Origin of the sequence: Bacteroides mediterraneensis, assembly GCF_900128455.1 — a bacterium.
Classification (GTDB): Bacteria; Bacteroidota; Bacteroidia; order Bacteroidales; family Bacteroidaceae; genus Phocaeicola; species Phocaeicola mediterraneensis.
Genome location: NZ_LT635783.1, coordinates 2,468,137 through 2,520,585 on the forward strand (window position 1 = coordinate 2,468,137; position 52,449 = coordinate 2,520,585).

At 44.0% G+C, this 52,449-nt stretch carries 74 protein-coding genes, 3 tRNA genes and 3 pseudogenes (2 of these 80 cut by a window edge); 62 read left to right on the top strand and 18 right to left on the bottom strand.

Translation table 11 applies throughout. The features are described from left to right. Position 1, bottom strand: partial view of a BRO-N domain-containing protein gene (locus BQ7480_RS10390; protein WP_072542786.1) — a 1-nt sliver only. The gene continues 665 nt to the left of window position 1, outside the view; just 1 of its 666 coding nucleotides falls inside the window; its start codon straddles the left edge of the window (only 1 of its three bases is visible, at position 1); its stop codon lies off the left edge, out of view. 116 nt (positions 2 to 117) lie between these two features. Between BQ7480_RS10390 and BQ7480_RS10395 the strand changes: the two genes are divergently transcribed. From BQ7480_RS10395 to BQ7480_RS10405, 3 genes are read left to right on the top strand one after another with little or no spacing between them, the layout of a single operon-like run. Beyond that, a complete protein-coding gene (locus BQ7480_RS10395) occupies positions 118 to 786 on the top strand; it encodes a LexA family transcriptional regulator (RefSeq protein ID WP_072542787.1) in 669 nt (222 codons plus the stop codon). A gap of 28 nt (positions 787 to 814) precedes the next feature. Further along, on the top strand, positions 815 to 1,324 hold the full coding sequence (locus BQ7480_RS10400; RefSeq protein WP_139255757.1) for a hypothetical protein: 510 nt from the start codon (positions 815 to 817) through the stop codon (positions 1,322 to 1,324). A gap of 58 nt (positions 1,325 to 1,382) precedes the next feature. Continuing rightward, positions 1,383 to 1,751 carry a hypothetical protein gene (locus BQ7480_RS10405; RefSeq protein WP_072542789.1) on the top strand — a complete coding sequence of 123 codons (369 nt, stop codon included), beginning with the start codon at positions 1,383 to 1,385 and terminating at the stop codon, positions 1,749 to 1,751. Positions 1,752 to 2,013: 262 nt separating this feature from the next. Here the strand turns inward: BQ7480_RS10405 and BQ7480_RS10410 are convergent. The 4 genes and pseudogenes from BQ7480_RS10410 to recR all read right to left on the bottom strand — a co-directional run bounded on the left by BQ7480_RS10410 (position 2,014) and on the right by recR (position 4,515). Beyond that, a pseudogene (locus BQ7480_RS10410) lies at positions 2,014 to 2,095 on the bottom strand. A 792-nt stretch (positions 2,096 to 2,887) separates the two neighbouring features. After that, positions 2,888 to 3,421 carry a GNAT family N-acetyltransferase gene (locus BQ7480_RS10415; RefSeq protein ID WP_072542790.1) on the bottom strand — a complete coding sequence of 178 codons (534 nt, stop codon included), beginning with the start codon at positions 3,419 to 3,421 and terminating at the stop codon, positions 2,888 to 2,890. 1 nt (position 3,422) lies between these two features. Beyond that, positions 3,423 to 3,884, bottom strand: a complete 462-nt coding sequence (locus tag BQ7480_RS10420; RefSeq protein WP_072542791.1) for a hypothetical protein — start codon at positions 3,882 to 3,884, stop codon at positions 3,423 to 3,425. 13 nt (positions 3,885 to 3,897) lie between these two features. Next, a complete protein-coding gene (gene recR, locus BQ7480_RS10425; protein ID WP_072542792.1) occupies positions 3,898 to 4,515 on the bottom strand; it encodes a recombination mediator RecR in 618 nt (205 codons plus the stop codon). A 109-nt stretch (positions 4,516 to 4,624) separates the two neighbouring features. Between recR and yihA the strand changes: the two genes are divergently transcribed. Further along, on the top strand, positions 4,625 to 5,236 hold the full coding sequence (gene yihA / locus BQ7480_RS10430; protein ID WP_072542793.1) for a ribosome biogenesis GTP-binding protein YihA/YsxC: 612 nt from the start codon (positions 4,625 to 4,627) through the stop codon (positions 5,234 to 5,236). A 109-nt stretch (positions 5,237 to 5,345) separates the two neighbouring features. Here yihA and BQ7480_RS10435 read toward each other — a convergent pair whose 3' ends face one another. Then, complete coding sequence (locus BQ7480_RS10435; protein WP_072542794.1) at positions 5,346 to 6,134, bottom strand: DUF4738 domain-containing protein; 789 nt, start codon at positions 6,132 to 6,134, stop codon at positions 5,346 to 5,348. A gap of 115 nt (positions 6,135 to 6,249) precedes the next feature. On the opposite strand from BQ7480_RS10435, the gene BQ7480_RS10440 reads away from it, so the two are divergent. The 6 genes from BQ7480_RS10440 to hydF all read left to right on the top strand — a co-directional run bounded on the left by BQ7480_RS10440 (position 6,250) and on the right by hydF (position 13,167). Next, complete coding sequence (locus BQ7480_RS10440; protein ID WP_072542795.1) at positions 6,250 to 7,371, top strand: HU domain-containing protein; 1,122 nt, start codon at positions 6,250 to 6,252, stop codon at positions 7,369 to 7,371. Positions 7,372 to 7,388: 17 nt separating this feature from the next. Further along, positions 7,389 to 7,928, top strand: coding sequence for an FHA domain-containing protein (locus BQ7480_RS10445; RefSeq protein WP_022354150.1), 540 nt, complete (start codon positions 7,389 to 7,391; stop codon positions 7,926 to 7,928). Positions 7,929 to 7,995: 67 nt separating this feature from the next. Next, complete coding sequence (locus tag BQ7480_RS10450) at positions 7,996 to 9,471, top strand: 4Fe-4S dicluster domain-containing protein (RefSeq protein ID WP_072542796.1); 1,476 nt, start codon at positions 7,996 to 7,998, stop codon at positions 9,469 to 9,471. A gap of 3 nt (positions 9,472 to 9,474) precedes the next feature. After that, positions 9,475 to 10,521, top strand: a complete 1,047-nt coding sequence (hydE, locus tag BQ7480_RS10455) for a [FeFe] hydrogenase H-cluster radical SAM maturase HydE (RefSeq protein ID WP_072542797.1) — start codon at positions 9,475 to 9,477, stop codon at positions 10,519 to 10,521. A 14-nt stretch (positions 10,522 to 10,535) separates the two neighbouring features. After that, the gene (gene hydG / locus BQ7480_RS10460) at positions 10,536 to 11,954 is read left to right on the top strand and encodes a [FeFe] hydrogenase H-cluster radical SAM maturase HydG (RefSeq protein WP_072542798.1); all 1,419 of its coding nucleotides are present in this window, start codon (positions 10,536 to 10,538) and stop codon (positions 11,952 to 11,954) included. A 28-nt stretch (positions 11,955 to 11,982) separates the two neighbouring features. Further along, complete coding sequence (hydF, locus tag BQ7480_RS10465) at positions 11,983 to 13,167, top strand: [FeFe] hydrogenase H-cluster maturation GTPase HydF (RefSeq protein ID WP_072542799.1); 1,185 nt, start codon at positions 11,983 to 11,985, stop codon at positions 13,165 to 13,167. Positions 13,168 to 13,246: 79 nt separating this feature from the next. Here the strand turns inward: hydF and ric are convergent, their stop codons facing one another. Next, positions 13,247 to 13,975 carry an iron-sulfur cluster repair di-iron protein gene (ric, locus tag BQ7480_RS10470; RefSeq protein WP_072543993.1) on the bottom strand — a complete coding sequence of 243 codons (729 nt, stop codon included), beginning with the start codon at positions 13,973 to 13,975 and terminating at the stop codon, positions 13,247 to 13,249. A gap of 192 nt (positions 13,976 to 14,167) precedes the next feature. Here ric and BQ7480_RS10475 point away from each other — a divergent pair, with 192 nt between their 5' ends. Next, positions 14,168 to 15,433, top strand: coding sequence for a CobW family GTP-binding protein (locus BQ7480_RS10475; RefSeq protein ID WP_072542800.1), 1,266 nt, complete (start codon positions 14,168 to 14,170; stop codon positions 15,431 to 15,433). A 110-nt stretch (positions 15,434 to 15,543) separates the two neighbouring features. Here the strand turns inward: BQ7480_RS10475 and BQ7480_RS10480 are convergent, their stop codons facing one another. The 7 genes from BQ7480_RS10480 to BQ7480_RS10505 all read right to left on the bottom strand — a co-directional run bounded on the left by BQ7480_RS10480 (position 15,544) and on the right by BQ7480_RS10505 (position 21,662). Continuing rightward, entirely contained in the window at positions 15,544 to 17,082 is a 1,539-nt protein-coding gene (locus tag BQ7480_RS10480) for a glycoside hydrolase family 28 protein (RefSeq protein WP_072542801.1), read from the bottom strand. Positions 17,083 to 17,256: 174 nt separating this feature from the next. Continuing rightward, a complete protein-coding gene (locus BQ7480_RS10485) occupies positions 17,257 to 17,769 on the bottom strand; it encodes an HD domain-containing protein (RefSeq protein ID WP_072543994.1) in 513 nt (170 codons plus the stop codon). Positions 17,770 to 17,798: 29 nt separating this feature from the next. Beyond that, complete coding sequence (locus BQ7480_RS10490; protein ID WP_072542802.1) at positions 17,799 to 18,794, bottom strand: quinone-dependent dihydroorotate dehydrogenase; 996 nt, start codon at positions 18,792 to 18,794, stop codon at positions 17,799 to 17,801. Between the two features lie 182 nt (positions 18,795 to 18,976). Next, positions 18,977 to 19,112 (bottom strand) — tRNA-Ser (locus BQ7480_RS17890). A gap of 2 nt (positions 19,113 to 19,114) precedes the next feature. Further along, on the bottom strand, positions 19,115 to 19,528 hold the full coding sequence (locus BQ7480_RS10495) for a hypothetical protein (RefSeq protein ID WP_072542803.1): 414 nt from the start codon (positions 19,526 to 19,528) through the stop codon (positions 19,115 to 19,117). Positions 19,529 to 19,532: 4 nt separating this feature from the next. After that, positions 19,533 to 21,002 carry a type I restriction endonuclease subunit R gene (locus BQ7480_RS10500; protein ID WP_072542804.1) on the bottom strand — a complete coding sequence of 490 codons (1,470 nt, stop codon included), beginning with the start codon at positions 21,000 to 21,002 and terminating at the stop codon, positions 19,533 to 19,535. Between the two features lie 3 nt (positions 21,003 to 21,005). Further along, positions 21,006 to 21,662: a LexA family transcriptional regulator gene (locus BQ7480_RS10505; protein ID WP_072542805.1), complete on the bottom strand. Its 657-nt coding sequence runs from the start codon at positions 21,660 to 21,662 to the stop codon at positions 21,006 to 21,008. A gap of 203 nt (positions 21,663 to 21,865) precedes the next feature. Here BQ7480_RS10505 and BQ7480_RS10510 point away from each other — a divergent pair, with 203 nt between their 5' ends. After that, on the top strand, positions 21,866 to 22,414 hold the full coding sequence (locus BQ7480_RS10510; protein WP_072542806.1) for an NUMOD4 domain-containing protein: 549 nt from the start codon (positions 21,866 to 21,868) through the stop codon (positions 22,412 to 22,414). A gap of 129 nt (positions 22,415 to 22,543) precedes the next feature. On the opposite strand, the gene BQ7480_RS10515 is transcribed toward BQ7480_RS10510, so the two are convergent. Then, positions 22,544 to 22,855, bottom strand: coding sequence for a hypothetical protein (locus BQ7480_RS10515; RefSeq protein ID WP_072542807.1), 312 nt, complete (start codon positions 22,853 to 22,855; stop codon positions 22,544 to 22,546). Further along, positions 22,852 to 23,172, bottom strand: coding sequence for a hypothetical protein (locus BQ7480_RS10520; RefSeq protein ID WP_072542808.1), 321 nt, complete (start codon positions 23,170 to 23,172; stop codon positions 22,852 to 22,854). Before BQ7480_RS10520 ends, BQ7480_RS10515 begins: the two co-directional genes overlap by 4 nt. A gap of 145 nt (positions 23,173 to 23,317) precedes the next feature. On the opposite strand from BQ7480_RS10520, the gene BQ7480_RS10525 reads away from it, so the two are divergent. From BQ7480_RS10525 to BQ7480_RS10695, 36 genes are all read left to right on the top strand, one after another. Then, positions 23,318 to 23,647, top strand: coding sequence for an SH3 beta-barrel fold-containing protein (locus tag BQ7480_RS10525; protein ID WP_072542809.1), 330 nt, complete (start codon positions 23,318 to 23,320; stop codon positions 23,645 to 23,647). Positions 23,648 to 23,649: 2 nt separating this feature from the next. Continuing rightward, positions 23,650 to 23,901 (top strand): hypothetical protein, encoded by a 252-nt coding sequence (locus BQ7480_RS10530; RefSeq protein ID WP_235816671.1) that lies wholly within the window; start codon positions 23,650 to 23,652, stop codon positions 23,899 to 23,901. A 513-nt stretch (positions 23,902 to 24,414) separates the two neighbouring features. Beyond that, positions 24,415 to 24,579: a hypothetical protein gene (locus BQ7480_RS17895; RefSeq protein WP_154670765.1), complete on the top strand. Its 165-nt coding sequence runs from the start codon at positions 24,415 to 24,417 to the stop codon at positions 24,577 to 24,579. Next, positions 24,566 to 24,754, top strand: coding sequence for a hypothetical protein (locus tag BQ7480_RS10535; protein ID WP_072542810.1), 189 nt, complete (start codon positions 24,566 to 24,568; stop codon positions 24,752 to 24,754). The genes BQ7480_RS17895 and BQ7480_RS10535 overlap by 14 nt, the downstream gene beginning before the upstream one ends. A gap of 49 nt (positions 24,755 to 24,803) precedes the next feature. Continuing rightward, a tRNA-OTHER gene (locus BQ7480_RS10540) sits at positions 24,804 to 24,878 on the top strand. A 21-nt stretch (positions 24,879 to 24,899) separates the two neighbouring features. After that, a complete protein-coding gene (locus BQ7480_RS10545; protein WP_072542811.1) occupies positions 24,900 to 25,142 on the top strand; it encodes a hypothetical protein in 243 nt (80 codons plus the stop codon). Between the two features lie 7 nt (positions 25,143 to 25,149). Then, positions 25,150 to 25,356 carry a hypothetical protein gene (locus tag BQ7480_RS10550; protein ID WP_072543996.1) on the top strand — a complete coding sequence of 69 codons (207 nt, stop codon included), beginning with the start codon at positions 25,150 to 25,152 and terminating at the stop codon, positions 25,354 to 25,356. 26 nt (positions 25,357 to 25,382) lie between these two features. Continuing rightward, a complete protein-coding gene (locus BQ7480_RS10555) occupies positions 25,383 to 26,318 on the top strand; it encodes an ATP-binding protein (RefSeq protein ID WP_072542812.1) in 936 nt (311 codons plus the stop codon). Continuing rightward, positions 26,299 to 27,069, top strand: a complete 771-nt coding sequence (locus tag BQ7480_RS10560; protein ID WP_072542813.1) for an HNH endonuclease — start codon at positions 26,299 to 26,301, stop codon at positions 27,067 to 27,069. The genes BQ7480_RS10555 and BQ7480_RS10560 overlap by 20 nt, the downstream gene beginning before the upstream one ends. Then, positions 27,062 to 27,499, top strand: a complete 438-nt coding sequence (locus BQ7480_RS10565; protein ID WP_072542814.1) for a DUF3127 domain-containing protein — start codon at positions 27,062 to 27,064, stop codon at positions 27,497 to 27,499. Before BQ7480_RS10560 ends, BQ7480_RS10565 begins: the two co-directional genes overlap by 8 nt. 3 nt (positions 27,500 to 27,502) lie before the next feature. Beyond that, positions 27,503 to 27,943, top strand: coding sequence for a hypothetical protein (locus BQ7480_RS10570; protein ID WP_072542815.1), 441 nt, complete (start codon positions 27,503 to 27,505; stop codon positions 27,941 to 27,943). Between the two features lie 2 nt (positions 27,944 to 27,945). Beyond that, a complete protein-coding gene (locus tag BQ7480_RS10575; protein WP_072542816.1) occupies positions 27,946 to 28,377 on the top strand; it encodes a hypothetical protein in 432 nt (143 codons plus the stop codon). A 2-nt stretch (positions 28,378 to 28,379) separates the two neighbouring features. Beyond that, positions 28,380 to 29,117, top strand: coding sequence for a hypothetical protein (locus BQ7480_RS10580; protein ID WP_072542817.1), 738 nt, complete (start codon positions 28,380 to 28,382; stop codon positions 29,115 to 29,117). A gap of 340 nt (positions 29,118 to 29,457) precedes the next feature. Then, positions 29,458 to 29,877 (top strand): zinc-finger-containing protein, encoded by a 420-nt coding sequence (locus tag BQ7480_RS10585; protein ID WP_072542818.1) that lies wholly within the window; start codon positions 29,458 to 29,460, stop codon positions 29,875 to 29,877. Further along, positions 29,862 to 30,341, top strand: coding sequence for a recombination protein NinG (locus tag BQ7480_RS10590; RefSeq protein ID WP_072542819.1), 480 nt, complete (start codon positions 29,862 to 29,864; stop codon positions 30,339 to 30,341). Before BQ7480_RS10585 ends, BQ7480_RS10590 begins: the two co-directional genes overlap by 16 nt. A gap of 235 nt (positions 30,342 to 30,576) precedes the next feature. After that, complete coding sequence (locus tag BQ7480_RS10595) at positions 30,577 to 30,870, top strand: hypothetical protein (RefSeq protein WP_072542820.1); 294 nt, start codon at positions 30,577 to 30,579, stop codon at positions 30,868 to 30,870. Positions 30,871 to 30,915: 45 nt separating this feature from the next. Beyond that, positions 30,916 to 31,491 (top strand): NUMOD4 domain-containing protein, encoded by a 576-nt coding sequence (locus BQ7480_RS10600; protein ID WP_072542821.1) that lies wholly within the window; start codon positions 30,916 to 30,918, stop codon positions 31,489 to 31,491. Between the two features lie 84 nt (positions 31,492 to 31,575). Further along, entirely contained in the window at positions 31,576 to 32,748 is a 1,173-nt protein-coding gene (locus tag BQ7480_RS10605) for a DEAD/DEAH box helicase (protein ID WP_072542822.1), read from the top strand. Positions 32,749 to 33,043: 295 nt separating this feature from the next. Continuing rightward, positions 33,044 to 33,592, top strand: a complete 549-nt coding sequence (locus tag BQ7480_RS10610) for a hypothetical protein (RefSeq protein ID WP_235816672.1) — start codon at positions 33,044 to 33,046, stop codon at positions 33,590 to 33,592. A gap of 2 nt (positions 33,593 to 33,594) precedes the next feature. Beyond that, complete coding sequence (locus BQ7480_RS10615; RefSeq protein WP_072543997.1) at positions 33,595 to 34,179, top strand: nSTAND3 domain-containing NTPase; 585 nt, start codon at positions 33,595 to 33,597, stop codon at positions 34,177 to 34,179. Beyond that, complete coding sequence (locus BQ7480_RS10620) at positions 34,176 to 34,361, top strand: hypothetical protein (RefSeq protein WP_072542824.1); 186 nt, start codon at positions 34,176 to 34,178, stop codon at positions 34,359 to 34,361. Before BQ7480_RS10615 ends, BQ7480_RS10620 begins: the two co-directional genes overlap by 4 nt. Next, on the top strand, positions 34,358 to 34,804 hold the full coding sequence (locus BQ7480_RS10625; protein WP_072542825.1) for a hypothetical protein: 447 nt from the start codon (positions 34,358 to 34,360) through the stop codon (positions 34,802 to 34,804). Before BQ7480_RS10620 ends, BQ7480_RS10625 begins: the two co-directional genes overlap by 4 nt. After that, positions 34,801 to 35,034, top strand: a complete 234-nt coding sequence (locus tag BQ7480_RS10630) for a hypothetical protein (RefSeq protein ID WP_072542826.1) — start codon at positions 34,801 to 34,803, stop codon at positions 35,032 to 35,034. Before BQ7480_RS10625 ends, BQ7480_RS10630 begins: the two co-directional genes overlap by 4 nt. Position 35,035: 1 nt before the next feature. Further along, positions 35,036 to 36,739: a DNA cytosine methyltransferase gene (locus BQ7480_RS10635; RefSeq protein WP_072542827.1), complete on the top strand. Its 1,704-nt coding sequence runs from the start codon at positions 35,036 to 35,038 to the stop codon at positions 36,737 to 36,739. A 1-nt stretch (position 36,740) separates the two neighbouring features. After that, positions 36,741 to 37,148 (top strand): hypothetical protein, encoded by a 408-nt coding sequence (locus tag BQ7480_RS10640; RefSeq protein ID WP_072542828.1) that lies wholly within the window; start codon positions 36,741 to 36,743, stop codon positions 37,146 to 37,148. Between the two features lies 1 nt (position 37,149). Next, the gene (locus BQ7480_RS10645) at positions 37,150 to 37,662 is read left to right on the top strand and encodes a hypothetical protein (protein WP_235816673.1); all 513 of its coding nucleotides are present in this window, start codon (positions 37,150 to 37,152) and stop codon (positions 37,660 to 37,662) included. 72 nt (positions 37,663 to 37,734) lie between these two features. Further along, positions 37,735 to 38,211 (top strand): hypothetical protein, encoded by a 477-nt coding sequence (locus tag BQ7480_RS10650; RefSeq protein WP_139255758.1) that lies wholly within the window; start codon positions 37,735 to 37,737, stop codon positions 38,209 to 38,211. Between the two features lie 3 nt (positions 38,212 to 38,214). Then, on the top strand, positions 38,215 to 38,430 hold the full coding sequence (locus tag BQ7480_RS10655) for a hypothetical protein (protein WP_139255759.1): 216 nt from the start codon (positions 38,215 to 38,217) through the stop codon (positions 38,428 to 38,430). Continuing rightward, entirely contained in the window at positions 38,427 to 38,783 is a 357-nt protein-coding gene (locus BQ7480_RS10660) for a hypothetical protein (RefSeq protein WP_072542831.1), read from the top strand. The genes BQ7480_RS10655 and BQ7480_RS10660 overlap by 4 nt, the downstream gene beginning before the upstream one ends. Further along, entirely contained in the window at positions 38,780 to 39,181 is a 402-nt protein-coding gene (locus BQ7480_RS10665; protein WP_072542832.1) for an ASCH domain-containing protein, read from the top strand. The genes BQ7480_RS10660 and BQ7480_RS10665 overlap by 4 nt, the downstream gene beginning before the upstream one ends. Positions 39,182 to 39,184: 3 nt before the next feature. Further along, positions 39,185 to 39,448: a hypothetical protein gene (locus BQ7480_RS10670; RefSeq protein ID WP_072542833.1), complete on the top strand. Its 264-nt coding sequence runs from the start codon at positions 39,185 to 39,187 to the stop codon at positions 39,446 to 39,448. Then, positions 39,445 to 40,038, top strand: a complete 594-nt coding sequence (locus BQ7480_RS10675) for a nucleoside triphosphate pyrophosphohydrolase family protein (protein ID WP_072542834.1) — start codon at positions 39,445 to 39,447, stop codon at positions 40,036 to 40,038. Before BQ7480_RS10670 ends, BQ7480_RS10675 begins: the two co-directional genes overlap by 4 nt. Before the next feature lie 2 nt (positions 40,039 to 40,040). Continuing rightward, positions 40,041 to 40,397, top strand: a complete 357-nt coding sequence (locus BQ7480_RS10680; RefSeq protein ID WP_072542835.1) for a hypothetical protein — start codon at positions 40,041 to 40,043, stop codon at positions 40,395 to 40,397. Between the two features lie 88 nt (positions 40,398 to 40,485). Then, on the top strand, positions 40,486 to 40,923 hold the full coding sequence (locus BQ7480_RS10685; RefSeq protein ID WP_072542836.1) for a hypothetical protein: 438 nt from the start codon (positions 40,486 to 40,488) through the stop codon (positions 40,921 to 40,923). Between the two features lie 117 nt (positions 40,924 to 41,040). Next, positions 41,041 to 41,223, top strand: a complete 183-nt coding sequence (locus BQ7480_RS10690) for a type II toxin-antitoxin system HicA family toxin (RefSeq protein ID WP_072542837.1) — start codon at positions 41,041 to 41,043, stop codon at positions 41,221 to 41,223. Between the two features lie 35 nt (positions 41,224 to 41,258). Continuing rightward, on the top strand, positions 41,259 to 41,666 hold the full coding sequence (locus BQ7480_RS10695; RefSeq protein ID WP_072542838.1) for a type II toxin-antitoxin system HicB family antitoxin: 408 nt from the start codon (positions 41,259 to 41,261) through the stop codon (positions 41,664 to 41,666). 59 nt (positions 41,667 to 41,725) lie between these two features. Here BQ7480_RS10695 and BQ7480_RS10700 read toward each other — a convergent pair whose 3' ends face one another. Next, complete coding sequence (locus tag BQ7480_RS10700) at positions 41,726 to 42,133, bottom strand: hypothetical protein (protein ID WP_072542839.1); 408 nt, start codon at positions 42,131 to 42,133, stop codon at positions 41,726 to 41,728. 2 nt (positions 42,134 to 42,135) lie between these two features. Next, complete coding sequence (locus BQ7480_RS10705) at positions 42,136 to 42,384, bottom strand: helix-turn-helix domain-containing protein (RefSeq protein ID WP_072542840.1); 249 nt, start codon at positions 42,382 to 42,384, stop codon at positions 42,136 to 42,138. A 168-nt stretch (positions 42,385 to 42,552) separates the two neighbouring features. Between BQ7480_RS10705 and BQ7480_RS10710 the strand changes: the two genes are divergently transcribed. From BQ7480_RS10710 to BQ7480_RS10775, 14 genes and pseudogenes are all read left to right on the top strand, one after another. Further along, positions 42,553 to 42,846 (top strand): hypothetical protein, encoded by a 294-nt coding sequence (locus BQ7480_RS10710; RefSeq protein WP_072542841.1) that lies wholly within the window; start codon positions 42,553 to 42,555, stop codon positions 42,844 to 42,846. Between the two features lie 26 nt (positions 42,847 to 42,872). Beyond that, positions 42,873 to 43,199 (top strand): SH3 beta-barrel fold-containing protein, encoded by a 327-nt coding sequence (locus BQ7480_RS10715; RefSeq protein ID WP_072542842.1) that lies wholly within the window; start codon positions 42,873 to 42,875, stop codon positions 43,197 to 43,199. Positions 43,200 to 43,201: 2 nt separating this feature from the next. After that, positions 43,202 to 43,645: a hypothetical protein gene (locus BQ7480_RS10720; protein ID WP_072542843.1), complete on the top strand. Its 444-nt coding sequence runs from the start codon at positions 43,202 to 43,204 to the stop codon at positions 43,643 to 43,645. A 346-nt stretch (positions 43,646 to 43,991) separates the two neighbouring features. Continuing rightward, on the top strand, positions 43,992 to 45,092 hold the full coding sequence (locus BQ7480_RS17770; protein ID WP_210436330.1) for a phage antirepressor KilAC domain-containing protein: 1,101 nt from the start codon (positions 43,992 to 43,994) through the stop codon (positions 45,090 to 45,092). A 131-nt stretch (positions 45,093 to 45,223) separates the two neighbouring features. Further along, positions 45,224 to 45,295: transfer RNA gene (locus tag BQ7480_RS10730), tRNA-Val, on the top strand. A 23-nt stretch (positions 45,296 to 45,318) separates the two neighbouring features. Continuing rightward, positions 45,319 to 45,708, top strand: a complete 390-nt coding sequence (locus BQ7480_RS10735; protein WP_072542844.1) for a hypothetical protein — start codon at positions 45,319 to 45,321, stop codon at positions 45,706 to 45,708. Between the two features lie 565 nt (positions 45,709 to 46,273). Next, positions 46,274 to 46,588, top strand: a complete 315-nt coding sequence (locus BQ7480_RS18210) for a hypothetical protein (RefSeq protein ID WP_235816674.1) — start codon at positions 46,274 to 46,276, stop codon at positions 46,586 to 46,588. A 257-nt stretch (positions 46,589 to 46,845) separates the two neighbouring features. Beyond that, entirely contained in the window at positions 46,846 to 47,646 is an 801-nt protein-coding gene (locus BQ7480_RS10745; RefSeq protein ID WP_235816675.1) for a ParB N-terminal domain-containing protein, read from the top strand. A 23-nt stretch (positions 47,647 to 47,669) separates the two neighbouring features. Further along, complete coding sequence (locus BQ7480_RS10750) at positions 47,670 to 48,074, top strand: hypothetical protein (protein WP_072542845.1); 405 nt, start codon at positions 47,670 to 47,672, stop codon at positions 48,072 to 48,074. Then, positions 48,071 to 49,249 (top strand): annotated as a pseudogene (locus tag BQ7480_RS18215) (PBSX family phage terminase large subunit); the annotation flags it as partial. The gene BQ7480_RS10750 and the pseudogene BQ7480_RS18215, both read left to right, overlap by 4 nt. 218 nt (positions 49,250 to 49,467) lie before the next feature. Continuing rightward, a complete protein-coding gene (locus tag BQ7480_RS18390) occupies positions 49,468 to 50,103 on the top strand; it encodes an HNH endonuclease signature motif containing protein (RefSeq protein WP_139255826.1) in 636 nt (211 codons plus the stop codon). After that, positions 50,051 to 50,176 (top strand): annotated as a pseudogene (locus BQ7480_RS18395) (hypothetical protein); the annotation flags it as partial. The gene BQ7480_RS18390 and the pseudogene BQ7480_RS18395, both read left to right, overlap by 53 nt. A 103-nt stretch (positions 50,177 to 50,279) precedes the next feature. Continuing rightward, on the top strand, positions 50,280 to 51,791 hold the full coding sequence (locus BQ7480_RS10770) for a phage portal protein (protein WP_072542846.1): 1,512 nt from the start codon (positions 50,280 to 50,282) through the stop codon (positions 51,789 to 51,791). Positions 51,792 to 52,015: 224 nt separating this feature from the next. Next, positions 52,016 to 52,449, top strand: partial view of a hypothetical protein gene (locus BQ7480_RS10775; protein WP_072542847.1) — the 5' portion only. 223 nt of this gene lie beyond the right edge of the window; 434 of the gene's 657 nt are visible here — the first part of the coding sequence; the start codon lies at positions 52,016 to 52,018; its stop codon lies beyond the right edge, outside the window.

Here is a 52,449-nt window from a genome sequence, read left to right on the forward strand (position 1 = left end):
TAATTTGCGTTTTTAAAGATTATTTTCTACCTTTAGAGCGTCTTCGGTATTGAAGACTCTGCAAATATACACACATTTTGGGAAATACAAATAAAATCCATATAAAAATCACACAATATGGGAAATATTTTAGATAAACCATTGGTATTAGACCGCATTAAAGAGTATTATAAGCTCAAAGGCAATGCTGAATTAGCTAGATTCTTAGGCGTTGCTCCTAATACTATAACCAATTGGTATGGGCGCAAAACATTTGATATTGATGTGATATACACAAAATGTGTAGATATAGATATGAACTGGCTCCTTACAGGCGAAGGCAACATGCTCAGTTCTGATTCTGAAAAGGAAGAAAAACTGCCATCCGTAAACCAAACATACGAAGGCGCACCCTACTTTAACGTGGATTTTATAGGAGGATTCGATGTGATTGTGAATGACCAGACGCGAAATCCTGACTTCTACATCAATTATCCTCCCTATAACCAGGAAGGAGTGGTGTGGTGTAACCTCACCGGTCACTCCATGGAGCCGGAGATAAGCAATGGTGACATTATCGCACTTCGTGAAGTAACCACACCTATCCAGTATCTTCCAGCCGGAGAAATATACGGCATCGTCACAGAGGAATACCGCACAGTAAAAAGAGTCAGGTTAAGCCAAAAAGAAGGTTTTGTCCGGCTCATCCCTTCGAACAAAAGCGAAGAGTTCTGCGAACAGGAAATCCCCATCAGCATGATCCTTAAAGTATATGCTGTTTTGGGAAGTATCAGGAAGTTCTTTTAATTTATGTACATTAATGATTTAGGTTTGTATGAAAATATTTACACATATACTTTTCACTGCATTTTTATTTTTTTGTTCATGTAACAATACATCTGAAGAAGGAATTGAAAAATCAATATCAGATTTTGTTCAATCCTCTTTACCTGAAACCTGGACTTATGAACCGATTGCATACTCTGTAACTGATAGTGCCATGTCAAAGGTTGAAGATACTAAACAGTATCAAGAACTTGTAGAAGCACAAGCACAATTAGATTCAGCTTTTATTCATGATGAAACTATAGGTTATTATGAAGAAATGAAAGAACTTAAATCTAAATTTACTCCGCATTATATAGGTAAAAAGATCATTCATGCATATTTATGCTCCACAGATTTCGGTGATTCTTTATTTATTAATACATATATAATTGGAGCTGATGGAGAGATTACCAAAAGCGATGTAACTTCTGTATATGTTTCATCTCCAGATTCTGTGCGAATGGAGTCAACAAAAAAGCATCTGAAACAATTTATTGACAAGGCTGTAAAATGGTAGCAAGTATTCATAATTTAAAATTAGACAATATTTAAATCCGATTTAAAGACAAGTAGCTATGAGACTGGTAAATATTACCATGACTGAAGAACTGGCTCAGAAAATAGATAGCCTTTTAAAAATGGCCACCACATTTAATAACCAAGTGTGTGCGCCTGTAACAAATGACGATGAGTTAAATGAATATATTGCAATAGGTGAAATTCTTGAACCGATGGGATATGCCAAAAGACTGGCAGGAAACCTTTTTCACATAACTCCTGCGGGAATGTATTTTGTCAAGACCGGCGGTTTTACGTCCATGTATTGGGAAAAGAGAAATGAAGAAGAAAAGAAGAAAAAGGATGCAAAAATAAAACTATGGTTAGCCATTTGGGGAAGTGTAGCTACACTAATCAGCCTCATTCAAGCTCTTTTGGGATGCTGACAAACCCTTTACTATACGTTGCACCTCCTGCAATGCCCTGTCTGCCACTTTGTCTTCTAAAACAGGTATCACACTATGCCCCTGCTCGCATACGATGCAAACTATTTCACGCAGTGCAAATTCATATAAGGTTGCTTTACGCTGGTTCTCTAATATCGTCCGGATAAATCCTGCCATACTCCTTTAAATTAAGCTCCCGGACTTTCACCGGGAGCGTTCACCTTAAATCTAATACCTATAAAAACGCAAAATCACAAAGTATTGGGGCAGAACCCGGACTCGAACCGGGGACAATACAGGGAAGCGAATTATATCCTGCTGTTCTACCTACTGAACTATTCTGCATCATTTCCACACGCACACACGTTTTCACCGTAAAAATACGTATTATCATCCAAATAAACACTATAAATCAGCAACTTACATTAATTTTACCGCATAATCAATGCGTAAATATATAATACTATCTATATCAAAATATAGACTAAAACACACTAATAGCACACGAAAAAAGCAATCTCCTACCAAATACACGACTTAAAACCAGTTAAAAAGGTATCCCCAACTTTTTATTTTGCGCGTAAAATAAATAAAAAAGGGTATCCCCAACTGGTATCCCCAAAGGTATCCCCAACCCCTTTTTTAACATTTAAGAAAGAGATTCTGAAACCGCTTGTTTTTCCCGTCTAAATGGGTACTTAAACAGATTTCTAAACGCCTAAACATGCATAAAAAAAGGCCGAAATAAGCCTTTACAGCCTATTCCAGCCCCGTTTAGGTGATATTTATAGGGTGATGTAACAAAAACGCATTTAAAGCCCGCGTTTAGGCCGTTTAGATGTAAAGCCTATGTAAAGTAATGTCACATTTCGTTTTTCGTTCACATGAAAGCCCGTTTTCGTTTAACTCGCTGATAAACAAACCGCAATAACATTTTTGCCGCCGTTCTATCTTACACAATTCGTTCTGATGCCCGTAAAGACTTTTTCCACTCGCCTCAAAACGCCTTTACGTTTCAAACAAAACGCAAGTGCATTTCAACTGAAACGTAAGTGCGTTTGAAGTAAAACGCAAGTGCGTTTTGAGACAAACGTAAAGGCGTTTTTTCACACGATTTTCAAACAATGTCTACAGAATTATAAACAATTGATTTTCTGGCACAAACAGACACCCTGATACGAGTTTCCCACCCGTATCCAGTCTTTCAGGATGCCACATTCCGTATAACCTGCCGCCGCAAACAGTTTCCGGCTTGCCGTATTCCCCACCGGGATATAGGCATACAACTGGCGAAGACCGAGCAACCCGAAGCAATGCGACTCCAGCAACGCGAGCGCCATTCCTCCGATGCCCTTTCCGCGCAAGTCTTTCCGCACCACCAGTCCCACTTCCGCCCGACTGTGACGCGCATCGAACGAAAAGACGTCAATCATGCCAGCCACCTCCTCCACGCCACGCACCATCATCAGACGCAACTGGCCGTCGGCAAACAAATCATTCTGGTTTTCGGCAATGTAACGTTTCATCTGATACCGCGAATACGGCCCCGTAGCCGTACCCAGCTCCCAAAGCTCCGCCTCATTCTCAAACGAAAGCATCACCTCCAAATCCTCCGGTTCGGGAGCCCGGAGACGGATTGTTTCCTGCGATGACTTGGCTGTCAGTCCCATCCTACTGTTCCTCCTTTTCTTTTTCCAAATCGAGCTCCCGCATCAGCCGGCTGCGACCCGGCACACAGAAGAGCGAGGCCACCAGCAACATACCGACACACAGCAGACTGGTCAGATTAAACGTAGAATAATACACCGTCAGGTTGAACAGCACCGGAGCCAGCAGCAAGGACAGACGGATTTCACACCAGCGGCGGTAGCTCACCAATGCCTCCGGCAGTGACAACTCACGGACCCGGCGCACCAGCGACAGGCTGAACATGCGCAACGACAACGGTATCATGCACACCGCCAGCAGAATCCCCACCGTCTGCAGGATGTATTCAGCCCGAGCATCTCCCACCCGGCTGCCCTGAAGCAAGATATCCGTTTCATACAACACGCACCACGCCACGGCCAACACCCAGAACAGGGCAAATTCCACCTCCAGCACACGGAGCAATCGATTGATTTTCTTTTCCATTGTTTCCTATCATTTAAAGGGTTCCGGTAAACGCCACGCGGTTCACGATAGAACGTCCCAGCGTCACCTCGTCCGTATATTGCAATTCATCGCCGATGGAAATTCCACGGGCAATCATCGTAATCTTCACGTCACATCCGGCCAGTTTCCGGAAAATATAGAAGTTGGTCGTGTCGCCCTCCATGGTAGAGCTCAGCGCCAGAATCACCTCCTTGACAGTGCCCGACTTCACCCGCTCCACGAGGCTGTCTATCTCCAAGTCGGAAGGCCCGATGCCGTCCATGGGCGAAATCACCCCGCCCAGCACATGATACAGTCCACGATACTGCTGGGTGTTCTCCACCGCCATCACGTCGCGTATGTTCTCCACCACGCACACCGTGGTCGCATCGCGCGAAGGGTTGGAGCAGATACGGCACACGTCCGTATCGGAGATATTGTGGCACACCTTGCAATACTTCACTTCTTTTTTCAGCGTGGAAATGGCGCTGCTGAACGCTTCCACCGTGGCATTGTCCTGACGCAACAGGTGCAGGACCAGCCGCATGGCCGTTTTCCGCCCGATGCCGGGAAGTTTGGCAAACTCGCCCACTGCCTTTTCCAATAAAACGGAAGGATATTGTTGATTCATGCTTGTTTTCTTTATTTACGGAAGGCAAAAATACGGATAAAATCCTTTGACTGTATGCAGGGAACGGGAAAAACGATTACCTTTGCATCAAACAACTCAATTTCGACCTATGGACATTACCAGCGCAGAGTTTGTCGTAAGCAACTCACGGGCCGACATGTGCCCACAGACCCAACTGCCGGAATATGCCTTCATCGGGCGTTCCAACGTGGGGAAATCCAGTCTCATCAACATGCTGACCAAGAATCCCAAACTGGCCATGACTTCGTCCACGCCGGGAAAAACCTTGCTCATCAACCATTTTCTCATCAACAAGGAATGGTATCTGGTAGACCTTCCCGGCTACGGCTATGCCCAACGGGGGAAGAAGATGATGGAGAAAATCCAAAAACTCATCGAATATTATGTACTGGAGCGGGAGCAGCTCACCTGTCTTTTCGTACTGGTGGACAGCCGCCTGGACCCTCAGCGCATCGACTTGGAATTCATCGAATGGCTGGGCGAGAACGGTATCCCCTTCGCCCTGATTTTCACCAAGGCCGACAAGCAGAGTGCAGGAAAGACCAAGACCAACGTCAGCCGCTACCTGGAGAAACTGAAAGAACAATGGGAGGAACTACCTCCATATTTCGTATCCTCTTCTGAAAAGAAGACCGGACGGGAAGAAATCCTGGATTATATCGAACAAATCAACCGTTCGCTCAAGGAACAGGCCGAATAACACAAAGCCCACACATACAAATCCTCCTGTGTGAAGTTACCTGAAAAAGGACTCACACAGGAGGATTTGTCTATGATTATAAAAGGTCACTTCCATCGGATTCCACCACTCAGCGGGAAAAGACGATGTTGCCTTCTTTGCTCACATCCAGCCGCACATTGTAGCACGAAGCCCCGTCGGGAATACAAAGCGTGGCCACATAGCGGTAACCGTTTTCGTCGACCTTCACAAAATCCATGTCGCTCAGAATGGCAGTGTGCAAGAAATCGGCCGGCACCACACGGGCAAACATTTCCTTATTGATGTCTTTGGAGAACAAACGTTCCTTTCCTTTATATACGCAGATATGAATGATGTTGTCGTAGTAGACATTCTCCACCGGAAGACCTTCCTCATTGATGCTGACCAGTGTCACCCGCTTCTTGGTTGGATTGATGTAGGCATATCCTCTGTAGCGCTCTCCCCCATACAGGATGACGGAATCTTTCTCGAACACTTCGCTTTCCGTTTCACGCACGGGAACCACCGTCCCGAACGACAGCGTGTCCGACTCGGCCTTATGCAGGCTGACCACCTCTCCCATCGAGGTGCGATAACGCAAGCTGTACGCCTTCCGTTCCTCAATGAAATAATAGATAGGACGGGCACTGTGGATGGTCATCGTGTCATGACGCACGCTGAAAGGCATGGGTGCATTAATCTGGCTGGCATAATAAATACTGTCCCCCTGAATTTTGAATAAAGGAGCCTCGGTGTTGTCGTCCAGCCAGATACCCTGCAACTGCTGCATGGCCTCCTGGTCTTCTTCCTGCTTTTCCGCTTCTTTCTGCTGGGAAGACATACATCCTGCCAGACATCCTATACCCCACAGAAGCATTATCAAGCCTGTTTTTTTCATGCGTCAATCGATTTCTACATTTACCGCAGCAAAAATACAACAAAATTAAATGCCAACCGAAAAATGCCCCCTGAAAGATGTCCCACATAAAAGAAAAATGTATTATTTTTGCAATATGATTGAATTGGCAAAACACATAGAAGTATTACTGCTGGAAAACGATTGCGTTATCGTTCCCGGCTTGGGAGGATTCATTGCCCACAGACGGCAAGCGGCCATCTCCACACAAACAGGAGAATTCCAGCCGCCCCTCCGCACCATTGGATTCAATCCGCAGCTGGTGATGAACGACGGACTTCTGGTCCAGTCGTACATGCAGGCCTATAACACCGACTTCCCCGATGCGACCCGCCGGATTGAAAAGGTAGTCACTGAAATGAAAGACCAGTTGTACCAGCAGGGACAGGTCACCCTCGACCATGTAGGTACGATTTATTATAATATGAATGGAGGCTATGCCTTCGAGCCGGCTTCCCCGTCTTTCTTTACACCGGGACTGTATGGACTGGAAAGTTTTACGCTCCCATTGTTGAAAGCGCTTCCCGCAGACGAACCGAAGGAATACAAACTTCCGGAGGTGAGCCGTCCCGCCACGGACAAAAAGCGACATTTCTCCCTGCGGCAGTTCACGCGCAATGCAGTGGCCATCGCTGCCGCCGTATGCCTGTTCTTCATCCTGTCCGTACCGGTAGAAAACACCTACATGGACGATGCGAACTATGCATCCCTCGGCTCGTTCAGTATGTTCGATGCCATCCGTAACCAGTCGGTAGCCACCAGCATACAGACTACAGCCCCGCAGTCTACCTCTCAAAAGACTGCCCAAAAACAGCAAAAGAAGAAACGCGTACGCAACAATGTCAATACGCTCAAACCCGTAGCAGTCAAGACGGAAAAGATTGCAGCCGTTCCGGCAGTCAAGAAAGAAACCCAACCGGCTGTCAAAAAAGCACCGGCAGCCAAACCGGCGGCTGCTCCCGCACCGGCACCTGCCACCGCTACAAGCAAAAAGAAGGCTTATATCATCGTGGCCAGCCTGACCACGGACAGTGATGCCCAGAAAGAACTGAAAAAGCTGCAGAAAAAAGGTTACAAGAACTGCAAAGTGCTGGAATCTGACGGACGTTTCCGCATCGCACTGGATGGTTATGCCAGTTCGGGAGAAGCCTATAAAAAGGTACAGGAACTGCGCAATCAGGAAGGATTCAAGAATGCTTGGGTTTTCACTTCAAAATAAATACGCTTTAAAGACAGATGAAAAGAGTAAGATGCCCCAAATGTGACAATTTCATCCAGTTTGATGAAACAAAATATAAAGAAGGACAGTCACTCGTCTTTATTTGTGACAACTGCAAGAAACAGTTCAGCATCCGTATCGGCAAGTCCAAACTGAACGCGGCCAACCGCAAGACTGAGGTGGTGGACGAAAAGGAAGGCGTGCAGGACTTCGGCAATGTACTGGCCGTAGAGAACGTGTTTGCCTACAAACAGGTGCTGCCGCTGCATGAAGGCGACAACCTCATCGGACGCCGGTGCAAGGGAAACGACATCGACATTCCCATCGAAAGCAACGACCCGAGCCTGGACCGCCGGCATTGCTACATCAACGTCAAAAAAGACAAACAAGGAAAAATCATTTATACGCTCCGTGACAACGACAGCATCACGGGCACTTTTCTGATGAACGAAATACTGGGCCCGAAAGAGCGCGTCCGCATTGAAGACGGAGCCGTCATCACCCTCGGTGCCACAACCCTGATTCTGAGAGCGGCAGAAGGACAAACGGAAGAATAACCGCCGCACTTATCTTCGTATATACAATTTAGGATAACTATAACACTAACAAACCTTTTACTCAATTATGGCTTTTACAAACAACGTAATGATTGTCCGGCACAAACTGCTGGAAAACCTGGTTGCTTTATGGAAAGAAAATCAATTAGTAGAGAAAATCGACCGTATTCCTCTGGAACTCAGTCCGCGCCGTTCACAGCCGGTGGGACGCTGCTGTATCCACAAGGAACGTGCCGTTACCAAATATAAGCTGCTCCCGCTGTTGGGTTGGGATATGACCGACGAAACGGACGAGCTGACTCCCCTTTCTGAATATGCCCGCAAGACACTGGACCGCAAGGAAAGAATCAAGGAAAACATTCTCTGTGTCATCGACGAGGCTTGTTCTTCCTGCGTGCAGGTGAACTACGAGGTAAGTAACCTTTGCCGGGGTTGTGTAGCCAGAAGCTGCTACATGAACTGTCCGAAAGGTGCCGTGCATTTCGACAAGAAAACCGGTCAGGCACGTATTGACCACGACAAGTGCATCAGCTGCGGCATCTGCCACAAGAGCTGTCCGTACCATGCCATCGTGTACATCCCGGTACCGTGTGAGGAAGCTTGTCCGGTAAAGGCTATCAGCAAGGACGAACACTACATCGAGCACATCGACGAAAGCAAGTGTATCTACTGTGGCAAGTGTCTGAATGCCTGCCCGTTTGGTGCCATTTTCGAAATTTCCCAGGTATTCGACGTATTGGAAGCCATCCGCAAGGGAGAACAGGTGATTGCCATCCCGGCTCCGTCGGTATTGGGACAGTTCGATGCCACCATCGACCAAGTTTACGGGGCATTGAAAGAAATCGGTTTTGCCGATGTGATTGAAGTGGCTGAAGGTGCCATGCATACCACCAGCAACGAGGCACACGAGCTGCTGGAGAAACTGGAAGAAGGACAGAAATTCATGACCACTTCCTGCTGTCCGTCGTACATCGAGCTGGTCAACAAGCACATTCCGGCCATGAAGCCTTACGTATCGAGCACCGGCTCTCCGATGTATTATGCAGCCCGCATCGCCAAACAGAAATACCCTAATGCCAAGGTGGTCTTCATCGGCCCGTGTATCGCCAAACGGAAAGAGGCACAGCGCGACGAATGTGTGGACTACGTGCTGACCTTCGAAGAACTTCACCCGATGTTCCGCGGACTGGGCATCGAACTGGAAAAAGCCAATCCGTATAAGGTGGCCTACGAATCTGTCTGCGAGGCACACGGATTTGCACAGGCTGGTGGTGTGGCCGGAGCAGTGAAAGCTTACTTGGGCCCGAAAGCCAACGGCATCAAGATTATGCAGTTCTCCGACTTCACGAAGAAGAACATCGGGGTGCTTCGTGCATACGCCAAGACGGGCAAGGTAGACGCCCAGTTCATTGAAATGATGGCCTGCGAAGGCGGATGCGTGACCGGTCCGAGCGCACACAACGACCCGGTGGCCGGAAAACGCCAGTTGAACCAGGATTTGCTGAAACGTACCCTCAAGTACGAAAACAGCAATCAGGAATAATCCATGAAAGAATTGATAGAACGCCTTTACCGGGAGCAGACACTGGCTCCCGGTGAATTGCGTACCCTTCTGCTGGAGTGCCGGGGGGAAGACCTCGACTTTCTCATGCAAAAGGCACGCACGGTAGCTCAAAGCCATTTCGGCAATAAAATCTATATCCGCGGCCTCATCGAAGTGGGCAACTGCTGCCACAACGACTGCTTGTATTGCGGCATCCGGAGAAGCAACCGCCACCTGGAACGCTACCGCCTGGATGAGGAAACCATTCTGGCCTGCTGCCGCCACGGATACGAACTGGGATTCCGTACGTTTGTGCTGCAAGGAGGCGAAGACAACTATATGACCGATGAAAGGGTCACCTCAGTAGTGACCGCCATCCGCACCACCTTTCCCGATGTGGCCATCACCCTTTCCCTCGGTGAACGCCCCACCGTTTCCTACGAACGTTTTTTTCAGGCGGGAGCCAACCGCTACCTGCTGCGTCACGAGACGCACAACGAAGCCCATTACCATCGGCTGCATCCCGACAGCATGTCACTGTCCAACCGTCTGCGGTGTCTGGACGACCTGAAACGCATCGGATTCCAGACGGGTACCGGCATCATGGTGGGAAGTCCGGGACAAACCGTCGATAACCTGGTGGAAGACATTCTCTTCATTGAGCAGTTCCGCCCTCAGATGATTGGCATCGGACCTTTCCTGCCGCATCACGACACTCCCTTTGCTTCCTGTCCGCCCGGAAGTCTGACGCAGACCCTGACGTTGCTCTCCATTTTCCGGCTGATGCACCCGCAGGCACTGATTCCCTCGACCACCGCATTGGCCAGCCTCACTCCCGACGGACGGGAGAAAGGTATACTGGCAGGCGGTAACGTGGTGATGCCCAACCTTTCGCCGGTAGAACAACGGAAGAAATATGCCTTGTACGACCACAAAGCCTCCATGGGCTCGGAAGCCGCCGAAGGATTGCGCCTGCTGGCACAACGGCTGGCAGCCATCGGATATGAAATAGATAAAAGCCGCGGAGACTATCCCGGCAAGACGTTATAACTTACATTGCAACTATGTACAAGATTGATTCTCAAAAGGCAGAGGAATTTATCTGCCACGAAGAAATTCTGGATACCCTGGAATATGCCCAAAGCAAGAGCCAGGACAAGGAACTGATACGTTCCATCATTGAAAAGGCCCGCCTGTGCAAGGGACTCTCCCACCGCGAGGCCGCCGTACTCTTGGAGTGCAACGACCCGGAACTGGTGGAGGAAATCTACCGTCTGGCCCGCGAAATCAAGCAGAAATTCTATGGCAACCGCATCGTGATGTTCGCCCCGCTATACTTGTCGAACTATTGCGTGAACAGCTGTACCTATTGTCCCTACCACGCGAAGAACAAGACCATCGCCCGCAAGAAACTGACACAGGAGGACATCCGCCGCGAGGTCATCGCCCTGCAGGACATGGGACACAAACGTCTGGCACTGGAAGCCGGCGAAGACCCTATCCACAATCCGCTTGAATATATTCTGGAGTCTATCCAGACCATCTATAGCATCAAGCACAAGAACGGAGCCATCCGACGGGTGAACGTGAACATTGCCGCCACTACGGTAGAAAACTACCGCCGTCTGAAAGAGGCTGGCATCGGTACTTATATCCTGTTTCAGGAAACCTACCACAAGGAGAACTACGAGAAACTGCATCCCAGAGGTCCGAAGAGCAACTATGCTTACCACACGGAAGCCATGGACCGCGCCATGCAAGGAGGCATTGACGACGTGGGTATCGGCGTATTGTTCGGCCTGAACACTTACCGCTACGATTTTGTGGGACTGCTGATGCATGCCGAACACCTGGAAGCGACCTACGGCGTAGGCCCGCACACCATCAGTGTGCCGCGTATCTGCTCGGCCGACGACATCGATGCTTCCACCTTCGAGAACGCCATCTCCGACGAAATATTTCAGAAGATTGTGGCCGTCATCCGCATCAGCGTGCCTTACACCGGTATGATTATCTCTACCCGTGAATCACAACGTTCCCGCGAAAAAGTGCTGGCCCTCGGCGTATCACAAATCAGCGGGGGTTCCCGCACCAGCGTGGGAGGCTATGCCACCGAAGAACTGCCGGAAGAGAACTCGGCCCAGTTCGACGTGAGCGACCACCGCAGCCTGGATGAAATCGTGGCCTGGCTGCTGAAACTGGGCTATATTCCCAGCTTCTGTACGGCTTGCTACCGCGAAGGACGTACGGGCGACCGTTTCATGTCGCTGGTCAAGACCGGACAGATTGCCAACTGCTGTGCGCCCAATGCCCTGATGACACTTCAGGAATATCTTTATGACTATGCCTCACCGGAGACACGCCGTCTGGCAGAAGACATGATCCGCAAACAGATGGAAGAAATTCCCAATCCCGCCATCCGCAGAAGAGCGTTGGAAAATCTGGAACGGATTGCCGAAGGAAAGCGCGACTTCCGTTTCTAAATGTAGGACTTAAAGACTGATTAGACGTATGAACGATACTCCCCGTGCCAACCGACTGCACATCGGTCTGTTTGGCAAACGCAACGCCGGAAAGTCGTCGCTGATCAATGCCCTGACGCACCAGGACACGGCCCTCGTGTCGGAAATCCCCGGCACGACCACCGACCCGGTTTTCAAGGCCATGGAAATCCATGGCCTCGGTCCCTGCGTGTTCATTGATACGGCCGGATTCGACGATGAAGGCGAACTGGGCGAACTTCGCATCCGCCAGACACAGCGTGCGCTGGAAAAGACAGACATCGCCCTGATGGTCTGCACCGACGACCATTTGGACGAAGAGCTGCACTGGCAGCACCTGCTGAAGGAAAAGAATGTACCCATCATCTGGATATTGAACAAATGTGACCAACTGCCTGATGCCGAACAGACCATGCGCCGCATTGAAAAACAATGCGGACAAGTACCCTTATTGGTGAGCACCCTCACCGGACAAGGGCTGGACGACATTCTACGCAGCCTCCGGCACAAGTTGCCGGATGAAACCATGGCACAAGGCATCGTAGGCCGGCTGGTGGAAGAAAACGACACCGTCATGCTGGTCATGCCGCAGGACATCCAGGCCCCCAAAGGCCGCCTCATCCTGCCGCAGGTACAGACCATCCGGGAACTGCTGGACCGCAAATGCCTGGTGATGAGCTGTACCACCGATAAGATTGATGCCATGCTGGCTGCCCTGGCCCGTCCGCCGAAGCTGATTATTACCGACTCACAGGTGTTCCGCACGGTGTATGACAAGAAACCGGCCGAGAGCCGCCTCACCTCCTTCTCCGTCCTCTTTGCCCAATACAAAGGCGACATCGATTACTACTTGGAAGGAGCCAATGCCATCGCCCGGCTAACTCCCGAATCACGGGTACTGATTGCCGAAGCATGCACGCATGCCCCGCTGGCAGAAGACATCGGGCGGGTGAAAATTCCGAACATGCTCCGCAAGCGCATCGGCGAGAACCTGCAAATCGACATCGTATCGGGCACGGACTTCCCGGAAGACCTGACCCCGTACGACCTGATTATCCATTGCGGGGCCTGCATGTTCAACCGCAAGTATGTGCTGAACCGCATCGACCGGGCCCGCACCCAGCAGGTTCCCATGACCAACTACGGAGTGACCATTGCCTACCTGGCGGGGATTCTGGATAAGATAGATTACTGATTCACCCCTCTATTCTATACAAAAAGGAGTGCCACTTACCTCCAGGTAGGCAGCACTCCTTTTCATTCATACTACTAAATTAATACACCGTTACTCGTTCTATTTCCTCAAAGTGCGGGAAAAGCAGATTGTTTTCCAGGTGAATATGCTCGAACAAGGCATCCACAAACGCCTCCAGTTCCTGCATCAGCAAACGGTAGCTGCCACAGCCATCCTGAGGCACCGCGAAATGATTCGTCAGCTGAATGATGTGCAAGTAGCGGTTTCCCTCTCCTTCATGCTCCATCTTCATCACCCGGATAGGATTGGAAATCGTACCACAGTGCATCGGTGCCATACGCTGCCCCTGTTCCTTCGCCGCATACAGCTCATAAAGATACGGGAACAACACATTCTCCTCTTTCTGCAAGTGCATCTCCAAATCTTCCAGCGACTCACTCACCAACACCTTCAGTTCGTGCAGCTCCGGATGTGCCTCTCCATGCACACGCTCCACCTTTTCAAGCAATGCCAACAACTCCGGTCCATTGGCACGGATACCGCGGTGGTGTATCTTCAGGATATAATCCATCAGCAAGTCCAACGGCCATGAAGCAAACGGAATCCGTCCGTTCCCAGCCTCTTCCTGACGCGCCAATGTCTGCTCCACTTCTTCCACCGACAAGCCCAAATCGGCACAAGCCTTTTCCAACGTCACCTCGCCATGACAGCAGAAGTCGATGCCATATTTCTTAAACACTTTCGCTGCTGCAAAGTCATCGGCTACAATTTGTCCCACACTCGTATATTTCCAGTCTTTCGTTTCCATATTCTTTTCTTTTTTATTGATTTCCATTTTATTGATTACGAGTGCAAAGATAAGGCCTCCCCTCCAGAAACTTTGTCACCTATGTGACACCGACCTATAACGAAAGTTAAACCCGTGTTCTGCCGAAAAGAAGTGACACCGTATGCAGAAAAACACTAACTTTGCAGGCACGTAAAAAAACAGAACAATAAGATGAAAACAAAAGACATGCCTATACTCCTGCTCACCGGCTATCTGGGAAGCGGGAAAACCACTTTATTGAATTATTTGCTGAGTAACCGTGAAGGAATCAAGTTTGCCGTCATCGTGAACGACATCGGTGAAGTCAATATCGATGCGGAACTGATTCAGAAAGGCGGTATCGTAGGCCAAAAGGAAGACAGCCTCGTGGCCCTGCAGAACGGTTGCATCTGCTGTACGCTCCGCACCGACCTCATCGAACAGATTTTCGAACTGATGAAAATGCAGCGTTTCGACTACATCGTCATCGAAGCCAGCGGGGTATGTGAACCGGAACCTATCGCCCGTACCATCTGTTCCATTCCACAACTGGGTGGAGCCTATACCAAATACGGAACCTGCCGCCTCGACAACATCGTGACGGTGGTCGATGCCCTTCGTCTGCAAAGCGAATTTGACTGTGGAAAGGAACTGACCCGCAAGGATTTGGAAGAAGAAGACATTGCCAACCTGCTGATTCAGCAGATAGAGTTCTGTTCTACTATCCTGCTGAACAAAGCTTCTGAAGTCAGCCCGGAAGAACTGGCCCGCATCCGAAGCATCATCCGTAACATCCAGCCCCGTGCGGAAATCATCGAATGTGATTACGCAAAGGTAGATTTGGACAAGATTGTCGGTACCCACCGTTTCGACTACGAAAAGGTAGCGACTTCTGCAGCCTGGATTCACGAAATAGAACGTCCGGTGACCGAGGAAGAAGAGGCCGAAGCCCATGCGCACGAAGGACATCCCCATGACCATGATCATGAAGAACACGGGCATGACCACGAGCACGAAGCGCATGAACATGACCACGAGCATGGACACCATCATCACGACCACGAACACCACCATGACGAAGGCGAAACGGAAGAATACGGTATCAGCAGTTTCGTGTACTACCGCCGTCCGGCCTTCGATATCCATAAGTTCGACCGTTTCCTGGCAACCAAATGGCCGCGCAACGTGATTCGTGCCAAAGGGGTATGCTACTTTGCCCACAACCGTGACATGTCGTACCTCTTCGAACAGGCCGGACGCCAGAAACAGATTACGGAAGCCGGACTCTGGTATGCCACCATGCCCGAAGACGAGCTTATTGAAATGATGAAACGCGAACCTGGACTGGTGAGAGACTGGGACGAACGCTACGGTGACCGCATGCAGAAGATTGTCTTCATCGGCCTGCACCTCGACAAGGAACAGCTGATTAAAGACTTGGATGCTTGTCTGGAATAACTTGAAACGAACTGAATAAAAATATGCCTTCCTGAATCCGCCGGTTAAGCGCTTCAGGAAGGCATACTTGTTTTTTCACCTTATATATTATTGACCTTTCCGGCCTCTACTCAATCTACCTCCTGCAACTGGTTCTTTGCGGTGGCATCCACTTCCTGTAATGTGCATTTCCGCAAGACTACCTGTCCTGCCTGCTTGTCCTCCGGCAGGTCAATCCCTGTCAGACGAATACCGCTTACACGGTCGAACACAAAAGCCGGACGGAAATCATCTTCCTGCAAACGCAGTTTGATGTGACGCAGCTGAATTCCTTTCACATGACGCACATAAAATCCCCACGAAGGAAGTTCCTCAAACATGGTAAACTCCGGATATCCCTTTTCATTTTCAGGCACATCCTTCAACCGGCTCACCGACATGTAAGCCATCCCCCGCGTAGCACGACCCGGATACACAATCTCGATGTTCTCCAAGGTCACATCTTCAATGTCATGCCCCGGTATGCCTGAAATGGAACTGGGGAACGGGTTATGGAAGAACGTCACCGAAGGTCCCCGCAAGTCATAATTAAGGTCCGGACGGCCAAAAGGCACTTCCACATACACATTCTTGATGGACACATGACGCAAGTAACCCGGCTGGTCTCCCGAACGATGCCCCAGACGGATAAAAATCGCATTGCCCGTGTTCACCGCATGTACATTGGAAACCTGCACATGCTCAATCTCCGCTCCATCGACCGACTCAATGGCAATAGCCGAACGGTAAGTATCCTTCACCCAGATACTGTCAATCTTCACGTGCTTGAATCCGCCAAGTGACTCCGTCCCAAACTTGATGGCACTGGCACTGCTGATGATGTGACAGTTGGAAATAGAAGCCCCGTCGTTCCAGGCCCCCCGGTTGTGCGATTTCAGGCAAATGCCATCGTCGGCTGAATTGATGTAACAGTTCGAGATGCGTACCTTCTTACAATCGCTGATATCAATCCCATCGTTGTTCCAGTAAGCCCGGTTTTCGACATGCAGACTGTCCAACGTCAGGTCGGAGCACAATGAAAACGACAATCCCCACGCGGCGCTGCTCCGGAAACGGGCATTGCGAATCTCCACATTGCGACACCCACGGATGAAAAGGAGCTTCGGACGCGTATTCGGCCGCTTACGGTATGTATTATAATGCTTATCCACCAGCTCTCCCGTATGATGCAGACTGTCAATCGTCAAGGCCAGTTCCCGACCCTGTCCGTCAATACAACCGTTACCCCGGATACCGATATGTTCCGCCCCCTCGGCATAAATCAATGCCTGGTCAAAATGGTCATCGTTCACCTTCAGTTCCTTCTCCGTGCTGAAACCCGGATAATCATACGGGCTCGTACTTCCCAGCAGCACCGCCTCCTTCTCCAAATAAAGCACCACATTCGATTTCAACTGCAAACTGCCGGTGAGATACCGTCCGGCAGGAAAATACAACTGACCGCCTCCCGATGCATGCAAATTATCGATAGCCGCTTGCAGGCTATCCGTATTCAGTGTTTTTCCATCGCCCACCACTCCGTGCCGAAGCACATTATATTCAATCGCCGTGGCCGTATTCATCCACAAACACAGGCCACATAAAAAAAGAAATAAGGTTTGTTTTTTCATGGTATATCTGTCTATTCACGGGTAAAAATACACATTTCATCAGACAACCACCCTATCATCCGTCCACAAAATGGCGGTATCTGCCAGAATTTTTCACCTGACCCTACAAAAAAAGCGTCTTTTTGAGACACTTTACCGCCTCAAAAAGACGCCATCCAACGGCTTCCGTCTTGCTTACAGATACATTCTGTCGAGCAATGACAGGCCTGTCTTTGTCTTGAAGATTTTTTCGCGTACCTTCCGGACAGCTTCTACCGGCAGGTTGTCTTCATAAATATTGACCAGAAAATCGGCTTCCACCAGAATCTGATAATCCATTCCCTCTATACAGTCGTACGTGTGATGATGTCCCACCAGCCAGCATATCCGTTCAATCTGCGCTTCAGAGAATGTGCCCATCTCGGTCAGCAGTTTCCGAGCCTCCGCCGGACCTTCCTGTTCCTGATGTTTCCCGTCACACACTCCATATTTCTTCTCGGAAATCCGGATGCCAATGTCGTGTACAATTGCGGTCGCTTCCAGAATCAGCTGCGTAGCCGCGTCCAATCCTTCCGACAAGCCAATCATCCGGGCAAAATAATGCACCTTGATGAGGTGCTGTATCCGTTTCGGGTCACCTGCATTGTAAGTCACCATCCGGTCTGACAATTCATGCAACTGCCAGTCGGCTGCTTTTTTCTCGTTCATTTCCATATTTTGTAGCTCTAAATCCTCTTTTATTCATCGCATGCCTCGGCTATGTGCTTGACAACGCCGGGACCTTCATAAATGAATGCGGAATATATTTGCACCAGATGAGCGCCTGCATTCCGCATGGCATCGGCCTCCAACGGTGTCATCACTCCTCCAGCACCGATTAACAGCATCTCTTTGGGAGCATGAGCCGACAGATATTTCATTACCTCCACCGACTTATGAATGACCGGAAGTCCGCTGATTCCTCCCGCTCCAACCTCCGTCACTTCCGCCTGACTGGAATGGATCAACAGCGAACGGTCTTGAGTCGGTCCGGTGGCAATAAACCCATCCAGATGATGCTTCTTCGCAAAGGTAATAATACCCTCCAATTTATCCAAAGGCACATCGGCCGGAAGTTTCAGAAATACCGGTTTTTCCAAACGCTGCTTATAGGATTCAAGGGCCGTCAATACCCCTGCCAGAATCTCAGGTGTCATGCTACCCCAGTTAACCGTATAGTAATCTGCATACCGACTGAACGCCTCATACAAACTTGTAATATCCGCTGCGGCCCGTTCCCCGTCGGCTGGCGTATTGGTATTGATATTAACTCCTAAAATGTATTTTCCTTCCCGTTTCCGTTGCAGGTTTCTCAAAAAGACCTCTTTGCCAGGATTATTGAAACCTGTACGCGACACCAACGCATGGTCTTCCGGCAAACGGAAAATGCGCGGGGAAGGATTTCCTGACACCTTTTCCGGAGTCACCGTTCCTACTTCCAGAAATCCGAAGCCCAAATCACTCAGTTCGTCGAAGCAACTTGCTTCCTTGTCAAAACCGGCAGACAAACCCACGCGGTTGCAGAAGGTCAGGTTCCGCCATTGGAACGGAGCCGCCTTTGGACGATAATAAGCACGTAGCATTCCTTTTACCAACGGAAGATGACGATACACATGGAGCAAAGAAATAATCTGGTTGTGAATCTTCTCCGCATCGATACGGAACAACCAGGGACGAAGAATAGATTGGTACATAATCGTAATTTTTTAGTTTCGTGACACAAAAGTACGACATCTCCCTGAAATTTCATCATAAAAAAAAGTTATCCCCTATTACCGGGAACTGCGCTTTTACGTTGAGCCGTTGATTCCCGAAGACCTCTTTGGAAAATAAAAAAATCCACTTAATACGCTGATATTAAGTGGATCTCACTCGGAGCCGAAAGCGGGACTCGAACCCGCGACTTACTCATTACGAATGATTATCTAAAGAATTAATGAAATCACTGGTTATCAGTTATTTATAATTAATTTTGAGCTAAATAAGGATACTCATTGGAACATTTTTTCTGCAATCACAACTTGGTATATGTTTCCGGCTGAATGTATTCAGGGAGATTATCACCATCTAAAATAAGATATGTTTCAATTTTAGATTCTCCTTGTCTTAATAGCTTTGCTCCAATCTGATAAACTTCTCCTGTTTCCTCATTTGTAAGAGAAATTGTATTTCCTGTTATCTGATACAAATATGTTCCCTTTTCGCGTTGATATACGTTTACAAGAAGTACCTTCATTTCGCCATTCTTGAAAACCAGATACACATAATTTTCTCCATCGAAATTTTTAATATATGTACCTTCACCATCTTCAAGATTTTCTTGAGTCAAACTTAAGGTCTCTTCCGTCCATTTTGGGGAGTCATTATTCGAACATGATACAAGCAAAAAAGAAAGTATCACATAGAAAGAAAACAATATATTCTTCATAACATCAAGTATTAAGTTTGTTCTTCAATTCATTATACAAATCGGGATTCTTCATGTCCTCCCAATAGTATTTTCTGTATCGGCTTCTACTGAAACCATTCTTGTCATCATAAACCATGATACATTCCTTGTCACACAAAATGATTACCGAGGACAGAAGCAGCTTGGCATAAGAAAAGGCCTGAAGGAAGGCCGCTTCTATTTCCTGATTATTCTTCATGTGGTATTTTGCCTCAATCAACACTTTTGCTTTTTCTTCTTCCGGCTTGTTATCATAGTGAAGCGCATAGTCCGGAAAAATCCGGTGTCCTCTTCCTGCATGGATTGGTAGCTGGCGTACGTAGTCCTTGTGCTCATACCATCCCATACTATTCAGCAGTGGTTCCAATAGATTCACTTCAACATCTCTTTCATTCTCAACTGTGATTCCTTCCGGCAATGAAGGTGTGTAGATTTGTGGAAGTGCGGACGTATCAAACCCTTTGGCCGCAAGCATACGAAGAAGTTCAGAATAATCCTTTCCACTAACCGGCCACCCGTTAACTCCTTGGAAATTTTTCCTTACGAGCGGATGGTTGGAAAAGTATCCATCAGCTTTCAGGTCTTTCAATGAAATCTTAGGTATAGCTATCCTGTCTCCGATATATGTATTGCTATAATAGTGAAAGAATGGGTCTACTACTCCATCGGTCTGCGCAATCCACAGGCAAGTAATGGCACTCACAGGAGAAGTTTCATAATGAATAAGAATGTCTCCCCTCTTAGTGTCTATGTTTGTCTGCCAGAATCCGGTAGTCCAATGAGTACCATATCCTTCAATCAATCCACCAATGAACCATGCAGCCGATGGTTGGGGCATTTTGCCCTTTTCTTCTGTACCAAGAACATTTGGAGCATAATCATACATGAAAGCACTAAATTCGTCAGGTGACAATCCGTTCTCCGTCCTGAATTTGTAGAACACCTTACATAATTCCCAGTAATACATACATCTGGCTTTATAATCAGGTTTCTTTGGAATTGTAGGAAGTTCTATTTCAAAGTAGTCCGCAAGATTTGTAAGCTGATAGAACTCGTCAATGTAGATATATGGGAAGAAATATTCTTCAAACAAATAATTCAACTCCATTGACAGGAATGGAATAAGTTCAAGCATCCGGTCAAAGTCCCCTATCTTTAAGACTTCCTCTGATTCTATTATCAGTCCGGTGGATATAATTTCTTCATATAGCTTACCGGCTTCATCCAAGGACTGCAATTCTGTTCCTTCATGTTCAGATACCTTGTAGCACCAGAAGTCTTCGAGTATTCCACAAATCATTTCTGAATTGAAGGAATCCCTGATTTTAGGATTGTACTTCTCGAACAGGCACTCCTCTTCCATCCACTCTTTTCTGTCTGAAAAGGCGGATATGGCAGACTTACCGTCAGGTGAGTTCTTGTACAGGTTCCAAAGGTATTGGTTGAATTTCATGATCTAAAGCCTTAAACTTCCAACAACTAAATTATATGAACGAATATTCTCTTTAGGTATTGAGAAATCAGGAAATTCGGAATTGTATGAACGACATAGAATAGATTCTCCAGCATCATAAATACGTTTAATAACTATCCCTTGTGTTGTGTCAAGTACATGAACTCTTCCCCATTGTAAAAATTGTTTCTCATTCACTCTAAGGCAGGCAACCTCATCTCCGGCAAAATACTCAGGTTCCATACTTTTGCCAGTAATTCTAATTGTAAAATCATATTTTGGGAAAGCACTTATAACAGGAAGCTGCTCACATTGATATTCTGTAATGCCCTCTACTGCCTCTGTAAGTGTTCCTGCCGCTGCATCATAAGGAATACGAGGCCTTGTTTCTATTTGCTTTAATTTATCACATAAATATTTTTGAATATTAGGATGCAAACTAGTTTCTGCTTCATCAATAAGAAGAATTGGGCGTTCTGTCGTTTTATATTTCATTATCTTATCGCCATATTGCTTATATAGCAAAGTGAATTTCTCATCATTTAAAGGTCTTTTACCATTTTCTATAGCAGATAAATAAGGTTGTTTTATACCCAATACTGTACAAATCTCTAATTGAGAGATATTATTGTCAGTTCTAAATTTCTTAATATCAATCATATAACACTATTTAACTTTAGAAAGAGATAAATTATCGTATAATCATATTGACAATATAATCATTATGGTTATATTTGCATATCGAAACTTTGATACGAAACAAATATAGTAAAAACAACTAACCCTCACACGATTATGAAGAAAAATGTATTGCACGAGATTATGAGCCTTGCATGGCATCGTATTATTAACTCAAAAACATTATGAAAGAAGTTTGGAAAGACATAAGAGGATACGAAGGTAGATACCAAATATCCAATATGGGGCATGTGTTATCATTGTCTAAAACACATAAGACTAAAGTGTTTAATAAAGCCATTGTTGAAACAAAAACATCTCCTAAAATTCTAAAAGGCAGCAAGGATAAGGATGGCTATCTTACAGTGTATTTGGGTAATGGTAAAGAGCAAAAAAGGTTTAAGGTGCACAGGTTGGTTGCAGAAACCTTTATTCCAAAGATTGACGGTAAAACATTCATCAATCATAAGAACGGAATCAAAGACGACAATAGAGCTGACAATTTAGAATGGTGTACAAATGCGGAAAACCTTTATCACGCCCACCATACAATTCGACACGATAAACCATATTATAATCAGAAAGTAATATTGTGTATCGGTAATGGTTTTACAGAAGAATATAAAAGCATAACAGAAGCCGCAAAAGCCATAGGGGTAAGCAAACAAGCTATTTCTATGTGTTTGAGAGGACGGACGAAGAAATGCTGTGGTTATAAATGGCGATATAAATAGCAATAAATTACTAATTAGTTCTTTGAAATTTTGATGCAGAGTATATGGAAAAAGAAGATTGGAAAGAAGCGGCGTTTAACGCCATTTGTAGTGCCATTGTAAGTGCTGTAGTATCTGCAATTGTGGCTTTCATTTGTTCATCGAACTGACGATGTAGGAAACGATTGCACTGACGAGAGCGGAAATCAACATGTTGAAATAGAATGTGACGGTTTGTTTTCTTCGTGTGTTCCGCTCTTTTACATATCCACCTTGCAAGAAGAAGCCTTTTCCTTTATCTGTGATATGATATGCACTGCCATTTACAGATGTATGAAGCTTTATATATCCATCAGATACGAGTATTTCTATGATTTCAATTATAGGTGTATAATTGCCAACGTTGTCATTATAGAATCTGCTTAAGACTTCATCCTTTTCTTGTGGGGTGTACTTTTTCATTTCTTGGAAAGGTTTTCAATGGTGCGTTGCTGGCTTTCAATGATAGATAGTAAGCGATCTGAGATATTCTCGGTTGTGCTTGAAACTTCAGTAACAGTTGATGATTTGAACATATCACCCTTACCGCGAAGCAGCCAGTCAGCATTTACATCTTCAATACTATTTAGTATTAAAAGAACTGGCTCTATCCCAAAACTTTCACCTGCTCTCATCAGCTTTCTTACATAGACATCTGATTTACCTATTAATGAAGCTGCATCTTTTACGCTGATATTCTTTGATTTAAGTATTTCAGCAAATCTTTCGTTAATAGTCATAATGTTAATAATACTAAAAGGTAAAACATTTTATACTGATTAGTTTTGTTTCTATACTAATTAGTACTACATTTGCATATCGAAACTAAGATACGAAACAAATATACGAAATAAAAATAGTAAAACCAACTAACCCCACACGATTATGAGTACAAAAATCAAAAACCAATTAAAAGAAGTCATGCTGACGGCGTGGACTTTGGTAAAGAGAAACGGTTTCTCTATGAGTGAAGCGTTGAAATGCGCTTGGGCAAACATAAAGCTGAAAGCTGCAATGAAGCAAAGAATCGTAAAGTTCTACTTCAAAAAGGTAGATGGTTCTGTTCGCGAAGCATACGGCACGCTGAAAGAAAACCTGATACCTGCTACATCAGGTGACAACAGAAAGAAGAATGACACCGTTCAGGTGTACTTCGACACAGAGAGACAAGAATACAGATGCTTCAAGAAAGCTAACCTTTTAAATATCGCATGACTATGATGACACGCCACGAAATCGAAGAAGAACTTGACGGGCTGTACAAAGACCTGAATTTCGCCTATAACGCAGATGAAGAGACTGTATGCAGGACTTTCAACGCTGACAGCAAGCAAGAATACATCAAAACACTTACTGAAGAGGTGGACAAATACGAAGCCCTGCTTGAAGAATACAACCTGCCAGAAGATGACGGCATGGACTACATCAACCTTCAGCTATCACAAGGCTTGCCTGTGATACGCTTGTAACTCACCTACCCTGCTGACGGACTGAACGGCAACCGATAGCGAGAATCGGGCAGGGTTCTACTTGATTGGTTCTTTGACATGATGGAAATTTTAGGCGTACCGCTACGCCTGACGTGAAACGGACGACTGAGTAGCGATAGCGGCACGGTGAAAAGGGTGCGAGTAAGGGACTGACAATAAGCAAACGCAGCGCATTAATCACCGCGACAACAAAAACGACTTATACGATTGCAGGTGGCCGTAGGCCGGCTACAAAGACAATCTTCACTGATTAGACACCAGCAAGAACTATATATACCCGTGGCTTACCCAACCTTGGATAAGTAGTAAGGCAACCACCGGAACGCCCACGGGAACGAATTTTAAAACACACGGTTATGAAAATGCTACTTGCTTTATGTGCATTGTCCGTACTAGTGATGCACTTCAATCAGGATTTGAACCCGGTCTATTGGATTGGGCTTTCAGGGTTTGTGATAACTGGCTTTTGGGCCGCTTATAAAATGGACAAAGATGGAAGAGTTAAGAGAAATAATAAAGAGCATCTGCGATGATTTTGCAGACATCAGTGCCATTCTGGCCGCACGCTCACGGGAACTGGACAGACGGGAGCAGTTCGACAAGGAGATAGAAACGAAAATCAATAATTTAAAACGGAATATACATGAAAACAAATGAAGAATTGAAGGCTATGACGCAGGATGAACTTGTGGCATACGCAGAAGAGTTACAAGTAGACTTGAAATCATCAAGAAATTCAGTCTCTTTTTATTGTGAAGAGAAAGACAAAATAGAGAAGAAGTTCGAGAACTTCAAGAACATGGTCAAATCGTTGGTCATTTTAGTTGATTAGTGTTGGTTATAAAAAGTGGATGCCGGGCTGTGAAGTTCGGCATTTTTATTGGCAGGTAGTTCAGATAGTAGAACATTTCGTAGGGTTAGCGGAAAGGTCACGGGTTCGAGTCCCGTTCTGCCAGCAACATCAAATTTTTTAAACTATGGTAAGAGAAATTACAGTAGACGAAAACTATCAGACTGTGCGTCTGTTTGACGCAATGAAGAAAGGGGACATCTACAAGGTTCCCTATGACAAGAAACGGCATAACGGAATCAAGCTGGAAGCCTCACGCCGTAACCGTGACCTCCGCTTGATCGGGACACTTAAAAACAAAATGGACGTGAAATACCGGGTATCGGCCACAGAGTATCCGGGTTTCTCGGCAATTATCTGCTTAAAATAAAATGCTTATGATAAACGAGGATGTATTGAAAATCGTCTTGAACAACAAGTCTTTCGGAAAGTACGAAGCTGCGTCAATAGTAGGAGGTCTGAAAAGGCTGAAAGAATTGTGTGAATCCGGAAGGATAAGGTACAAGACCAAAGAAGGGGTGCCACACAGCCGATGGGCTTGTAATGCCTGGGATGTGATAAAACATGCGAAATTGATGTACTAATATATTAACATTTAAATTATTACGATATGAGTTTGATTAAAAAATCCAATGAGTTAGTAATTCCTTCCACCGTTAAGATGATGATTTACGGTCAGGCAGGTATGGGTAAGACAACAGTAGCCTTGAGCGCACCGAAACCTTTGTTGCTCGACTTTGATAATGGTGTAAAGCGTGTGAATATGGCCCACTTGGACAGTATCGACATCGTACAGGTAAGTTCATGGCAGGATGTTCAACAGGTATTGCAAGAAGACCTCTCGGCCTACCAAACAATCGTAGTGGATACCATCGGCAAGATGATGGACTTCATTATTTCCTATAAATGCGGAACTCGCCAGCCACAAATCAAAGATTGGGGCGGTATCAATGCAGAGTTTTCATGGATGACACGAACGCTTTCATCATTGAATAAGAACGTGGTGTTTGTGGCCCACCGTGATACCCGGAAAGAAGGTGACGATACGGTATTCATCCCTGCTTTGCGAGAGAAATCCTATAATTCCATCGTAACAGAACTTGACTTGCTCGGCTACCTTGAAATGCGAAACGAGAATGGAGTGCAGAAGCGTACAATCACATTCGACCCCACATCAAGAAACGACGGAAAGAATACCTGTAACCTGCCGGGTATCATGTTTGTACCTAACATACTCGACAAGAACGGCAACCCGACAGCCAAGAACGACTTCATCACTACCCAAGTCATCCGTCCTTACCTGAACATGCTTCAGGTGAAGAAAGAAGAAGCTGCTAAGTACGACCATGTGATAGCCGAAATCAAAGAGAATATCGAATTCATCACCGACGCCCAGTCAGCCAATGAGTTCGCTTCCCGTATTAACGAGTTCGAGCATGTGGGCAGTTCTTTGAGTATGGCCAGAAACCTGTTTGCTGCCAAGGTAAAAGCCCTTGGGCTGGTATTCAACAAAGAGACCAAGACCTATGCAGACAAAGCAGCCTAAATTCAAGTTTTATGCAACGCTTCTCGATGCCTTCACAAGCTATCTGAAAAGCGATGCCATTTGGGAAAGGTATTGGGGATTCAGCGAGAATCCCCCACATACCCCTGAAGAGTTCAGGCAAAAGCAGTTCCAAAGCCTGATTGACACGATTAACCGTGTCCCTTTCGACAGTGAAGCAGCCGACAAGGGAACGGCTTTCAATGAGGTGATAGACTGTATGATTGAGGACCGGAAGTCAGACAAGGTACATGTGGAAAGACTGCTGTCTGATATGGTTGATGGCAGACAGTCAATAGTAGGACTGCGAGCCACTTACAACAACCGACAGTTTGACTTTCCCCTTTCACTTTGCCGCGAGTTTGCAAACTATTACAAAGGGGCCTTGACCCAGCAACGTGTTGAAGCAACTTTGCCTACATGCTTCGGAAATGTTCTTCTATATGGATATATAGATGAACTGATGCCGTTGTCTGTTCACGATATAAAGACTACCGGAAGTTACTATGTAGGTAAATTCAAAGACCACTGGCAGCACATGGTTTATCCGTATTGTCTGATGCAGAACGGTAGTGATGTGAGGTTGTTTGAGTATAATATTACGGATTTTAGGGCAACCTATACAGAAAGCTACACTTTCGTGCCGGCACGGGATATACCTATCCTTATAAATCATTGTGAGGACTTTATACGGTTCTTGAATGACAACAGAGATTTGATAACCGACAAGAAAATTTTTGCAGAAGATGAGTAACCAAGTAACCGGACGGCTGGTTTATATTGGCCCGCCCCAAGAAATCCCATCCAAAAACGGTGGAAACCCGTTTGTGAAACGTGAATTTTTGCTTGATGCCACGACACACGACCCCTATACAGGTGAACGAAGTCAGTACGAGAATATCCTGCCGCTTGAAGTAAGTGGTGATAAATGTTCAGAACTTGACCAGTTCAGATACGGCGATGTGATAACAGTTTCCTTTGCCCTGCAGGGCAGAGAGTGGACAAATCAGGACGGACAGGTGAAACGGATGGTATCCATCCGCTGCTATAAACTGGAAGCCCGTCGGCCAGTACACCAACCTGCACCAGCACAGCAACCACCTACCCAGCCGGGACCGATGCCGCAGCAGTTTCCGCCGGAAGTGGATGCAAATGGAAATCCCAAAGATGACTTACCGTTCTAGCCTATGAGCATATTCAATCTGAAAAATGAGTATGATATACCCAAGTTCAAGGCTTATGTAAACAAACTGTTCCAAGAGCGCGCGGTTGTGGAAGTAAGAAAGAAACTTCCTAACCGCACGCTGGCCCAGAACAGCTATTTGCATCTGCTCTTAAGGTATTTCGGAAGTGAGTACGGTTGCAGCCTTGAAGAAGCAAAGATTGACTTCTATAAAAGGACATGCAACCGTGATTTGTTTGAGAGAAAGACGGTCAACAAGAAAGGAAAGGAAGTTACCTACCTGAGAAGTTCAGCAGAACTTACAACAGGTGAAATGACTTTGAGCATTGACCGTTTCCGTAACTGGAGCGCATCCGTGGCTGGAGTATATCTGCCGGCAGCCAACGAACAACAGATGCTTATTTACGCACAACAAGAAATCGAACGTAATAAAGAGTTTATTTGATTATGGACAAATTTTTAGGACAAGACATTCCCGAACAGGAACGATGGAAGTTCCTTCAGGACAATGCTGATGCAGTAGAGAAAATCGGCTATACACACCGATTTACCCCCGAAGAATTGGCTCAGAAGAAAGAGACCTTGGCTGAGGTGTCAATCACCATCAACGATGTCGAGATGGAAAAGAAAGAGGCTATGGAGAGTTTCAAAGAACGCCTGAAGCCTTTGAACGAAGAAAAGCAGGAACTTTTGGACCACATCAAAAGAGGTTCGGAGTTCGTGGAAAATGAAGAATGTGCCAAAATCATCTACCACGAAGAAAAGATGGCCGGATTCTACAACAAGTTAGGTGAACTGGTTTACAGCCGCCCAATCATGCCGCAAGAAATGCAGAAAACAGTATTTAGTATTAACCGTAAAACTGGAACAAACAATTAATTATGAGTGAAAACAAAATCAATTTGGTAGTGCCGAAAGAGTACAATGGTACCCCAATCGAAGTAGTATTGAGAGAAGGCAAAGCATCCGTAGCTCTTGACCCGAAAGAACCGGAGAGAGTAGTTATCAATGGAACGATAGATGCACCTTTCAAATGGCTGGAGAAGCGTGTCGAACTGATTAATCAGAAATCGGCCAATATCATTGTGAACCGTGATAAGATGTGTCTGGCTTTGACTATTGATGAAACCAATTATTACCAGACAGTAATTAGTGGAGTTTTACAGGCTTCAAAGGAAATGCAGGAGTTCGGTATCAATGCGGAAAGGAAGTGGGAACCCATTAAGCTATCCCAGTTCTTCAAGATGCACCGTGCTTTCTTCAAGGACAAGTCACAGAACATGATGCTGGTTTCTACTTTGAAGAATTTCAAGGCCAAGGTGAATCAGGACATCGAACGCAGCAAGGAAGAAAACGGAAACAAGACGGACAACTATTCGCAGGTAGTTGATTCCAACCTGCCCAAATCATTCAAACTGAACATCCCTCTTTTCAAAGGTTTTCAGTGTGAGGAAATCGAAGTTGAGATTTATGCCGATGTGGATGGACGGGAAGTTTCTCTTTCTTTGGTTTCTGCTGGTGCAAATGAGGCCATTGAAGAATACAAGAACAAGGTGATTGACGAACAGATTGAAGCAATTAAAAGTGTTGCACCTGACATCGTAATCATCGAAGTATAACTGACAGCCCGGAAAGACGGGCTTACGGGCGCAAGCACAGGACGTGCTTTAGTATGGAGTAATTGCGCAATATCTCCATACACTTGTTTCATTGAATTAGCTAATATATGAGGCAAGTAAAACCGTGATGGTTGGGCGGGTTCGATTCCCGTTGCGTCCACAACCCTTTTTTAAGAGAAATCCGCTTTAAATCCGAAAGTAGGGCGAAGATAGCGCAGGTTTTATCCGCGCGGCATCGGTTAGCCGTTGACTCTATCTGAAAGGTAACGCGAAATCGGAAAGGATTGGAATGTGTGATGTGCCCCGGAGGATACGCTTCGGGGCTTTTAAATTTCAAACTATGGATGAAATATTTACTGGTAAGATTTGCCCCTATTGTGGTAAACCTACCGAATATGTAGATAGTTCTGTAATCTATGGACGTTCATACGGTATGATTTATCTCTGTCGTGATTGTAGGGCTTATGTCGGCGTACATAAAGGTACAGACCAAGCATTAGGACGTTTGGCAAATGCAGAACTACGAAAGGCCAAGAAAGAAGCACATTTTTATTTTGACCAAATCTCCAAGACCAATTTTATAAACAAAATTTGGAAGAAGCATATCCCAAATACATCGAATAGGAATAAGGCTTATTTGTGGTTATCCATCCAACTTGGGATACCACATGACATCTGTCACATAGGTATGTTCGATGTGAAGGATTGCAGAAGAGTTGTTGAACTATGTAAACCATTAGTACAATGCCATACTACATAAAACGAAAACCTAAAAAGAAGAAAGAAAAGCCTTTGCCGTTATTTGACAAGGCAGGTATCAAAGTAAAGAAGAAGCCGGATTTAGTGGCCAAGCTCGATAAAGTTTTCAGCTTATACATACGATTAAGAGATAGCAAACCATTTGGCTACAAATATTTCAAGTGTCCGACTTGCGGCAGGATTCTTCCGTTTGAACAAGCCGATTGCTCCCATTATTTCAGCAGAAGAAGCAACTCCACACGGTTTGATGAAGATAATTGTATGGCAGAATGCCGTTACGACAACCGTTTCAATGCGGAACACTTGCATAAGTTACGTGAAGCGTTGATACATCGGATTGGTGAGAAGAAATTCCAAATTCTTGAATGGAAACATAACCAAACAAAGAAATGGAATGACTTTGAACTTAAAGAACTGATAAAATACTACCAAGCATTGAACAAAAAAATGAGAACAGAAAAATAAGGAAATTACTTGGTATTTCAGAAATTTGAGCTATCTTTGCAATGTTCACGCCAAGAACAACGACATAATAAAGTGATTAATGAGCATATTTTTTATGTTCATTTGTAAGCGTACAATCTGCAAAGATATAAGGCTATCAAATCCCATTGGATGCTCGTTATCACTAACGGTGTCGGTTCTTGGCGGAACGGGAGGCGATAGCCTTTCTTATTTCTAATAACTCAAATTTCGTTCAATGCCAAGAACCAACGAGATTAGAGTAGATGCGAAGCATAGTAACATCTTATCTACGTCTAGCCACGAAACGGCTTATTCTGTCATCAACGGCAATGTGCTAAACTTGCTTATTTCTTTAAGGTCAATCGAGCAATCTTTTTACAAAGAGTACAAACAGCTTGAATCTGATAACAAAGATGCAGATTATGATTCCATTTGTGATAAGTTCTACGATTCTTATGTGAATATGCAAGAGGCATTGAAAACCCTCCTTGCCGAAACAACTGAGATTAATATTCTTCATTCTTTATAAACTTTTGGCGGTTACTTTTGTGGCCGCCTTAAATCATATATCCTTATGGAAGAAGTTTGGAAAGATATACCGCAATTCGAGGGGTTATATCAAGTTTCTAATATGGGCAGAATTCGTTCTTTGTCGCACATTACAAAATGTGGCAATTATACAAGAATAACAAACGGAAGGATTTTAAAGCAAAACCCCGATTTGAGAGGAGGTTATTTTCTCGTTTATCTATCCAAATACGGGAAAGTGAAATGTTTGAAAGTGCATAGACTTGTAGCTATTTGTTTTTGCGATGGATATACTAAAGGTGCTGTCGTGAACCATAAAGATGGGAATCGGAGAAACAATATATATAGTAACCTTGAATGGTGCACTCAAAAGCAAAACATTCATCATTCGATTAAAACTTTGGGGAATATACCTGGATGTGGTACAGGAAAGAATCATCCATTTTCCCTTTCAATAATCCAACTCAATGCAGATGATTCATTTGTGAGAAAATTTGATTCAATAAGAGATGTAGAAAGAATTTTAGGTTATAATTCCTCGCAGATATGCAAGGTATTAAAAGGAAAAAGGGCGCAAGCCTACGGTTACAAATGGAAATATGCAAAAGATTATTATAAATAATTCTCTCAAAGAGTGCGTGAAATATCGCACTCTTACAAAGTATTACAAAGCTTTGGGAGATAAGTTAAGTAAGGAGAAAGGCTTATGAGTTACATATTACGAGATTATCAACAGAAGGCCAGTGACGCGGCTGTCAGTTTCTTTGACAACAAAGCAAAGAAGAACAATGCCATCATGGTGCTGCCCACCGGTGCCGGAAAGAGTCTGGTAATAGCCGACATCGCCAGCCGCCTCGAAGGGCACACGCTGGTATTCCAGCCAAGTAAGGAAATATTGGAACAGAACTATCTGAAGCTCTGTTCGTATGGGATTCTGGACTGTTCCATTTATTCTGCATCATTCGGGCGGAAAGAGATTTCAAGAATAACATTCGCTACCATCGGCAGCGTAGTCAACCATCCGGAACTCTTCCAGCACTTCAAGAACATAATAATTGACGAGTGCCATCTGGTCAACCCGAAAGACGGAATGTATAAGAGATTTCTTTCGATGCTGAAATGTAAAGTCCTTGGATTGACGGCCACACCTTACCGTCTTTCATCAAGCAGGGATTTCGGCAGCATGTTGAAGTTCATCACACGCACACGCCCATGTGTGTTCTCTGAGGTGATTTATCAGGTTCAAATCTCTACTCTATTGGATATGGGTTATCTGTCAAAGCTGAACTATTATGAAATGAACCCTTTAGGATGGAACGAACTTAACCTGAAGGTGAACACGACCGGTGCAGACTATACCGACAAGTCTGTCGTAAAGGAGTATGAGCGTATCGACTTCTACGGGTTTCTGGTCAGCATTGTGCAAAGGCTTATGAATCCGAAAAGCGGGGTAAAGCGTAAAGGTATATTGGTATTCACAAGGTTTCTGAAAGAAGCTGAACGCCTTACCTGGTCCATTCCCGGAACGGCCATCGTTTCGGGTGAGACGCCGAAGAAAGAGCGTGAGCGTATTCTTGAAGCGTTCAAGGCCGGAGAAATTCCGGTGGTGGCCAATGTCGGCGTACTTGTTTGTGGTTTCGATTATCCCGAATTAGACACGGTTGTTATTGCACGTCCTACTATGTCACTGGCCCTATGGTACCAGATAGTTGGCCGCGCCATCCGTCCGCATCCGAGCAAGGAAGCCGGATGGATTGTTGACCTTTGTGGGAACAAAAAGCGATTTGGCGAAGTCAAGGATTTACGCTTGGTGGATGGTGGAAACGGCAAGTGGGCTGTGTACTCCAACAACAGGCAGTTGACTAACGTAAGATTCTAAGATTATGGAAGGATATATAAAACTAAGCCGCAAGTTCTTCTCGAATGATATGTGGAATGAGGCCCGGACTTTTAGCAGTTGCGAAGCGTGGCTTGACCTGATTCAGTCAGCACGATTTGAGGCAACGCCCCGTATGGAGAGTATCGGAGGTCGAGAAGTCTCTTATACAAGAGGACAATATCCTGCATCCATAAGATTTTTATCAAAGCGTTGGCACTGGACTGAAAGACGGGTACGGACTTTTCTTGCCTTTCTGAAAAGAGAGAACATGATAACTCTTTCCAAAGAACAAGGAATGAATATCATAACCTTGGTAAAATACAATGACTACAACGGAAATCCTACTGACACAGCAAGTGACACAAGCAATGACACAATGAGTGACACAGATATCATTCAGGAAATCAATGATTTACGTTCGCAAGTGACACTGCTAATGACACAAGTATCGACACAGCAAGTGACACAGCCCCCAAAGGAGGCCGAAAAGCGACACACGGGTGACACAAAGCAAATAAAGGAGAAGAATAATAAAGAAACTACTACTAACGTAGTAGCAAAGAAAGACGCGGCTAAAGCCGCTACTCTCTCACGAAAAGATTCTTTCTACCAGTTATTGGTTCCTTATGTCGGCCAGTACCCGAAGGAAATGATTCGTGCTTTCTTCGATTACTGGAGTGAGCTTAACAAATCCGGCACCCGTATGCGATATGAACTGGAAAAGACATGGGAACTTCCCAGAAGACTGGCAACCTGGGCCAGCCGTGAGAAAATTCCTTCAAAAACCGATTTGGGCGTAGTCCTGAAAGACAATTCACCCGAAAAATACAAGAAAGGATGGTAAACATGGAACAGATAAATTTTCAACAGACAATCGCACGGCTCAAAGATACGGGCTTCTCCCCTATCCCGAATGTCGTACAGGTATCAGTTCCGGATGCCAAAAAAGTTCTCTGGGCCGGCATCAGGTATTTCACCGGAAATAATGCCCAATGGTTGCCGGAGTACGAAGAGGTGGCAGGCTGGTTGGCCGGCAATGAAGGCCGCGGCCTTCTGTGTTTTGGAAACTGCGGACGCGGAAAGACCCTTATCTGCGGAAAGATTCTTCCCCTACTCCTGAACCATTACTGCGGAAAGGTGGTAAGCTGCTACGATGCACAGCAGATGAACGCTGATTTGGACGCTGTGAAGCAAAAACACATCATCTACGTGGACGATATAGGGACAGAGAATTTAAGCGTGAAATACGGAGAAAAAAGGCTTGCTTTCGCTGAGCTGGCGGACGAGGCAGAGAAGAAGGGAAAACTTCTCATTCTTACTACCAACCTCACGATAGACGAGCTTAGAGAGAAATATGGGGAAAGAACCATCGACCGGCTGAGGGCTATAACGAAAACCGTACTGTTCAGCGGTAAAAGCCTGAGAAAATGAAAATCACAATCTGCTGGGTAACGCGCGACTGGAACCTAATCAGGAGGCTGCGCGAGAAATACCGTCTACCGCAATACATGAACGTAAACAGGCTTACCGAAGCGGAAGTAGACGAAGAGACCCTTGACAATCTCCGTAAGGGTGAGCCGAAGTATTTAATCATCAGAAAAGTAGAGAAATGACAAGACAAGAATCAGAAAGAAAGCTCAATGAGCTGAGACAGAAGTACATTTCCTTGATTTCATCCATGAACTTTGCCAAAGCACAGAAAATCAAGAACAAAATTGAATCCCTTGAAAGAGAACTGGAGCCACATTCCTTGGGAGAGCTTCTTCAGGACTATACCCCAGAGTTCAAGGTAGAAATGCTTCGCAAGATGCACAAGCTGTTCATCTACTCCGATTTGCTTGAAGGGGCTGCACTGGAGTTCCAGTCTGAACTTGAATCAAACGGAATAGATGCCCAAGTGGTTTTTCAGGTAAAGCGCGTATTGAAAGAGCTGAGAAGTATAGTACGAATACCTGATGAAGAGAATAATACCTCTTTGTCTGACAACTTTGCCGGTATGTGTGATGAAGCCGGACTGGTAGTAAGTAACATAATCAACAAATATCTTGCAAAATGATAACAGAAAATGACCCGATGATTCCACGCAAGGTGGATTTGGAGAAGAACCCTTCTGGAACCGAATTGAAAATCGCCCGGCAGCGGGAGATGGAGAAACATGGAAAGTATGTGGCTGTCCCCGGTGACAAGACTAGGACACGAATCTTCGTCCGCAACGGTGAGAACGTGGAAAAGAAGATAGCTGCGTACTTGGAGAGAATCAACAACCGACCTCAAAGATGGAACTGATATGATAAAGTTACTCTATATAGACCTTTTCTGCGGTGCCGGTGGAACCAGTACCGGAGTAGAAAACGCACGCTACGAAGATGAACAGTGCGCTAAAGTGATAGCATGTGTAAACCACGATGCAAACGCCATCGCCAGCCATGCGGCTAACCATCCGGATGCGCTGCACTTCACGGAGGACATCAGAACACTGGAACTGTCTCCTTTGGTGGCCCATGTGGAACGAATGAAGAAGATTTATCCTGATGCACTGGTTGTGCTGTGGGCCAGCCTTGAATGTACGAATTTCAGTAAGGCCAAAGGCGGCCAGCCACGGGACGCTGACAGCCGGACACTGGCTGAGCATCTGTTCCGCTACATCGAAGCCATTAACCCTGACTATATACAGATAGAGAACGTAGAGGAGTTTATGAGCTGGGGAGATATGGACGAACATGGGCATCCCATCAGTAAGGACAAAGGCCGTTGCTACGAGAAATGGAAACGGAATGTGAAGCGATACGGCTACGACTTCGACTGGCGAATCCTGAACGCTGCCGATTATGGTGCCTATACTACCCGCAAGCGGTTCTTCGGTATCTTTGCTAAACGTGGCCTTCCTATTGTATTCCCAGAACCGACACACTGCAAGGATGGGAAAAACGATATGTTCGGTCGGCTGGAGAAGTGGAAGCCTGTCAAGGATGTGCTTGACTTCTCCGATGAGGGAGAAAGTATCTTCTGCCGGAAGAAACCGCTGGCCGAGAAAACTCTTGAACGCATCTATGCCGGATTGATTAAGTTCGTGGCCGGAGGTAAGGAGGCTTTCTTAGTGAAGTACAACTCTATGAATCGGAAAGGTAAATACCAGGCACCAAGCGTTGACGAGCCATGCCCGGTTGTGGCAACACAAGGACGGCTTGCATTGGCCAAGGTGAACTTTCTTTCAAAGCAATTCAGCGGACAGCCGGATAGTAAGAACATATCTGTGGAAGGTCCTGCTGGAACAATCACCTGTAAAGACCATCACGCTTTCGTGTCGGCCTATTATGGCAACGGTCACAATCATTCGGTAGAACAACCTGCGCCGACGGTAACTACAAAAGACAGGCTATCTTTGGTTACGCCTTTCTTTATGAACTACTATTCCGGTGGAGGTCAGTTAGGAAGCGTTGAAACACCATGTCCGGCAATAATGACGGTGCCCAAGCAAAATTTGGTTACTCCGGTTCTTATGAAACAGGTTCCTTACCGGAAGCCGTGGATAATGAACACAGCTTTCTCCAATGTAGGGAGCAGCATCGACCAGCCTTCACAGACCATCACGGCAAACAGAAAATGGCATTACCTGATGAATCCTCAGTTTGCCAGTGCTGGAGGTTCTGTAAATAACCCTTGTTTCACACTGATAGCAAGAATGGACAAAATGCCGCCTTATCTGGTAGAGGTTGAAGGAGGTATCGGCATACAGGTTACACCTGATGACAGTCCAATGACAATCAAGATTAAGGAGTTTATGGCTTTGTATGGTATCATCGACATCAAGATGCGTATGCTTCGGATTTCAGAGCTCAAGAAGATAATGGGATTCCCTGAAGACTATGTGCTTATTGGCCCTCAGTCAGACCAGAAGAAATTTATCGGGAATGCCGTAGAGGTGAACATGGCACGGGTGCTTTGTGAGGCGATTTGCAAGGAGATAATCAGAAAACGAAAGGTGGCGTGATATGGGAAAACTGAAAGTCTATTACGGATGGTCAAGAATAGGCAACGTCCGTAAGAAACGTGCATTGTCCGTCATGTTCGAAAATGAAATACAAGGATGCCGGAGTGAACGAGGACAAAGATGTCTGAGAACTATACAAGACACAGTGATTGAACGATACCAGACTGATGAGGAAGAAAAGGAAGGCAAGCAGCAAAACCGGATTTTCACGGAGTACAGCTTATTCCTTGATGAAAAACCTATCAATGGTAGCCTTGAGAAATGCCTACTAATAAACAATGAAGCTGACAAGAATCATGTTTCCAAGACTATGCGTGAAAAGATTTCCGAAGCACTGAGAAAGTCCTTCCTTTATGCTAATCCTGGCTATAAAGAGCCGAGTAGCCAACTTGAATTGAAATTTGAATGATATGGGAAAGCAGGAAAGCGTGAGTGATTTTTATCAGTACGCAAAGGATTTGGCCAAAGCTGAAAAGGAGCTGAAAATCGAGAATTGGGTGCAAATCAGCATCTGCTATGGTTACGGTCATCAATCTGTCACCCTATATACATACGACCTTCCGCGTGAAGTGTACGAAAGAAGGATGTGGGTAATCAGATGGAGGGTGGCCAGACTGAAATGCCAGTATCCGAGGAATGATGTGTACACTTCTTTTTACTACTACGACAAGCGTTCAGGAGAGTCGCTTGAAGTGAGTTCCTGCCTTAGTAAACTTATATCAGCAAAAGCCCAGATAACGAAAGCAGAACGCAGGATGAATGAATACATCGGGTACAACCTCCAGAACAATCTATTCTTTGACGAGAATACAGACGAGGAGCTGGTTAAGTTTAGAGAGAAACTGGAGCGCAAGAAACTCGAGTGTGCAGAGTGCGAAAAGAGGCTTGAACAACTTGTAGAAAAAAGGAGAAATAATAAATGAAAACGAAATTGTATTACCTGTTTCTGGTAGTCATGTGGTGGCTGCTTGGATAGGTGGAAAGGAGGAATGAATATGGAAAAGAAAATGGTAAAAGTTCCGTTTGATTTGGAACTTGCAAAGAAAATAACAAATGGTGAGGTAGAAGGTAGAATAGTTAGAAAAGATGGAGTAAATGTACGAATTGTTTGTTGGAATTACAAATCTTTATCTGGTGAATATCCATTAATGGCATTGGTTGAAAACGGTATTTTTGAAGAATCAGAATTATATACTTCTGAAGGAAAATATAAATCATGGGAGAATGGAGGAACAGAAGATAAATACGATTTGAGTATTGAACTGAATAAAAAAGAGAAGTATCAGTTTAAACCGTTTGATAAGGTGCTTGTGAGGGATTATGATGATGGTTTTTGGAAAGCAGATATATTTTTAAATAATTCAGATGGATGTAATTATATGTGTACTGGAAATGTAGTTTGGGCTCAGTGCATCCCTTATAACGAACAAACTGCACATCTATTAGGAACAACAGATAATTGGGAGGAATAAACAATGATACAAAGAGTAGATATGTATGCATGTGTATGCGACAGATGCGGCAAGACACACGTAAACGAGAATTTAGGATATGTAGCTTGGACAGATGGGAGTCAGGCTTTTGAAGATGCAGAAGAAGCAGGTTGGACTGAAATAGACGGAAAACATTACTGCCCAGATTGCTATGAATATGATGAAGAAACAGACGAATATAAACCAAAGAAGAAATGAAAGCAAAACTAATAAAAGAATGGGATTGGTACTGTAAAATATTATCAGAAGGTACAGAAGTAACAATTATTAAAGGCATGGAAGCAGATGCATCCGATGTGCTTAATGCACCATACGGTATGTGTTACCTTTGCGAGTTTGAAGGAAGTATGCATTACATTCCTGCAACGTATCTTACCATTACTGATTGGGAGAATACGGATTGGGAACAGCGCAGATACGAAATAGCAAAGGAAGCTATGCTTCACATGATAGACCCTAAAATGTTAACTCAAAAGTACGGTCTTATGGCTGTAAATGCTGTTGAGTTTGCTGATTCTTTGATTGCTGAACTAAAGAAAACAAAAAAATGAAAGCAATATCCATCAAACAGCCGTGGGCGAGTCTAATCGCTCACGGTATTAAGGACATCGAGAACCGGACATGGAAGTGCCCTCAGCAGTATATCGGACAAAGGGTACTTATCCATGCTGCAAAGACTACAGTCAAGGAAGGATGGAGCGCACTAACAGAAACACAGTTAAAGAAAGTATTTCCTCACAAGAATAAACTTTATGGAGATAATGAGAAGCTTCCGCAGGGTGCCATCATTGGCAGCGTAGTAATAGAAGATTGCGTACAGAACCATCCTTCAGTGTGGGCAGAGAAAGGTTGCTGGAACTTGGTGCTGAAAGATGCGGTTCTGTTTGACAAGCCAATTCTGAATGTGAAAGGGAAATTAGGATTTTGGAATTATAATTTGGAGGATTAAGCGATGAAAACATTTACGATAAGTGTTCCGACAAAAAAAGAAGAAATAAAGAATTATTTTATGCAGTTGTTTGGCTGGATGACGCATCCTGGTAGGATGAAAAGGAATAAATCACTATTTGATAATTTGTATAATGAAATATGTGATGAATTAAATTCAGGATACTGGAGAAACGATATTTCAAAAGAAATGAGAGACCGTCTTACGTCGTATCCATACGGAAAGATTGCAGAGATGATTATTGAAAAGAAAAGTAAACTGTTATGAATCTAAATAAATTAAGAGATAAGGCCTACAAGTGCGCAGTAGTCCACGGTTGGCACGAAGAAAACCTGAGTGATGAACATTTCCTCTGTCTGGTCATATCTGAACTGATGGAAGCGGTGGAAGCTGACCGGAAAGGAAAACATGCAGATACCAAAAAGTTCAATCAGGAATTGGATTACTACATACACGAGATGAAGCTGTATGGAGAAAACTATGATAAAGCCTATCGTGATACGTTTGAATATTATCTTAAAGATAGTGTGGAGGACGAACTTTCTGATGCATGCATCCGGATGCTGGATTTGGCCGGACTTAGGAATGTGGATTTGGGTGAGGTCAATTCTGATGAATTGAAATGTTCTGAAGGATTCTTCGATTGGACTTTCACAGAATCTGTTTTCTCGATGGTATGTAACATGACAGATACAGATTACATTGATACCCATTCATTCGGCAGTTTTCTTCGAGTGTCTTTAATTGAAATATTGGTTTTCTGCGTACAAAAAGATATCGACATTTTCTGGCATATCGAACAGAAGATGAAATACAATGAACTACGCCCATATAAGCATGGGGATAAAAGCTACTGACCATGAAACACATATTCTACGCCTTAATCATTCTGCAAGCCCTGTATGAGCTTGCGAAGCTGTTTAGATGTAAATCCCTGTACCGACATGTGAAAGTCTTTCAAAAACTGGATAAGACATCAAAAAGATGGTATCTGATGGCACATCCGTGGCTCCATGTTGCATTGTTCATGGATACCGTCGGGCTTATGCTTTTGGGTATAGGATTGTTTTCAAGCCAGTGGGTATGTTTCCTTGTTGTCTTGGCCATGAGTTTCAGCCGGATTCAAAAATTGGGAGCATGGGCGATATTCCTGGACAGTCTGGTTACGGTCATCATCTACACTTTCGCCATCCTGAACGCATACCACTTGGCATAAAAAAGGGAGCCAGCCCACACGATTAGAAGCCAACTCCCACACACGATTATGATGCAAATATACTAATTCATTCTAAAACTATCGTGCTATGACAAAAGAATTTTCGTCAATCGTGGAGTTGAAATCAATACGTGAACAGAAATCAAGATTATCGGAAAGAGAGCAGGAGCTTTCGTTACCAGTGCTGACTGATCTGTCGCTTATTCCGGAGATTTACGGCTGGTTCAAGGAGATCCTTTCCGGGATGGACTGCCATCCCAATCCTGAGAGCGTTACTCAGCGGAAGAAGTTCCTCTTTATCGTTCTGTTCCTATTTGCCCCCAGCGTGTTGGCTGGCGGCCGGCTGACGAATGGCATCCGAGCAGAGATTTCCGGCGTGTTCCCGGATGTGTCCCCGTGTGTAATTTCGAACAATATTGCCGATGTTTCCTTTATCTACCAGCAGTACAAGGATTTCCGGCAGGATATTGAGTATCTTTACAATCAGATTTTAGAACGGCTGAAAAACAAAGGACTAATCAAGTAGCTGCTGGTGCTGTATAAGCTCCAGCATTTTTTATTATTTGTAGCGAAAATGTTACAATGAAGTTTGCATAATTGTAGCGAAAATGTTACCTTTGTATTGTTAAATAACAAAAGCGATATGAAATTTAGTGAAATGCACAGAAGACTTGAGCAGGCTGGCTGGTATATTTTCAAGGAAACAGACCACCGCTACTACGCTCACAAGGATTTTCCTTACTTGATTAAAGTCGGTCGGCATGGTAGTAAAGAAGTACCGCCAAATGAGTTTAACAAAGTAATGAAGAAAGCAGGGCTAAAATAAGCCCTGCACTTCATTCCAACATAAATTGCACGATTATGAAGAAAAAAGTAAAAGCAATCATCAGCAAGTCCGATACAGGGTTTGTTATTATGATGGAAGGGTTTGATTGGGCTATGTCCTATGGCGATACATTGGAGGAAGCCAAAGCTGATTTTGAGAACTTTCCGCAGGAGTATATTGAAATGTCTAAAGAAGCAGGGAAGGAGATACCGCCTGAATTAAACAATGGCGAATTGGAGTTTGAATATGTTTATGACTTGTCAGGCTTCTTTAAACAGTTCCCGTTCATTTCGGCAACCGCATTGGCTAAAAGATTGGGAATAAATGAAGGGCTTATGAGGCGTTATAAGTCAGGTTGCGCTCCTGTAGGAGAAATGCAGAAAAAAAGGATATTGGATGGCATTCATGCCATTGGTAAAGAACTGCTTTCCGTTCAATTCTAAGTCGCTTTTGTTATTGTACGAGAAAGTTAAAGCCGGAGCGTTATGCTTCCGGCTTTTGTCTATTTTCTATGTACTTCTATTATTTCACCTAAATGAAAAGCTATTTGCCAAAAAGCATATAAATCAGCACGTATCATATTTGGTATGAACCTAAAGCCGTCAACCTCTACTAAAGCCGTATCACGTTCTTTGGCATATCCAACGGCAATATACAAATATTTGTAAGGTTTAGGTACAAACGGAAAATTTCCGTTATTATAGTCGTCAATGAAATATTCTTTATCTGGTTGGGTTACATTTGGATTAAGAACATATTTGCCGTTTCCATCTTTGAGCAAATAGCGGTTTGCAGTAATACCTTCTTTGATTTCTCTATACTCTTCTTTCTTTGTACCTGCTATTATCTGGTCAAAATAAACTTGCTTTATAGGTAAATAAAGGGTATTCTCTTTAGTAGGCGTTTCCATAATTATTCTATTTTAAGATTTATATCTTTCCCACAATGAGGACAGGAGATTGAAAGACAGTCTTTCTTTGGTTGCTCGAATAATTCCGTTACCGGACATCCAATAGCATCAGCAATCTTATTTAATGTTTCTACCGTTGGGTTTCCATTTACCATATTAGAAAGATTAACCCTATTGATACCCATCTTATCGGCAAGCTCTGTTATAGTCATGCCTTTTTCTTTAATCACTTCTTTTATTCTTAAATTCATATTGCAGTGTTTTAATATTCGATGCAAATATACAAATAAAAACCACTTGTAACGTTATATCGGTACATTTATTTGTTAAAGTAGTGTTAAATGTTTCTTTTTATTTTGCCTATTGTAACGATTTATATTACATTTGCATCGTAATCGAAAATTAAAACATTACATAATATGAAAGCAATAAACGAAACAATAGCAAATGCGATAGTAGAAAACATCGAAGGCAACAACGGTACATTCTCTTTTGAGGTAGAAGTAAGCAATACTTTGGTAGTTGTCAATGGTAGCTTTGAGATTGACGGTTATTGCGAAGATGATTATTTCAACGGTACAGGCGCATGGGTAACTACTTACGTTTCTGTTTGCATTGATAGCGTAGAATCCTATGACGAGGACGGCAACGAGATGGATGTGGATTGCGACCTTTCAGAGATTGAAAGAAGCGTTGAAAGATTGGTAGCATAATATTAAACGACTAAAGATATACGGTTATGGCAACAGAAAAAAGAAACCAATTAAAAGAGATTATGAGTCTTGCTTGGTCATTTGTACACAAGAACGGTTATTCAATGAGTGAGGCGTTGAAATGCGCTTGGACTAATATCAAACTTCGTGCATTGCTTCATAAGAAGGTGGTTGAGTTCTATTTCAAGAAAACAGACGGCACGCTGCGTCAGGCTTTCGGTACTTTAATGAGCGGCAGAATACCTGAAACCAAAGGTACGAAGAAAACGGCAGATAACTGCCAGGTGTACTTTGATACAGAGAAAAACGAATACAGATGTTTTAAGAAGTGTAACCTTATAAAAATAGCGTGATTATGAATATAGTAACAGATGCGTATGGCAAAAACATTCAGGCTATTAGCGCAAAAGAATACAACCAATTTTGTCAAATAGCTTCAATGACACAGCCTTATCTAAGATTTGAAGAATCAGCATTTTGCAAGTTAGTAGATATTGCAACATCTATGATTCGAAGTGGATTAGATAATCAAAGTGCTAAAGAGATACTATTGAAATATAAAGAAAAGTATTATCCGTTTGGATTCAAAGAGAATATGAACAAACCTTACATGGCTGACTGTAGAAGGTTTTTGTATCCAAGAATAAAGCCTAATTTCGAACATTATACCCTTATTGAAGTGGATGTATTTATTATGGTTTACAGGGCATGTAAACAATTTATATATTCTGGTCTAACCAATGAATCCGCAGAAGAACTTTTGGGAAAGGTAGAAATGTATAGAAAAATTCTGAGTTAAACTCTCACGCACGACGATTTTGAAACAATCAGCCAAATGTTTGTTCTGAACACGGTAATCTTTAGGACAAATATTTGGCGGTTGGTAACTTTGCCTTAGAACGAAATGCGCTTCGTGGCTGTAGCGTTAGAAGGATATTCAAGGCATTTCTTTCAAGGGGTAAACAGCCACTTTAGACCTCTTTTAAGATTTGCCTTTTTTATATGTCAGGCGTGACAGGTCAAGGCAAGACATTCAGGTGTAAATGGGTTCGAATCCCAGCTTGCTACTACGGTCAAAATAAAATCCTCATTGATGAATTGACCGGCCATCAATGAGGATATGTTTAATTCAGGTTTTACAGCGTATGAACAAAGAAACCATAAATGAATCCCAATTCATACGGTACAAAGATAAGCAAATTTCTTATTGTACCTACAATGGCAGGATATATATTTCTTGCAGGGGGCTTAATTCTGATGTCGGGATAAGCATAAGCGAATGGAAATCAAAGAACATGTCGCAAATAAAAACGTATGCAGCCGAAAACGGATTGAAACTAAGAGAAATCATGTATTTTGGCCAGTATCTAGAAATCGGGATAGCCTTGATGTATTTCGCAAACAATAAAGAATTGACAGAGTGTGTAAAGAATCAGATTGGTAATTTAAATTCAAAAAATATGAATGAGATGCAGGTTTTACAGAGAACAACTTTATTAGGTAAAGAACTTACTGTTTACGGCAATGCAGAGAATCCGTTGTTTCTTGCTAAAGATGTAGCAGAGTGGATTGAATACGATGTAAGCAGCCTTAATAAACTCGTAAACACAGTAGACGAAGATGAAAGGCTGGTCGGAACATTATTCCGGTCAGGTCAGAACCGTCAAGTCTGGATGCTCACAGAGAACGGTTTATATGAAGTCCTGATGCAAAGCCGCAAGCCGATAGCCAAACAGTTCAAGAAAGGCGTAAAAGCCATACTGAAAGAAATCCGTACCAAGGGCGGTTATATGGCAGTAAAATCGGATGATACGCCAGAAGAAATCATGGCAAAAGCCATCCTGTTAGCAAACTCAACCATCGAAAGGCAGAAAGAACGAATATCTGTACTTGAAACCGAAAAGAATCTGGTAGAAGAACAGAACAGACTGATGGCGCCAAAAGCTGCCTACTTCGACAATGTCCTTCAAAGCGAAGGATTGATAACAACAAATATCATAGCCAACGAACTTGGCATGAGTGCCAAAAAGCTGTACAAGATACTAAAAGATTTAGGCGTATTGTACAACCAGAATGGGGTTTACATGCTTTATGCCAAATACAGGGGATTAGGTTATGACAAGTACAGGACACACACCTATACAAGTGATACCACTGGTATGCAGGTTGCAAAGCAATACTTGTGTTGGACGCAACTTGGTAGAAAGTTTATACTTGATTTAGTAAACAGTAAATCGGCAGCTTAAAAACCGGTCATACACACGTCATTAAGTTGGCGTGTGTATAAAAGCAAACATTTGGCTTAATGTTTCGTATGCGTTGAATTGTTATTTATAATTGTCTTCATAATTAGGTATCTTTGTGATAAAGGTACTATCGCGGGGTGGAGCAGTGGTAGCTTGCTACTTTGACTTGGTAGAGGTCGCGTGTTCGATTCACGTCCCCGCAACTGACATTTAAATTTACACGATTATGAAAGTATTGACATTACAGATTAACAAAGAATGTTTTCAAGACATCCTAAACGGTAAACAAGATGTAGAACACAGATATGTTTACCCCTCAAATGTAAAGAAATATGTTTATTTCAGACATAAAGGGATAGACTATACAAGGCAAGAGGATATACCTGACGATGGCGAAAAAATAGAGGTTGTACCAGTTAAATATGATGCATTGTATCTGATAAACGGCAGGCGCAAAGATGCACCACGTCTAACCGTAGAAGTTAAGTCAGCCGAATATGTAATTTTTACCGATGAAGAAGGCAATGACCTTGTAAGAGTTGAAAACGGTGTAGAATATCTTATAAGCCAAGTATGGTATCATCTTGGCAAAGTGATAAGTACAGAGAATATTTAATCTAAATAGTCTAAAGCTGAGTCACAAGAGCAATTAACAGAGTTGCCGGGCCAAGACGAAATATGAATGGTGCCGGTTTAGGTGGAAGACTGGTAGCAAACCGTAGAAATACGGCAAGTGCTTCACAGTTAGGTAGTAGAGAACAAAGGCGATATGACTTAAATGCCGCCTTTGCTGGTGCAGGAGGCAAATAATGAACAAGTATGCACTCTCTATGCAGATAATACGCAGTATCCGAGAAAAGACGGATACTGCTGTATTGTATTATTCTGCTGGTGGTAAAGATGGTATAGCCTTGTTGGATATGCTTGCAGGTGTATTCAATAAGGTTATATGCTATTATATGTACTTGATACCTGACTTAGACCACGTGCAGCCCTATATCAGATGGGCAGAAAATCACTACAAGAATGTTGAAGTACGCCAAATAGAACATTTTCAGCGTGACTATTACATTTCATGTGGTTTCTTTCGTGATCCTGACAACTCAGTAAAACCGAGAAAAATAGGTGAAATAGAGTAGGCGGTAAGAGAAGAAACAGGCATAACATACGCATTCAGCGGGATGAAAGGTGTAGATGGATACATGAAGCGGATGCGGTTAAAGAAGTTTGCGAAGTCCGGTTATATAACAGACAAAGGTATGGTCTATCCTCTTGCATTATGGACGAATAAAGAAGTGCTTCAATATATTAGACTAAGAGGATTAATACAACCTTTTGTATATAATCCAGGTGCTATAAGTCAAGGTTTTACCATTGATTTAAAAACAATGCTCATGATGCGACACAGATATCCACATGATTTTAAACGTATTTTGGAAGAGTTCCCATACTCTGAAAAGCTAATTTTCGATTATGAATATAAACACAGAAAGTAGAGGTATTGAGTCAGAAAAAAATCGTTATCGGAATTAGAAAGTCAAAGAATGCGTATTCTGTATCGTGCAGCTCGTCAATATGGGCTAGGCACAAACAGGCAGCACTCTGTACGCGATAGAGTCAATTCTGTTACAAGCAGATATAGAACAAATATGTTCAGATACTTTGGCTCAGACACGATTTCTCCTGCACAAGTAAAACAAGGAGTACCAAAAAGATTTTATGTAGGATTAAAAAACGCGCAAGGTAGTAAAGGATGATGACAAAAAATAAAATAACGCAACCGGAAAGTAGGGAGATACAACGAAGTATCATAAATTTTGCCAATTATAATCCCCGTAAAATTGCCCCAGAAGCTCGCAAGAGCTTGAAAGAAAACTTAAAACGTATAGGATTATTAGGCGGTATAGTTTGGAATGAAGTTACAGGTAATCTTGTGTCAGGGCATCAGCGTATTTCGATTATAGATGAGGTGAATAAGTATAACTCTGACACGAAAGAAAATGACTATCTAATTCGTGTTGAAGTAGTTCGAATGGATGAAAAGACTGAAAAAGAGCAGAACATCTTTATGAACAATAGAAGTGTACAGGGCGAATTTGATTCAGATATGCTAAAAGATATGCTTGATGGTATTGATTATAGCCTTGCCGGACTGAATGACTTCGATTTGAATATGCTCGGAATTGGTGATTTAGACTTTTCTATTAATGATGATATTTGGAGAAAGGAAGATATATTGGATGATTCATTATCAGCCATAGATGAATCTACTAAAGATGGTGATGAAAATAAAGGCATTAACCGTTCCAATAATTTTTATGAGGATTCAAAAGAAAATCAAATTGCACGTCACAATGAAGTACAAAAGATAAAAGACAGAATTAGTAATCAAAACAGCTTTGAGAAAGATAACGGAATGCTGAGTTATGTAGTGCTGTCCTTTAATAGCCCAACGGAAAGAGCAAACTTCATGGAAATGTTCGGTTATGAATTTGATGAACGTTACATTGACGGAAAGGAGTTTATGGATAGGGTCGAATTTGGAATTGAGTAATCAAAATAAACAGATACGCGCGCATGGGAAAGAAGCCAGACATATTGAAATTCAGAGAGATTCTTCATAAAACAGGTGGAAATCTCTCTAAAGTTGCTGCTGTATTCAATGTAACCCGAAAAACCGTGTATGATTGGGCCAGAACAGACAGCCAGTTCAAAGATGCTATCACCGACGAAAGAGGTTCTCTGGTAGATGAATGCCTTGTATCTGCACGTGTACTTGCGCTTGGTATCCCTGAGAAAGATGAAAATGGGAACTTTATCGGATGGCGTGAACGTCCAGATGGGTATATGATTCGCTATTTACTTTCCACATTAGGAAGAAAAGAAGGTTTTGGAGACCGAGAAGACGAGGAAGCCGATATTCCAAAGGACATTGACCACGGAATTTCTATTGACTCATGGATTAAAGACAAATTGAAATGATTGTTCCCCAGACGATATATCATCCGTTATACACCGATAAGGAGAAGTTCATCATCCTCATCACCGGTGGCCGTGGATCGGGAAAGAGTTTCAACGCTTCCACCTTCATCGAACGATTGACTTTTGAGCAGACTCCGGTGGAGAAGATTGTCCACCAGATTCTATACACCCGTTACACGATGGTATCTGCCGGCATGTCTATCATTCCTGAAATGATGGAGAAGATAGAACTGGACGGAACCACGAAGTATTTCAAGACAACCAAGGCGGACATCGTAAACCGGATGACCGGCAGTCGTATCATGTTCCGGGGTATCAAGACTTCTTCCGGAAATCAGACGGCCAAGCTGAAATCCATTCAGGGCATCACCACCTTTGTCTGTGATGAGGCAGAGGAGTGGACCAGTGAGGAAGAGTTTGACAAGATTATGCTCTCCATTCGTAAGAAGGGAATCCAGAACCGGATTATCATTATCATGAATCCCTGTGACTCCAATCACTTCATCTACAAGAAATACATCGAGAATACCCATCGGCTGGTGGAGATTGACGGTGTACCGGTTCAAATCTCAACTCATCCAAATGTTCTACACATTCATACGACTTACTTCGACAATATCGAGAATCTTTCTCCTGAGTTCCTGAATGAAGTCAAGGAAATGAAGGAGAAGAATCCGGAGAAGTACGCCCATGTGGTTATCGGCCGATGGGCGGACGTGGCCGAAGGTGCCGTGTTCAAGAAATGGGGCATCGTCGATGAGTTCCCTATGTGGTGCAAGAAGGTGGCTATCGGACTGGATTTTGGTTATAGCGTAGATAGTACCGCCGCAGTCCGCTGTGGAATAATAGATAACGCTTTGTATTTGGATGAGATTGATTATAGAACTGGACTATTATCTACGGATATAATCAAATCTTTGAGACCGTGGAATCTAAAAGTCATTGCTGATAGTGCCGACCCCCGACTTATCCAAGAAATTCATAATGGAGGCATAAATATCTATCCTGTTGAAAAGGGTCAAGGCTCTATAAATGCAGGTATTGATAAAATGCAAAGCATGGAAATATTTGTAACAAAGCGTTCCTACAACCTTATGAATGAATTGCGAAACTATGTTTGGGATAAGGATAAAGACGGAAGATACATAAACACTCCTGTTGATGCCTTTAACCACTGCTTTAGAGGTGATACCCTTATTACGACAAATAAAGGCGATATACCAATTAAAGATGTGCAAATTGGCGATTATGTTTTGACGCGGAAAGGATTTAGGAAAGTGCTTCAAAAGCACAACAACGGAATAAAGAAAGTAACTGAAAAAGAGTTTGTTATAGGCTTGTGTAAACGAACTTTTTTTGCTACCTTAGAGCATAAATTTAACGTAAACGGAAAATGGAAGAAGTACGGAAAATTAACGAAAGGGGACAACTTGTTTGTTCTATCGAGTTTAATGGGAAAGAGTATCGGAGATACCCAAATGGGAAACACCCCAACTATTATTACCACAAATGGAAAGAGAATGGTAGATACCACCAAGAACTCTTACATCACGCGGTGTATGAATTTTATAAAGGGAAAATTCCAAGTGGCAAAGTCATACACCATATTGACCATAATCCGCTCAATAATGACATTGGCAATCTTGTTGCGGTTACTCCAAGTGAACATCAAAAACTGCATCCTGAAAAATTATCAGAGTATAAAACAAGAGAACACGCGAGTAAGGTTTGGTTTACTAAATCAAATTGGGATGAACGCAGAAGAAAGGTTGATGAAACATTATCTAACGAACGCTGGAAATGTCAACAATGTGGCGCAGAATACACTCCAACAAATGTACATCAGCGGTTCTGTTCAAAAAAATGTCACCATAGATGGCAATACACATCACCCGAATGCAATGTTGAAATGGTTTGCCAATATTGCGGAAAAACATTCATGGGTAACAAATACCTCAAACCCAAATGTTGCTCCAATGAATGTGCGCATAAATTGCAAGGAGTTATCAGACGTAATAACAAAAAGTGAAAGCTATTGTGAAGTTTATGATTTAACGATAGAGGGTGAACACGAGTATTTCGCAAACGGAGTGCTCGTGCACAACTGCATAGATGCAGCAAGGTATTACGTTTTAGGAGAGTTGCTTGGGCGTATATTGAAACCGAAAGATGTTTCAGGAATATTTGGACATTAAACTTTGAAATATGACTTTAGAAGAAATTTTAGCTATGCCGGAAGTAGAGAGAAAAATCTACTATCTGAAGAAGGGACGAAAGACCGAGCAACCAAACGCTCATGCTCTTTACAACGACTGGAATCCGAACAAGCACGAGATAGTGATAGATGAAGAGAAATACCCTAAAATCAAAATCACTACCCAGCCTGAGAAACGGATTACAGACCCGACAACCAGGAAAGAATATGTCGAGCCGGCGGTAAGGAAGGAAGTTGACCCGAACCGGATTGCACTTCCTATCGAGCAGGACATTGTGAATATTCAGACGGCCTTCACCGTGGGGACAGAACCGATACTTGACTGTCAGCCAGACCAGTCGGAGGAAAGCCTTCTTTCTGCCTTGAAGCAGGTATTCAAGAAGAACAAATTGAAATACCAGAACAAGAAGGTAGTCCGGGCATGGCTGGCCGAGCAGGAAGTGGCCGAGTACTGGTATGTGGTTAGGGATGATGGTTTCTGGGCCAAGCTCAAGCGCAAGATTTCTGGAATATTCGGCAAGTCAAAGCCTGAATACCGTCTGAAGAGTGCCATCTGGTCCCCGTTCCGTGGCGACAAGCTCTACCCTTTCTTCAATGACCAAGGGGATTTGGTTGCCTTGTCCCGTGAATACAAGAAAAAAGACCTGAATGACGTGGAGATTACCTGCTTTATGACCATTACCAAGGACATGGTTTACCAGTGGGAGCTGACGAGCAGCTGGTCAGACAAAGGTTCATTTGCTCATGGGTTCAAGAAGATGCCGGTGATTTATATGTACCGTCCGGAAGCATACTGTGAAAAGATAAAGAGTCTTCGTGTAAGACTGGAGAAACTACTGTCAAGTTATGCGGACTGTATCGACTACCACTTCTTCCCTATCCTCATGCTTTTTGGTAACGTGGAGAATTTCTCCGGTGAGTTCAAGAACAGGGTGGTCGAGCTAACCGGGCAGGGAGCAAATGCCCAGTACCTTACCTGGTCTCAGGTGCCTGACACCGTAAAATTCGAGGTGGAAACTTTGCTGAGCCAGATATACGGACTGACCAATACACCCAGAATCTCTTTTGACTCCCTGAAAGGTACAGGAAACGCCGTATCCGGTGTGAGTTTTGACTATGTTTTCATGTCTACCCACCTTAATGTAGAGAACCTAAATGAAACTGTCGGCGAGTTCATGCAACGACGTGTAAATTTCCTCATATCAGCTTTGGGTTCCGTGAATTCCACCCTAGAAGAAGCCTCCGAGACTATTGATGTGGATGTACAGATGCAGCCATATAAACTGGAGGACATCAAAGACAAGATAGACACTGCTATCAAGGCCAAGGACGGTGAAATCTGGTCGCAACAGCGGGCCATTACCTTTGTGGGGAACGTGGATGCAGTTCTAGACGAGATTGAAGCCATCAAGGAAGAGCAGGCTGAGAAACAGAAGAACGACATTGAGAAACAGAAACAGCTTTCCTCTCTCAAAAGCTCCAGTAGTAAATCTGAAAAATAGAACAATTCAGTCAGAAAAATTACGGGGATTGTACAAAGAATACGGATGAAAATCTAAAATATTGACGAATTGAGTAGCGGTGCCTTTCGAGGTGCCGCTATTTTCTTTTTCTCTTAAAAACGAACATTTTCTTAATTGTTTCGTATCGTTAGCCTTAAAATTTCCCCTTCCCTTTCTCTATAAGTAAATTTACCGTATGAAATTATTAATCAAACTCATACGGTATGACAATATTTGAACAAATCTTGGCAGGACTGCAACAGAAATTCGCTGGGGTGGACACTGCTACACTTACCCGAATTGCCACAAAGAAGGCAGAGGGTGTAACGGACGAAACTAAGGTGACCTCCATCGTTGAGGGTATCTCTTTTCAGGACGTGATGCAAAACTATGGTGATTTCCGTGCAGGACAAGCTCAGACTTCCGCTGTTTCAAACTACGAGAAGAAGCATGGACTGAAAGACGGGAGACCAATCGAGAATCCGAAACCAGAACCACCGAAACCAAACGACCCTCCTAAGCCGCAGGAAACGGACATCGCAAAGATGATTGCCGATGGCATTGCCGCTGGAATCAAGCCGTTTGCCGACAAGCTGGCCAAAATGGAGGAAAATGAAGCGCAGGCGCAGCGCAATTCTCAAATCTCGGCAGTGGCTAA

What these genes read in the sequence shown, in the direction of transcription:
- BQ7480_RS10420 (WP_072542791.1), bottom strand. Translation starts at nt 3,884, where the DNA reads ATGGAAAAGAAAATCAATCGATTGCTCCGTGTGCTGGAGGTGGAATTT.
- BQ7480_RS10670 (WP_072542833.1), top strand. Translation starts at nt 39,185, where the DNA reads ATGAAAACATTTACGATAAGTGTTCCGACAAAAAAAGAAGAAATAAAG.
- BQ7480_RS10475 (WP_072542800.1), top strand. Translation starts at nt 14,168, where the DNA reads ATGAAAACAAAAGACATGCCTATACTCCTGCTCACCGGCTATCTGGGA.
- hydG (WP_072542798.1), top strand. Translation starts at nt 10,536, where the DNA reads ATGTACAAGATTGATTCTCAAAAGGCAGAGGAATTTATCTGCCACGAA.
- BQ7480_RS10560 (WP_072542813.1), top strand. Translation starts at nt 26,299, where the DNA reads ATGCAGACAAAGCAGCCTAAATTCAAGTTTTATGCAACGCTTCTCGAT.
- BQ7480_RS10495 (WP_072542803.1), bottom strand. Translation starts at nt 19,528, where the DNA reads ATGAAGAATATATTGTTTTCTTTCTATGTGATACTTTCTTTTTTGCTT.
- BQ7480_RS10680 (WP_072542835.1), top strand. Translation starts at nt 40,041, where the DNA reads ATGAAACACATATTCTACGCCTTAATCATTCTGCAAGCCCTGTATGAG.
- BQ7480_RS18390 (WP_139255826.1), top strand. Translation starts at nt 49,468, where the DNA reads ATGGAAGAAGTACGGAAAATTAACGAAAGGGGACAACTTGTTTGTTCT.
- BQ7480_RS10720 (WP_072542843.1), top strand. Translation starts at nt 43,202, where the DNA reads ATGAATATAGTAACAGATGCGTATGGCAAAAACATTCAGGCTATTAGC.
- BQ7480_RS17770 (WP_210436330.1), top strand. Translation starts at nt 43,992, where the DNA reads ATGAACAAAGAAACCATAAATGAATCCCAATTCATACGGTACAAAGAT.
- BQ7480_RS10395 (WP_072542787.1), top strand. Translation starts at nt 118, where the DNA reads ATGGGAAATATTTTAGATAAACCATTGGTATTAGACCGCATTAAAGAG.
- BQ7480_RS10435 (WP_072542794.1), bottom strand. Translation starts at nt 6,134, where the DNA reads ATGAAAAAAACAGGCTTGATAATGCTTCTGTGGGGTATAGGATGTCTG.
- BQ7480_RS10520 (WP_072542808.1), bottom strand. Translation starts at nt 23,172, where the DNA reads ATGACTATTAACGAAAGATTTGCTGAAATACTTAAATCAAAGAATATC.
- BQ7480_RS10570 (WP_072542815.1), top strand. Translation starts at nt 27,503, where the DNA reads ATGAGCATATTCAATCTGAAAAATGAGTATGATATACCCAAGTTCAAG.
- recR (WP_072542792.1), bottom strand. Translation starts at nt 4,515, where the DNA reads ATGAATCAACAATATCCTTCCGTTTTATTGGAAAAGGCAGTGGGCGAG.
- BQ7480_RS10415 (WP_072542790.1), bottom strand. Translation starts at nt 3,421, where the DNA reads ATGGGACTGACAGCCAAGTCATCGCAGGAAACAATCCGTCTCCGGGCT.
- yihA (WP_072542793.1), top strand. Translation starts at nt 4,625, where the DNA reads ATGGACATTACCAGCGCAGAGTTTGTCGTAAGCAACTCACGGGCCGAC.
- BQ7480_RS10545 (WP_072542811.1), top strand. Translation starts at nt 24,900, where the DNA reads ATGGTAAGAGAAATTACAGTAGACGAAAACTATCAGACTGTGCGTCTG.
- BQ7480_RS10645 (WP_235816673.1), top strand. Translation starts at nt 37,150, where the DNA reads ATGGGAAAGCAGGAAAGCGTGAGTGATTTTTATCAGTACGCAAAGGAT.
- BQ7480_RS10550 (WP_072543996.1), top strand. Translation starts at nt 25,150, where the DNA reads ATGATAAACGAGGATGTATTGAAAATCGTCTTGAACAACAAGTCTTTC.
- BQ7480_RS10715 (WP_072542842.1), top strand. Translation starts at nt 42,873, where the DNA reads ATGGCAACAGAAAAAAGAAACCAATTAAAAGAGATTATGAGTCTTGCT.
- BQ7480_RS10515 (WP_072542807.1), bottom strand. Translation starts at nt 22,855, where the DNA reads ATGAAAAAGTACACCCCACAAGAAAAGGATGAAGTCTTAAGCAGATTC.
- BQ7480_RS10650 (WP_139255758.1), top strand. Translation starts at nt 37,735, where the DNA reads ATGGAAAAGAAAATGGTAAAAGTTCCGTTTGATTTGGAACTTGCAAAG.
- BQ7480_RS10705 (WP_072542840.1), bottom strand. Translation starts at nt 42,384, where the DNA reads ATGAATTTAAGAATAAAAGAAGTGATTAAAGAAAAAGGCATGACTATA.
- BQ7480_RS10500 (WP_072542804.1), bottom strand. Translation starts at nt 21,002, where the DNA reads ATGAAATTCAACCAATACCTTTGGAACCTGTACAAGAACTCACCTGAC.
- BQ7480_RS10735 (WP_072542844.1), top strand. Translation starts at nt 45,319, where the DNA reads ATGAAAGTATTGACATTACAGATTAACAAAGAATGTTTTCAAGACATC.
- BQ7480_RS10600 (WP_072542821.1), top strand. Translation starts at nt 30,916, where the DNA reads ATGGAAGAAGTTTGGAAAGATATACCGCAATTCGAGGGGTTATATCAA.
- BQ7480_RS10610 (WP_235816672.1), top strand. Translation starts at nt 33,044, where the DNA reads ATGAATATCATAACCTTGGTAAAATACAATGACTACAACGGAAATCCT.
- BQ7480_RS10750 (WP_072542845.1), top strand. Translation starts at nt 47,670, where the DNA reads ATGGGAAAGAAGCCAGACATATTGAAATTCAGAGAGATTCTTCATAAA.
- BQ7480_RS10450 (WP_072542796.1), top strand. Translation starts at nt 7,996, where the DNA reads ATGGCTTTTACAAACAACGTAATGATTGTCCGGCACAAACTGCTGGAA.
- BQ7480_RS10405 (WP_072542789.1), top strand. Translation starts at nt 1,383, where the DNA reads ATGAGACTGGTAAATATTACCATGACTGAAGAACTGGCTCAGAAAATA.
- BQ7480_RS10660 (WP_072542831.1), top strand. Translation starts at nt 38,427, where the DNA reads ATGAAAGCAAAACTAATAAAAGAATGGGATTGGTACTGTAAAATATTA.
- BQ7480_RS10655 (WP_139255759.1), top strand. Translation starts at nt 38,215, where the DNA reads ATGATACAAAGAGTAGATATGTATGCATGTGTATGCGACAGATGCGGC.
- BQ7480_RS10770 (WP_072542846.1), top strand. Translation starts at nt 50,280, where the DNA reads ATGACTTTAGAAGAAATTTTAGCTATGCCGGAAGTAGAGAGAAAAATC.
- BQ7480_RS10620 (WP_072542824.1), top strand. Translation starts at nt 34,176, where the DNA reads ATGAAAATCACAATCTGCTGGGTAACGCGCGACTGGAACCTAATCAGG.
- BQ7480_RS10445 (WP_022354150.1), top strand. Translation starts at nt 7,389, where the DNA reads ATGAAAAGAGTAAGATGCCCCAAATGTGACAATTTCATCCAGTTTGAT.
- BQ7480_RS10690 (WP_072542837.1), top strand. Translation starts at nt 41,041, where the DNA reads ATGAAATTTAGTGAAATGCACAGAAGACTTGAGCAGGCTGGCTGGTAT.
- BQ7480_RS10440 (WP_072542795.1), top strand. Translation starts at nt 6,250, where the DNA reads ATGATTGAATTGGCAAAACACATAGAAGTATTACTGCTGGAAAACGAT.
- hydF (WP_072542799.1), top strand. Translation starts at nt 11,983, where the DNA reads ATGAACGATACTCCCCGTGCCAACCGACTGCACATCGGTCTGTTTGGC.
- BQ7480_RS10580 (WP_072542817.1), top strand. Translation starts at nt 28,380, where the DNA reads ATGAGTGAAAACAAAATCAATTTGGTAGTGCCGAAAGAGTACAATGGT.
- BQ7480_RS10595 (WP_072542820.1), top strand. Translation starts at nt 30,577, where the DNA reads ATGCCAAGAACCAACGAGATTAGAGTAGATGCGAAGCATAGTAACATC.
- BQ7480_RS10745 (WP_235816675.1), top strand. Translation starts at nt 46,846, where the DNA reads ATGATGACAAAAAATAAAATAACGCAACCGGAAAGTAGGGAGATACAA.
- BQ7480_RS10535 (WP_072542810.1), top strand. Translation starts at nt 24,566, where the DNA reads ATGAAAACAAATGAAGAATTGAAGGCTATGACGCAGGATGAACTTGTG.
- BQ7480_RS10685 (WP_072542836.1), top strand. Translation starts at nt 40,486, where the DNA reads ATGACAAAAGAATTTTCGTCAATCGTGGAGTTGAAATCAATACGTGAA.
- BQ7480_RS10585 (WP_072542818.1), top strand. Translation starts at nt 29,458, where the DNA reads ATGGATGAAATATTTACTGGTAAGATTTGCCCCTATTGTGGTAAACCT.
- BQ7480_RS10615 (WP_072543997.1), top strand. Translation starts at nt 33,595, where the DNA reads ATGGAACAGATAAATTTTCAACAGACAATCGCACGGCTCAAAGATACG.
- BQ7480_RS10490 (WP_072542802.1), bottom strand. Translation starts at nt 18,794, where the DNA reads ATGTACCAATCTATTCTTCGTCCCTGGTTGTTCCGTATCGATGCGGAG.
- BQ7480_RS10605 (WP_072542822.1), top strand. Translation starts at nt 31,576, where the DNA reads ATGAGTTACATATTACGAGATTATCAACAGAAGGCCAGTGACGCGGCT.
- BQ7480_RS10710 (WP_072542841.1), top strand. Translation starts at nt 42,553, where the DNA reads ATGAAAGCAATAAACGAAACAATAGCAAATGCGATAGTAGAAAACATC.
- BQ7480_RS10510 (WP_072542806.1), top strand. Translation starts at nt 21,866, where the DNA reads ATGAAAGAAGTTTGGAAAGACATAAGAGGATACGAAGGTAGATACCAA.
- BQ7480_RS10575 (WP_072542816.1), top strand. Translation starts at nt 27,946, where the DNA reads ATGGACAAATTTTTAGGACAAGACATTCCCGAACAGGAACGATGGAAG.
- BQ7480_RS10505 (WP_072542805.1), bottom strand. Translation starts at nt 21,662, where the DNA reads ATGATTGATATTAAGAAATTTAGAACTGACAATAATATCTCTCAATTA.
- hydE (WP_072542797.1), top strand. Translation starts at nt 9,475, where the DNA reads ATGAAAGAATTGATAGAACGCCTTTACCGGGAGCAGACACTGGCTCCC.
- BQ7480_RS10700 (WP_072542839.1), bottom strand. Translation starts at nt 42,133, where the DNA reads ATGGAAACGCCTACTAAAGAGAATACCCTTTATTTACCTATAAAGCAA.
- BQ7480_RS10665 (WP_072542832.1), top strand. Translation starts at nt 38,780, where the DNA reads ATGAAAGCAATATCCATCAAACAGCCGTGGGCGAGTCTAATCGCTCAC.
- BQ7480_RS10400 (WP_139255757.1), top strand. Translation starts at nt 815, where the DNA reads ATGAAAATATTTACACATATACTTTTCACTGCATTTTTATTTTTTTGT.
- BQ7480_RS10625 (WP_072542825.1), top strand. Translation starts at nt 34,358, where the DNA reads ATGACAAGACAAGAATCAGAAAGAAAGCTCAATGAGCTGAGACAGAAG.
- BQ7480_RS10555 (WP_072542812.1), top strand. Translation starts at nt 25,383, where the DNA reads ATGAGTTTGATTAAAAAATCCAATGAGTTAGTAATTCCTTCCACCGTT.
- BQ7480_RS10485 (WP_072543994.1), bottom strand. Translation starts at nt 17,769, where the DNA reads ATGAACGAGAAAAAAGCAGCCGACTGGCAGTTGCATGAATTGTCAGAC.
- BQ7480_RS10530 (WP_235816671.1), top strand. Translation starts at nt 23,650, where the DNA reads ATGATGACACGCCACGAAATCGAAGAAGAACTTGACGGGCTGTACAAA.
- BQ7480_RS17895 (WP_154670765.1), top strand. Translation starts at nt 24,415, where the DNA reads ATGGAAGAGTTAAGAGAAATAATAAAGAGCATCTGCGATGATTTTGCA.
- BQ7480_RS18210 (WP_235816674.1), top strand. Translation starts at nt 46,274, where the DNA reads ATGAAAGGTGTAGATGGATACATGAAGCGGATGCGGTTAAAGAAGTTT.
- BQ7480_RS10640 (WP_072542828.1), top strand. Translation starts at nt 36,741, where the DNA reads ATGGGAAAACTGAAAGTCTATTACGGATGGTCAAGAATAGGCAACGTC.
- BQ7480_RS10630 (WP_072542826.1), top strand. Translation starts at nt 34,801, where the DNA reads ATGATAACAGAAAATGACCCGATGATTCCACGCAAGGTGGATTTGGAG.
- BQ7480_RS10695 (WP_072542838.1), top strand. Translation starts at nt 41,259, where the DNA reads ATGAAGAAAAAAGTAAAAGCAATCATCAGCAAGTCCGATACAGGGTTT.
- BQ7480_RS10565 (WP_072542814.1), top strand. Translation starts at nt 27,062, where the DNA reads ATGAGTAACCAAGTAACCGGACGGCTGGTTTATATTGGCCCGCCCCAA.
- BQ7480_RS10480 (WP_072542801.1), bottom strand. Translation starts at nt 17,082, where the DNA reads ATGAAAAAACAAACCTTATTTCTTTTTTTATGTGGCCTGTGTTTGTGG.
- BQ7480_RS10675 (WP_072542834.1), top strand. Translation starts at nt 39,445, where the DNA reads ATGAATCTAAATAAATTAAGAGATAAGGCCTACAAGTGCGCAGTAGTC.
- BQ7480_RS10525 (WP_072542809.1), top strand. Translation starts at nt 23,318, where the DNA reads ATGAGTACAAAAATCAAAAACCAATTAAAAGAAGTCATGCTGACGGCG.
- BQ7480_RS10590 (WP_072542819.1), top strand. Translation starts at nt 29,862, where the DNA reads ATGCCATACTACATAAAACGAAAACCTAAAAAGAAGAAAGAAAAGCCT.
- ric (WP_072543993.1), bottom strand. Translation starts at nt 13,975, where the DNA reads ATGGAAACGAAAGACTGGAAATATACGAGTGTGGGACAAATTGTAGCC.
- BQ7480_RS10635 (WP_072542827.1), top strand. Translation starts at nt 35,036, where the DNA reads ATGATAAAGTTACTCTATATAGACCTTTTCTGCGGTGCCGGTGGAACC.